At 60.3% G+C, this 57671-nt stretch carries 46 protein-coding genes and 1 pseudogene (2 of these 47 running past the window's edge); 23 read left to right on the top strand and 24 right to left on the bottom strand.

Annotated elements, in window-relative coordinates; translation table 11 throughout:
* Nucleotides 1-2629, top strand: the 3' portion of a protein-coding gene (locus V1283_RS24760) for an ATP-binding protein (protein WP_334389118.1). The gene continues 206 nt to the left of window position 1, outside the view; the window shows 2629 of its 2835 coding nt (coding positions 207-2835); its start codon lies off the left edge, out of view; its stop codon occupies nt 2627-2629.
* 141 nt (nt 2630-2770) lie between these two features.
* Here the strand turns inward: V1283_RS24760 and V1283_RS24755 are convergent, their stop codons facing one another.
* On the bottom strand, nt 2771-4144 hold the full coding sequence (locus V1283_RS24755; RefSeq protein WP_334389117.1) for a helix-turn-helix domain-containing protein: 1374 nt from the start codon (nt 4142-4144) through the stop codon (nt 2771-2773).
* A 415-nt stretch (nt 4145-4559) separates the two neighbouring features.
* Between V1283_RS24755 and V1283_RS24750 the strand changes: the two genes are divergently transcribed.
* Complete coding sequence (locus V1283_RS24750; protein WP_334389116.1) at nt 4560-5393, top strand: sensor histidine kinase; 834 nt, start codon at nt 4560-4562, stop codon at nt 5391-5393.
* A gap of 429 nt (nt 5394-5822) precedes the next feature.
* Entirely contained in the window at nt 5823-8849 is a 3027-nt protein-coding gene (locus tag V1283_RS24745; protein ID WP_334389115.1) for a PAS domain S-box protein, read from the top strand.
* A gap of 94 nt (nt 8850-8943) precedes the next feature.
* Here V1283_RS24745 and V1283_RS24740 read toward each other — a convergent pair whose 3' ends face one another.
* Nucleotides 8944-9591, bottom strand: coding sequence for a response regulator transcription factor (locus V1283_RS24740; protein WP_334389114.1), 648 nt, complete (start codon nt 9589-9591; stop codon nt 8944-8946).
* Between the two features lie 584 nt (nt 9592-10175).
* Between V1283_RS24740 and V1283_RS24735 the strand changes: the two genes are divergently transcribed.
* From V1283_RS24735 to V1283_RS24710, 6 genes are all read left to right on the top strand, one after another.
* Nucleotides 10176-10559, top strand: coding sequence for a response regulator transcription factor (locus V1283_RS24735; protein ID WP_334389112.1), 384 nt, complete (start codon nt 10176-10178; stop codon nt 10557-10559).
* A 492-nt stretch (nt 10560-11051) separates the two neighbouring features.
* On the top strand, nt 11052-13766 hold the full coding sequence (locus V1283_RS24730) for an ATP-binding protein (RefSeq protein WP_334389111.1): 2715 nt from the start codon (nt 11052-11054) through the stop codon (nt 13764-13766).
* A 139-nt stretch (nt 13767-13905) separates the two neighbouring features.
* Nucleotides 13906-15186: a threonine/serine ThrE exporter family protein gene (locus V1283_RS24725; RefSeq protein ID WP_334389110.1), complete on the top strand. Its 1281-nt coding sequence runs from the start codon at nt 13906-13908 to the stop codon at nt 15184-15186.
* A gap of 558 nt (nt 15187-15744) precedes the next feature.
* Nucleotides 15745-15930, top strand: coding sequence for a hypothetical protein (locus V1283_RS24720; protein ID WP_334389109.1), 186 nt, complete (start codon nt 15745-15747; stop codon nt 15928-15930).
* Between the two features lie 178 nt (nt 15931-16108).
* The gene (locus V1283_RS24715; RefSeq protein WP_334389108.1) at nt 16109-17443 is read left to right on the top strand and encodes an NAD(P)/FAD-dependent oxidoreductase; all 1335 of its coding nucleotides are present in this window, start codon (nt 16109-16111) and stop codon (nt 17441-17443) included.
* Between the two features lie 120 nt (nt 17444-17563).
* Nucleotides 17564-18010 (top strand): hypothetical protein, encoded by a 447-nt coding sequence (locus tag V1283_RS24710; RefSeq protein ID WP_334389107.1) that lies wholly within the window; start codon nt 17564-17566, stop codon nt 18008-18010.
* A 72-nt stretch (nt 18011-18082) separates the two neighbouring features.
* Here the strand turns inward: V1283_RS24710 and V1283_RS24705 are convergent, their stop codons facing one another.
* Nucleotides 18083-19372: a sensor histidine kinase gene (locus V1283_RS24705; RefSeq protein WP_334389106.1), complete on the bottom strand. Its 1290-nt coding sequence runs from the start codon at nt 19370-19372 to the stop codon at nt 18083-18085.
* A gap of 613 nt (nt 19373-19985) precedes the next feature.
* Here V1283_RS24705 and ltrA point away from each other — a divergent pair.
* On the top strand, nt 19986-21317 hold the full coding sequence (gene ltrA, locus V1283_RS24700) for a group II intron reverse transcriptase/maturase (RefSeq protein ID WP_334386373.1): 1332 nt from the start codon (nt 19986-19988) through the stop codon (nt 21315-21317).
* A 356-nt stretch (nt 21318-21673) separates the two neighbouring features.
* On the opposite strand, the gene V1283_RS24695 is transcribed toward ltrA, so the two are convergent.
* From V1283_RS24695 to V1283_RS24630, 14 genes are all read right to left on the bottom strand, one after another.
* Nucleotides 21674-22249, bottom strand: a complete 576-nt coding sequence (locus V1283_RS24695) for an NADPH-dependent FMN reductase (protein ID WP_334389105.1) — start codon at nt 22247-22249, stop codon at nt 21674-21676.
* Nucleotides 22250-22357: 108 nt separating this feature from the next.
* Nucleotides 22358-23092, bottom strand: coding sequence for an enoyl-CoA hydratase (locus V1283_RS24690; protein WP_334389104.1), 735 nt, complete (start codon nt 23090-23092; stop codon nt 22358-22360).
* Between the two features lie 74 nt (nt 23093-23166).
* Entirely contained in the window at nt 23167-24399 is a 1233-nt protein-coding gene (locus tag V1283_RS24685; protein ID WP_334389103.1) for a CaiB/BaiF CoA transferase family protein, read from the bottom strand.
* A gap of 10 nt (nt 24400-24409) precedes the next feature.
* Entirely contained in the window at nt 24410-25345 is a 936-nt protein-coding gene (locus V1283_RS24680) for an alpha/beta hydrolase (protein WP_334393161.1), read from the bottom strand.
* Between the two features lie 26 nt (nt 25346-25371).
* A complete protein-coding gene (locus tag V1283_RS24675; RefSeq protein WP_334389102.1) occupies nt 25372-26223 on the bottom strand; it encodes an enoyl-CoA hydratase-related protein in 852 nt (283 codons plus the stop codon).
* A 55-nt stretch (nt 26224-26278) separates the two neighbouring features.
* Nucleotides 26279-27499 carry an acyl-CoA dehydrogenase family protein gene (locus V1283_RS24670; RefSeq protein ID WP_334389099.1) on the bottom strand — a complete coding sequence of 407 codons (1221 nt, stop codon included), beginning with the start codon at nt 27497-27499 and terminating at the stop codon, nt 26279-26281.
* A gap of 87 nt (nt 27500-27586) precedes the next feature.
* Nucleotides 27587-28564, bottom strand: coding sequence for a 3-hydroxyacyl-CoA dehydrogenase NAD-binding domain-containing protein (locus tag V1283_RS24665; RefSeq protein ID WP_334389097.1), 978 nt, complete (start codon nt 28562-28564; stop codon nt 27587-27589).
* 21 nt (nt 28565-28585) lie between these two features.
* On the bottom strand, nt 28586-29404 hold the full coding sequence (locus V1283_RS24660; RefSeq protein ID WP_334389096.1) for a 3-hydroxyacyl-CoA dehydrogenase: 819 nt from the start codon (nt 29402-29404) through the stop codon (nt 28586-28588).
* A 366-nt stretch (nt 29405-29770) separates the two neighbouring features.
* Entirely contained in the window at nt 29771-30079 is a 309-nt protein-coding gene (locus V1283_RS24655; protein WP_334389094.1) for a hypothetical protein, read from the bottom strand.
* A gap of 148 nt (nt 30080-30227) precedes the next feature.
* Nucleotides 30228-30623 (bottom strand): cytochrome o ubiquinol oxidase subunit IV, encoded by a 396-nt coding sequence (cyoD, locus tag V1283_RS24650; protein ID WP_334389093.1) that lies wholly within the window; start codon nt 30621-30623, stop codon nt 30228-30230.
* Nucleotides 30620-31249 carry a cytochrome o ubiquinol oxidase subunit III gene (cyoC, locus tag V1283_RS24645; RefSeq protein ID WP_334389092.1) on the bottom strand — a complete coding sequence of 210 codons (630 nt, stop codon included), beginning with the start codon at nt 31247-31249 and terminating at the stop codon, nt 30620-30622. The genes cyoD and cyoC overlap by 4 nt, the downstream gene beginning before the upstream one ends.
* Nucleotides 31246-33228 (bottom strand): cytochrome o ubiquinol oxidase subunit I, encoded by a 1983-nt coding sequence (gene cyoB, locus V1283_RS24640; protein WP_334389091.1) that lies wholly within the window; start codon nt 33226-33228, stop codon nt 31246-31248. Before cyoB ends, cyoC begins: the two co-directional genes overlap by 4 nt.
* Nucleotides 33225-34103 carry a ubiquinol oxidase subunit II gene (gene cyoA, locus V1283_RS24635; protein ID WP_334389089.1) on the bottom strand — a complete coding sequence of 293 codons (879 nt, stop codon included), beginning with the start codon at nt 34101-34103 and terminating at the stop codon, nt 33225-33227. Before cyoA ends, cyoB begins: the two co-directional genes overlap by 4 nt.
* Nucleotide 34104: 1 nt before the next feature.
* Nucleotides 34105-35304, bottom strand: coding sequence for a heme o synthase (locus V1283_RS24630; RefSeq protein ID WP_334389087.1), 1200 nt, complete (start codon nt 35302-35304; stop codon nt 34105-34107).
* 192 nt (nt 35305-35496) lie between these two features.
* On the opposite strand from V1283_RS24630, the gene V1283_RS24625 reads away from it, so the two are divergent.
* The 6 genes and pseudogenes from V1283_RS24625 to V1283_RS24600 all read left to right on the top strand — a co-directional run bounded on the left by V1283_RS24625 (nt 35497) and on the right by V1283_RS24600 (nt 44278).
* The gene (locus tag V1283_RS24625; RefSeq protein ID WP_334389086.1) at nt 35497-35985 is read left to right on the top strand and encodes a hypothetical protein; all 489 of its coding nucleotides are present in this window, start codon (nt 35497-35499) and stop codon (nt 35983-35985) included.
* 429 nt (nt 35986-36414) lie between these two features.
* Nucleotides 36415-37146, top strand: coding sequence for a sensor histidine kinase (locus tag V1283_RS24620; RefSeq protein ID WP_334389085.1), 732 nt, complete (start codon nt 36415-36417; stop codon nt 37144-37146).
* Nucleotides 37147-38295: 1149 nt separating this feature from the next.
* A complete protein-coding gene (locus V1283_RS24615; protein WP_334389084.1) occupies nt 38296-38487 on the top strand; it encodes a hypothetical protein in 192 nt (63 codons plus the stop codon).
* Nucleotides 38484-38693 carry a hypothetical protein gene (locus tag V1283_RS24610; protein WP_334389083.1) on the top strand — a complete coding sequence of 70 codons (210 nt, stop codon included), beginning with the start codon at nt 38484-38486 and terminating at the stop codon, nt 38691-38693. The genes V1283_RS24615 and V1283_RS24610 overlap by 4 nt, the downstream gene beginning before the upstream one ends.
* 1135 nt (nt 38694-39828) lie before the next feature.
* A pseudogene (locus V1283_RS24605) lies at nt 39829-43018 on the top strand (efflux RND transporter permease subunit).
* Nucleotides 43019-43327: 309 nt separating this feature from the next.
* On the top strand, nt 43328-44278 hold the full coding sequence (locus V1283_RS24600; protein WP_334389082.1) for an efflux RND transporter periplasmic adaptor subunit: 951 nt from the start codon (nt 43328-43330) through the stop codon (nt 44276-44278).
* A gap of 196 nt (nt 44279-44474) precedes the next feature.
* Here the strand turns inward: V1283_RS24600 and V1283_RS24595 are convergent, their stop codons facing one another.
* A complete protein-coding gene (locus V1283_RS24595; RefSeq protein WP_334389081.1) occupies nt 44475-45485 on the bottom strand; it encodes an NADP-dependent oxidoreductase in 1011 nt (336 codons plus the stop codon).
* Between the two features lie 206 nt (nt 45486-45691).
* Here V1283_RS24595 and V1283_RS24590 point away from each other — a divergent pair, with 206 nt between their 5' ends.
* Nucleotides 45692-46663, top strand: coding sequence for a Bug family tripartite tricarboxylate transporter substrate binding protein (locus V1283_RS24590; protein WP_334389080.1), 972 nt, complete (start codon nt 45692-45694; stop codon nt 46661-46663).
* A gap of 169 nt (nt 46664-46832) precedes the next feature.
* Here V1283_RS24590 and V1283_RS24585 read toward each other — a convergent pair whose 3' ends face one another.
* Nucleotides 46833-47351: a MarR family winged helix-turn-helix transcriptional regulator gene (locus V1283_RS24585; RefSeq protein ID WP_334389079.1), complete on the bottom strand. Its 519-nt coding sequence runs from the start codon at nt 47349-47351 to the stop codon at nt 46833-46835.
* Between the two features lie 308 nt (nt 47352-47659).
* Here V1283_RS24585 and V1283_RS24580 point away from each other — a divergent pair, with 308 nt between their 5' ends.
* Both V1283_RS24580 and V1283_RS24575 read left to right on the top strand, forming a co-directional pair.
* Nucleotides 47660-48541 (top strand): SDR family oxidoreductase, encoded by an 882-nt coding sequence (locus tag V1283_RS24580; protein ID WP_334389078.1) that lies wholly within the window; start codon nt 47660-47662, stop codon nt 48539-48541.
* Between the two features lie 91 nt (nt 48542-48632).
* Nucleotides 48633-49433, top strand: coding sequence for an enoyl-CoA hydratase/isomerase family protein (locus V1283_RS24575; protein ID WP_334389077.1), 801 nt, complete (start codon nt 48633-48635; stop codon nt 49431-49433).
* Nucleotides 49434-49435: 2 nt separating this feature from the next.
* On the opposite strand, the gene V1283_RS24570 is transcribed toward V1283_RS24575, so the two are convergent.
* Entirely contained in the window at nt 49436-50239 is an 804-nt protein-coding gene (locus tag V1283_RS24570; RefSeq protein WP_334389075.1) for an enoyl-CoA hydratase/isomerase family protein, read from the bottom strand.
* A gap of 195 nt (nt 50240-50434) precedes the next feature.
* Here V1283_RS24570 and V1283_RS24565 point away from each other — a divergent pair, with 195 nt between their 5' ends.
* From V1283_RS24565 to V1283_RS24550, 4 genes are all read left to right on the top strand, one after another.
* Complete coding sequence (locus V1283_RS24565; protein WP_334389074.1) at nt 50435-51304, top strand: SDR family oxidoreductase; 870 nt, start codon at nt 50435-50437, stop codon at nt 51302-51304.
* Between the two features lie 151 nt (nt 51305-51455).
* The gene (locus V1283_RS24560; RefSeq protein WP_334393160.1) at nt 51456-51938 is read left to right on the top strand and encodes a MaoC family dehydratase; all 483 of its coding nucleotides are present in this window, start codon (nt 51456-51458) and stop codon (nt 51936-51938) included.
* Nucleotides 51935-52810, top strand: coding sequence for an HpcH/HpaI aldolase/citrate lyase family protein (locus V1283_RS24555; protein ID WP_334389073.1), 876 nt, complete (start codon nt 51935-51937; stop codon nt 52808-52810). The genes V1283_RS24560 and V1283_RS24555 overlap by 4 nt, the downstream gene beginning before the upstream one ends.
* A complete protein-coding gene (locus V1283_RS24550) occupies nt 52807-53988 on the top strand; it encodes an acyl-CoA dehydrogenase family protein (RefSeq protein ID WP_334389072.1) in 1182 nt (393 codons plus the stop codon). Before V1283_RS24555 ends, V1283_RS24550 begins: the two co-directional genes overlap by 4 nt.
* Nucleotides 53989-54000: 12 nt before the next feature.
* Here V1283_RS24550 and V1283_RS24545 read toward each other — a convergent pair whose 3' ends face one another.
* The 4 genes from V1283_RS24545 to V1283_RS24530 form a co-directional block, all read right to left on the bottom strand.
* A complete protein-coding gene (locus V1283_RS24545; RefSeq protein ID WP_334389071.1) occupies nt 54001-55146 on the bottom strand; it encodes an acyl-CoA dehydrogenase family protein in 1146 nt (381 codons plus the stop codon).
* 52 nt (nt 55147-55198) lie between these two features.
* Complete coding sequence (locus V1283_RS24540; protein ID WP_334389070.1) at nt 55199-56128, bottom strand: 3-keto-5-aminohexanoate cleavage protein; 930 nt, start codon at nt 56126-56128, stop codon at nt 55199-55201.
* A gap of 88 nt (nt 56129-56216) precedes the next feature.
* Nucleotides 56217-57008, bottom strand: a complete 792-nt coding sequence (locus tag V1283_RS24535; protein ID WP_334389069.1) for an enoyl-CoA hydratase-related protein — start codon at nt 57006-57008, stop codon at nt 56217-56219.
* A gap of 19 nt (nt 57009-57027) precedes the next feature.
* Nucleotides 57028-57671 carry the 3' portion of a glucose 1-dehydrogenase gene (locus V1283_RS24530; RefSeq protein WP_334389068.1) on the bottom strand. It continues 115 nt past the right edge of the window, so the window shows 644 of its 759 coding nt (coding positions 116-759); the start codon falls outside the window, past its right edge; the stop codon is at nt 57028-57030.

Below are 57671 nucleotides of genomic sequence, written 5' to 3'. Positions count from 1 at the left end.
AAACGATCCCACCAGGCGATATGTCACGAACGAATCCGGTCGCGGTTACAGCTTCATTGTTCCGATAACGTCACCCTCCGAAGGGACATCCGAAATCGACTTCTCTTCGAGGTCACGGCTACCCGCCCGTTTGACGCGCGTGGTTGGTCGAACGCACGCTATCGCCACGATTCAGGCGAAGCTGGCCGCGGAGAAGTTCGTTACGATCGTTGGCCCCGGCGGTATCGGCAAGACCACGGTTGCGGTTGCAGTCGCCCATGAGATGCGTTCGATCTTCAACGAGCGGGTCCGCTTCGTGGACCTGAGCCCTCTCGACGCCTCCCTCGTTGCGCCCGCCGTGGCGAGCTCATTCGGACTGGCGGTACAAACCAATGATGTTGTGCCGGCCCTGATCGATCACTTGCTGGAAGCTCCGACGCTGCTCGTCCTCGACAGTTGCGAACATCTGATCGAGGAAGCTTCCGCTCTCGCGGAACCGCTGTTTTGCCGTGTGCCAACATTGCACATTCTCACGACCAGTCGGGAAGCGCTTCGTGTCGAAGGTGAAAATGTCCACGAGCTCTCCGCGCTTGCATGTCCTCCGGACGATCAGGCGATATCGGCATCGCGGGCGCTTGAATATCCAGCCATTCAGCTGTTGGTCGAGCGCGTGCGGGCCGTGCGAGGTCAATTCGACCTGGTCGACACTGATGCGCCGATTGCAGCCGGCATCTGCCGGCGTCTGGATGGTATCGCCCTGGCGATCGAACTCGCGGCCTGCAGGGTCGACGTTTATGGTCTTGCCAAGACTGCAAGCCTGCTTGACGACCACCTGAATCTGTCATGGGCAGGGCGTCGGACTGCGGCAGCCCGGCATCAGACCCTAAATGCCGCGCTCGAATGGAGCTATGGCCTGCTCGATGAGCGGGAGAGGCTCGTATTGAGCAGGCTGGGCGTTTTCTCCGGCGGATTTACGTTTAAGGCGGCGATCGCAGTTGTCGCGGATGACAAGGTTGACGAAGCGAGAGTGTCGGACTGTGTTTGGGGGCTTCGGTCGAAATCATTGATTACCGCCTATGGACAGGAATCGCGGCTGCGGTTGCTCGATACCACACGCGCTTTTACCTTGCAGCGACTGGCCGAAAGCGATGAGCAGAATGTCTTTCACGGCCGTCACGCCCTTTACTTCAGCGACTTGTTCAAACAGGGCGCCGCGATAGATGTGTCGAGCTGGCCCAAGGCGCTCGGAATCGAGGTCGACAATCTTAGAGCCGCCCTGAACTGGGCGTTCTCCGCCGGGGGTGATGCGAAACTCGGCATCGAACTCGCCGCGGCGTCGGCAGGCACCTGGATGGGTATGGCGCTGCTCACCGAATGCCGGGAGTGGATGAGAAAGGCGATAAGTCGAATCGACGACGTGAATTCAGGCACACGACAAGAGATGATCATTCAGTCGGCGCTTGCCAGTTGCATGATGTTCACGGGTGGCATGACTGAGAAGTCCTACGCGACCTGGGCCAAGGCGCGCCTTCTTGCCGAGGGCCTCAAGGATACCGAATATCAGCTGGTCTCCCTGCTTGTTCTCTGGGCCCACCAAATTCGCATCCCAAATTATCCTGAGGCGGTCGAACTGGCCGACCGCTGCGGTGACGTCGCAGAGCGGAGTGGCGATCGCGGTGCCATCGCGATGGCCAACTACATGCGCGGCGTCACTTACCACCATTCAGGGCGCCTGCTGGAGGCCGAAGGCTGTCTCGAACTATCGCTGCACCGCGACGACGAAGCCTCGCGACAAGCCCTTATCAAGCGATTTGGCTACGACCGCAAAGCCGATGCCCTGGGTGTTCTGGCCAACCTGGTCTGGCTGCGCGGCTCTCCCGATCATGCGCGGCGGCTCAATCGAATGTCGATCGCCGAAGCACGCCAACTCGATCACGCCGTGCCCCTGTGTGTCGCGCTGACCTGGGCGAGCTTCAACATGTATCTGACAAGCCCGGATGATGATGAGACCGAAGCGCTTGCCAACGAACTTGTTGAACATGCCGGAAAATATGCCGTTGAAAGCTATCTTGGGTTCGGCCTCACCATGCAGGCCCTCTGCAAGGCAAGGCGCGGGTTCGCTGAAGAAGCGGCCGTGACGCTCTATTCCGGTTTGGAGAAGCTGTCGGCGGCGCGCTACGGGGTTTTCAATTCTTTCATGCAGGCGGAACTCGCGAGATCCACGGCGGCCGCCGGCCAGCCGCGGCAGGCGCTCTACATCTTCGAGACTGCGAAGATCAATCTTGACGAACGCCAATGGTACGCTCCGGAATTGCTCCGCATCAGGGGCGAACTGGCGTTGGGCAATAACGAAGGGCTGGCGGTCTGCAGGGAGTATTTTGAGCGCGCCCTCGCGTTGTCGACCGAGCAGGCGAGCCTGTCATGGGCGCTCAGGGCCGCCACCAGCAGTGTGATCGCTGAAACGTCAGTCGGGCGAAAGGAGGCGGCGTGGAAGACGCTGCAAACGACCTACGGCAAGTTCCGGGAAGGTTTCGACACGTTCGATCTGGGGTTGGCAAAGCAGGTTTTAAAGGGATCATACTCGCATGGTAGCGTTGTCAGCGCGGGCGCCGGGAGGTTCGTGCCGGTAAAGGTTTCAATTGACCCTTGATCGGGCTAGGGGAGTATTTGCCGGACGGACCAGCAGCCGATCGCCGGCGTCATGGCCGATCCAATCATGCCGGCAATTGGCTGCTGCGTTCGGTTTATTTGACGGCATGAGCGAGTGTATGTATCAAAAGCCCGTTTGTTTCTAGCGTTGCGACCACCGAAACTCTCGAGGAGTAGTACCTAGCTTATGACGGAAATGACGCGCTAGATGACCTTGGTCGAAGAAGCCCACGGCGAACGCAATTTCCGCTAACGGGAGACCCGTTTGGACCAACATCTCCTGGGCACGTTCGACTCGTTTTTGCGTGAGGTAGGCATGCGGCGTCACCCCGGCCGATTGTTTAAATTGTCGCGCAAAATGATGCATTGATAGTCCGGCGACTCCAGCCAGCATCGACAGATCGATACTTTCGCCCAAATGCACTTCCACGTATTCCCGCACCCGACGCATCGCGCCGGGCGACAATCCGCCCTGTGCTTGTAGGGCTGGCGGCAGCCTCGAAATATCGATCGAGCCCAGGCGAGGGCGCGTGTGCAGGTTGTAGTTCGTTGGACTGCTCGAGGCAGTCATTGGGTGATCGGGTGGAGTCACAAGCACTGGCCGACTGTCATCGCTGCCGGCGATCAGCAATCGCGTAGAGATATCGGTCCGGTTCTGGCGTCGGAAGAGGTCGATGTCTCGCTCGAAAATCGACCACAAGCTGGTACCGGCCTGGAGCCCGCGATCATCGAGCAGGAGGGACGTGCGCGCGGCCCGGTTTGCGCCGATGATGCGTTGGTTGCCGTCAATCGCCAGCAGCATGCCCGGAGCGCCTCCCTCCGGCGGCGCTACTGCGACGATCCACTCTCGACGGAACTGCTCACGAAAAAATCGCTCTTCTATTGCGCGCGCCGATCGTATGGTGAGCGCACCAGTCAACGCGTGCGCTCGTTCGGAGAGTTCAGGATCTATGGCGGAGACGTCCAGGACTGCTATCAGTCGGCCGTCCGCCGCGAACACCGGCGCACCAGAGCAGCTCAAGTTGATGTGTCGCGACCTAAAATGCTGGCTTCTGTGAACGGTGACAGGCCGCTCTTCGGCGATGACGGTGCCGATACCGTTTGTGCCCTCCACGTCCTCGGACCACACCCCGCCGAGCCAAGTTCCCCAATATTGGAACTGGCTTGCCAGCGCATCTTCACCACGATGCGCGACCGCGACGCCCGAGCTATCACAGAGCAAGACGGCATATCCCGCCTCACGAACCACGTTGTATAATTCATCCAGCTCTTCTTGGGCGCTGGAGATGAGCTTATCGAGCGGTTCGCGAAAATGTTTCAACTCAGCAGACGTGACGATGCGCGGCGCCTTGCTGTCGAGTGGATCGAGGCCGTGTTGTTTTGCCGATCTTTGCCAGGAGCTTGATACCGTTTGTATCCCCAGCGGAGGCGTGGCCCCCTCGGCAACCGAATAAACGTGTTCAGCGTGCCCCGCGATAGTGTCGAGCGAGCTTGCAGACCGCTCCGAGAGTCCCATCACTGCACCTGGTTTACTATGGACGCGCTCCTTGCGACGGCGCTGTCCAGTTTCCGACCGTGGCGAAACGCGCTGTTGCGGCGAACGGCGCCGCAGCGCCTCGAGGCACCGCGGACACCAAAAAGGCGTTGTCGATGCGGTATTATGATACTCCACCGGCTTGACGGAGCTGTTTCCGCCTATTTAGCAAAATGCGCGCAAATTGCCGATCCCGAAGTAGCCAGATTTGGACATTGAGCCCGACCCGTCTCTTGAAGGCGCGCAACAGGCCAAAATTCCACATGAAAAAAGCAAGGGCCTCCGGACCGGATCAAACCCCTCCAAGAGGAGATTGATCATTCGGAGGGATGTTTATGCCGCCGGACAGGCCTTCGCGCGGTCTCGTGCTCCGCCGAAGATGCAAAGGGAGAGCACCATGATCTACATTCGACATCTGGGCGCCGCGCAAGACGATACTAAAAAAGACTTTGATGCCGCACTAATCCGAACGCACGCCATGACGCTGGCCACCGAAGTCTTGCGCGAGGCGCAGGTCGATCTCGCGCACGTCGATCGGATCGCAACGATAGGACGGCTCACGGCCTCGATCGCCCCTGAAGTGACGCAGCGCATTGCAGCGATAGTCACCAACGCTCAGGCCGCTCGGCACTTTCTGGATCGTCGACCGCCGGACCTGGACGAGGTACGGGAAGCGCTCGATTGCATCGTGAGGGAGGCCTATCGAGCAAGCGACGTGATCTACCGGATCCGCGGCCTCCTCAAGGAGGCGCCGCCGAAGAGGGAGCGCGCGGAGATCAATGCAGCGATCCGCGACGTGATTGAGTTGACGCGTGGCGAGGCGACGAAAAACGGCGTATCAGTGCAGACGCGGTTCGCAGAGCCATCGCCGGTTGTCCAAGCAGATTGGGTGCAACTGCAGCAAGTAATCCTCAATTTGATTATCAACGCCGTCGAGGCAATGAGCGGCATGCGCGGAGGAGCACGCGAATTGCTGATCTGTACCGGGAAAGCGGAGTCAAACGGCGCGTTGGTGGCGGTAGGAGATTCGGGTCCGGGACTGGATCTGAAGAGTGTGGACCGCCTATTCGAGGCCTTCTACACTACCAAGGTGCAAGGCATGGGCATAGGTTTGGCCATCTGCCGTTCCATCATCGAAGCGCACGGTGGGCGACTGTGGGCGAGGGCGAACGCGCCCTGCGGCGCCATCTTTCAATTCACATTGCCTGCTCACACGGCTCGAGCATCGTGATGGGTGCTGAGACGGTCACGCGCCGACTTATGCCGGCCTAATCCCGGAAGCGGCGAGTGTTGCCACGAGGGACACGTCCGAGACGGGTCATTCACGACGGGGTCGGGCCGCCAGCGGGCATACTTCGTCGGTGCATTCTTCCTTGCACTTCGGCCTCGAAGGCCTGCCCAGAAGCGCTGGCGCAGCCGTTGCGCAAGGCCTCGGTTCAGCGGGTCCGCAAAAAGTTCTTGGTTGGGAGAGTTGGAAAACGTTAGTGTCGGTCTGGGCGTATCACTCCTTCAGTGGAGAAGAGGAGGCTTCGAACACCCCACGATACGCCGCCTTATCCCCTCATGCCGTCACCAACTTTCGCGCATTGCTCCTCGTTGGTCGGCTGGCTCACAAATGAGGCAAGCCATGGCGCATCGGGACCCTTCATCGCTAACACCCATGCCGACGATTCTCCGGTACGGCATTGCAATTCTGTCCGTAGCAATCGCAAATGGCTTGGCTTTCCTCGTACTGCGGTATTTCGAAGCTATTTTGACGCCGTTCCTGTTCGCAGTCGCTGTGACCGTTTGGTACGCTGGAACCGGGCCAGGTGTGCTCGCAATTGCCCTCTCAGTCATTAGCCTCAATTACTTCTTCCTACGTCCCTCTTTTTCCTTCAGCCCAATAAGCTCTGCCGATCTCGTCTATTTAACCTTTTGCATATTCTGCGCCTTGGGTGTCGGCTGGGTCAGCGCCGTGCGACGCCATGCAGAGCAAGAGCTTCGTCAGGCCCGTGACGAGCTCGAGGTCAAAGTGGTGGAACGAACCGCCGACTTACGGCGGAGCGAACGCTATTTAACCGAAACGCAGAAGCTGACCCACACCGGCAGTTGGGCATGGGACGCCCGTAGCCAGAAGGTGCTCTACTGCTCTGAGGAAATGTTTCGAATTTACGGATTGGATCCGCAGGAGGATTTACCGACCCGCAAGAACTTTCGGCAACGAGTCCATCCGGAGGATCGCAACAGGGTAGACGAGAGATTTGCGAGGGTGGTCAACGAAAAAGTTGACAGCTTCGACGAGTACAGGGTTCTGCTGCCTGACGGAACAGTTAAGCACGTCATTTCATCGGGGCACCCCGTTCTCGACGGGAACGGAGAGCTCATCGCGTTCATCGGCACTGCGACAGACGTAACAGAACGCAGGCGCGCCGAGGAGGCACTGCGGGACCGCGAAGCGAAGATCCGGCGCCTGGTCGACTCCAACATCATCGGAATCTTCATTACGGGCCTGGAAGGTCGGGTTCTTGAGGCCAATGACGCGTTTCTTCATCTAGTGGGACAGGAGCGGGACGATCTGGTTTCAGGCCGCATACGCTGGACGGACCTGACCCCACCGGAATGGCGCGAGCGCGACAAGCGCGCCCTGGCGGAACTTAACTCAAATACGATTGCTCGGCCGTACGAGAAGGAGTTTTTCCGAAAGGATGGCAGCCGCGTCCCCGTGCTGATTGGAGGCGCGCTGTTCGAAGAGGGTGGCAACGAAGGCGTCGCATTCGTGCTCGATTTGACAGAGCGCAAGTGCGCCGAAGAAGCGTTGCGGGAAAGCGAAGCGAAGATCAGACGCCTGGTCGATTCCAACATCATCGGGATTTTCGTCTGGGATTTCGACGGTCGCATTCTTGAGGCCAACGACGAATTCCTTCGCATGGTGAGCTATAATCGCGAAGAACTGTTTTCGGGCTGTATAAGGTGGGCGGACCTGACGCCGCCCGACTGGCGCGACAGGAATAACGCAAGGATCGAACAGCAAAAAAGCAGCGGTCGGTTCGAGCCGTTCGAAAAAGAATTCACGAGAAAAGACGGTAGCCGTGTGCCCATACTGATAGGTGGGGCAACATTTGAAGAGGGCGGTAACCAGGGCGTCGCGTTCGTGCTCGATCTGACGGAGCGCAAGCGGGCCGAACAAGCTCTGGTGCGAAGTGAAGCTTATTTAGCCGAAACGCAGAAGCTGACCCACACTGGCACCTGGGCATGGGACGCCCGCAGCCAGAAAGTGCTCTTCTGCTCCGAGGAAATGTTCCGAATTTACGGCTTGGATCCAGAGGTGGATCTACCGACCCGCAGGAACTTTCGGCAACGAGTTCATCCCGAGGATCGCAACAGGGTAGACGAAAGACAAGCGAGGGTGGTCAACGAAAAAGTTGGCAGCTTCGACGAGTTTAGGATTGTGCTGCCCGACGGCACAGTGAAGCACGTTAGTTCAACATGGCACACGTTCCTCGATGGGAACGGAGAGCTCATCGAATTGATAGGCACTGCGACAGACATAACAGAACGCAAGTACGCCGAGGAAGCATTGCGGGCAAGCGAGCGAAGTGCACGTTCAGCACTTGACGGGATCGCCGGTCTCGTTGCGATCATGACCCCGAACGGTGAAGTCGAAACCGTCAATCGCCAATGCGTCGAGTATTTTGGCCGACCGGTGGAAGAGCAGAAAGACTGGGTAACAACCGATATGGTGCATCCTGAAGACCTTCCTGATATGCTTGAGAATTTTAAGAGAGCGATAGTCTCCGAGATTCCCTACCACTTCGAACAACGTCTGCGCCGGTTCGACGGCGAATATCGGTGGTTTGAAACCCGCGGCGGCGCGGTTCGCGATGACACCGGGAGCATCGTGCGCTGGTACGTTCTATTGACGGACATTGAGGATCGCATACGAGCGCTGGCGCGATTGGCGCAGGCGCAACTAGAGCTCGCGCACGCGAACCGCGTCGCGACGATGGGCCAATTGACGGCCTCAATCACCCATGAAGTGAACCAGCCGATTACAGCGGCAGTCACATACGCGTTAGCCGCTCGGCGTTTCCTAAGCGCAGCGCCGCCGAACTTTCATGAGGTGGATGACGCGCTCTCTCGTATTGTCAAGGAGGGGAATCGCGCAGGCGAGGTCGTCGGGCGAATCCGCGCGCTCATCAAGAAGGCCCCCGCACGAAAAGACGCCGTAGAGATCAACGATGCTATCCTCGAGATTGTTGCTCTCACCCGTACCGAGGCCGCAGACAATAACGTCTCGGTGCGGACGCAGTTGGCGGAGGGCTTGCCGCATGTCCAGGGAGATCGAGTCCAGCTGCAACAGGTGCTAATTAACTTGATCATCAATGCCATCGAAGCGATGCGCGACGTCGGCGAAGAGGAGCGGGAAGTGCTCATCAGCACGCGTCGCGAACCGGATGGCGTGTCAGTCGAGGTGCAAGATTCAGGTCCGGGCTTCGCACCGGCGGATCTCGACCGGGTGTTCGAGGCGTTCTACACCACGAAATCGGACGGATTAGGGCTTGGGCTGTCGATCTGCCGGTCGATTATCGAAGCGCATGACGGACGATTGTGGGCGAGCCCGAACGTGCCACGTGGCGCCATCTTTGGCTTCATTGCGCCGGCTCATCCGGCCGCCCGCATCGTGAGTGGAGCGCCGCTTCATTGAAGACGTGGCAGACGTCGAGTCTGGCAGGCACCCTGACCCTCTAGGGTGATACGCGCAATCGGACCATTCGGGAGATGCAGGCTGAGCGTCCGCGCTAGGCAACGCGACCTGGGCTGCGCGGCTTTGTCAGCGGCAGTTGCAATTGGTCGGCCATGCGCGCCAGGTCAGGCAAGGACGATGCCCGCATTTTGCGCATTACCTGGCCACGATGAACTTTTACCGTGATCTCGCTTACGCCGAGGTCGGCTGCGATCTGCTTGTTTAGCCGCCCGCTCACCACGAACGCCATGACCTCGCGCTCCCGCGGCGTCAAAGTTTCGAAACGAACTTTTAATTCTGCGATAGTTCGTTCCTGCTCAAGCCGCGCTCGATCGCGAGCATGACCGAGCTGAATCGCATCAAGCAAATCCTGCTCCCGGAACGGCTTTGTCAGGAATTCGATTGCACCACCCTTCATCGCCTGCACCGACATTGGAATGTCACCATGTCCGGTAATGAAGATGATCGGCGGTTGTCTTTTGGCACCTGCCAGTTCGCGCTGCAGTTCGAGTCCGCTCTGACCGGGAAGCCGCACGTCAAGCACAAGGCAAGCGGGTCCTTCCGGCCGATCCGCTTCGAGAAATTCGCTCACCGAACCGAATAGGCTGACTAGAAACCCCGCCGATCGAAGCAGCTTGCCCAGGGAGTCTCGCACTCCGGGGTCATCGTCGATGACTATCACTGTTGGCGGTTGCTCTACCACATGTTCCTCGTTGACATGCGCGTTGGCCTTGCCCGTCTGGCAGGGAGCATAGCGAGATTATCGCGTAACCGATAGAGGGGATGACCAGCCCAATTCGGTTCCGACGGATCACGCCCATCGGCCAACGGGCCGGTTGAAGTCGGCCACGTTCTGCGACAGGCAGCTGGTTGCCCGCCAAAGTCGAACCGACCAAGCTGGCGGTGCGACCCTTGTATAGTGCGCACACTCCTATTTGGTACTCGATCCTTCCGATAGATCAATAGTGAGCGCCAATGCGTGCCGCTATGGTGAAGTTCTCCTCCCCCGAGGCCGACCACTCCCTAGGGCCTCCCTTGCCCCTCCAGCGCAGTCAAAGCTGGAGGGGTTTTTTGTGAGCTGACAGGGTTGGGTGATGTGAGGTCCATGCCTGTGACACAGCTCCCTCGGCTACACAACTTCCGACCCTCCGAAGCCAACCGTTGAGTTCCTATACAATTGTATAATCGAAGCACGTCGCGGCTGCGCCTAGGTTGGATAGGAAAGAGCCTCGCGGACGGCATCCGTCGCTCCGTTAAGAGCTGTCTCACGATTACCGGTCTTGCCAGGTGCCAAATAGCCGACCAATAGTTGCCATAGTCGATGACGACGAAGCGGTCGGAAACGCAATCGAAGTTTTGATGCGTTCGATGGGGTTGCTCGCCCGGGCATTTTTGTCGGGGGAGGAGTTTTTGCGGTCACCCGAACTCATCCGCACCGGCTGCCTGATTGTCGACTTCGACATGCCCAAGATGAATGGCCTTGATCTCCACAGCAAGCTGTCTCGATTGGGTAAAGAGATCCCCACCGTCCTGATAACGGCCTATCCGAGCGATGATATTCGTGCCCGCGCACTTGAAGCCGGGGTCATCTGCTATCTGCCCAAACCGTTTAATGAGAGCGATCTCCTGAATTGTATTCAGAGCGCCCTCGATTTGCGCAAAAGTAAATAGAGGCGCGTCTTTAGTTAGCCTACATTGCATCAATGTTCGCTGGGTCCGCGTTAGATCGCCTCCACTGACCGCCGGCGATGCAACTCAATTGACATCGGCATCGCAGAGGGCGTGGACATAAGATCAGTCCGTCATTTTGCGACGGATCTTTGTGCAATTGGCTCCAGCGGCTGGACGCGCAAGGCAGGACGGTCGTGCCGGCGCATGCTGCCCTTGCCCTTCGTTGTGGTCGCAGCGGTGCGAGTGCCGCCTTAACCCTCCGCGTTGAAGGTGATTGAGCTATACCAAGGTTTAGTTCCTCCTTTCCAAAGGTGTGGGAACGGCTACGAGCTTCGTTGTGGCCAACCTTACGCGCGCACAATTGCGGCATTTGCCGGCTGACGGTACTTATACGGGGTCGCGAAGCCCTTCATTCTTGGCTGACATATGTATGACACCGTAGTTCATAGGAAGCTGAGGTTCGGCCCTTTCGAACTTTCGATTGGCGAGAGGATGCTCCGGCGCGACAATGAAGTGCTTCCCCTCGGCGGCCGGGCACTAGATATTTTGATCTATCTTGCCGACCGCCCGGGTGAGGTCATTGCGAAGCAGGAGCTCATTGATCACGTCTGGCCGGACGTAACCGTAGAGGAGGGCAGCCTCCGGGTCCACATTGCCGCGGTTCGCAAGGCGCTTGCTGACGGCCAATTTGGCAACCGATACATCGCAAACGTCAAGGCCCGGGGCTACTCGTTCGTCGGCACCGTCGTCCCACTCGCAGGCAGTACTGAGAGCAGAAACGACAGGCCCCGGCTGCAAGGTAGGCTCGCGGCGCGACCGCCTGTGATGATTGACCGCGAATCGGTGCTCAGCGAAGTCAAGGACAACCTGCGAGTGAAGCGGTTCGTGACTCTGCTTGGCCCCGGTGGCATCGGCAAGACGACCATCGCTGTGGCCGCGGGCCACGCAATTGCCGAAGAGTTCGGCGGAGAAGTTTACTTTGTCGACCTGGGAAACCTTGCCGATCCGGATCTTGTTGTTCGGACCGTCGGGACCTCCTTGGGACTTGCCCTGAAATCGAACGATGAGAGCATTGAACTCGTTGATCTTATCCGTTCGAGACGACTGCTTATCATCCTCGATAATTGTGAGCACGTGATCAAGGCGACCGCTTTGTTGGCTGAACAGCTCTTTCAGGAAGTCGAACAAGTCCATCTCCTGACCACGAGTCGTGAATTGCTGAGGGTAGAGGGCGAACATTGCTGCCGCATCTTTCCCCTCGATTTCCCGCCAGCCGGTTCTGAGCAAACAGCGGATGTCGTGCTTTGCTATCCAGCCGTTCAGCTCTTTGTCGAGCGCGTGAAGGCAAGAGGCAGCAATTTCGTTCTCACCGACAGCGAGGCACCATTCGTCGCCGAGATGTGCCGAAGATTGGATGGTATACCGCTCGCGATCGAATTGGCCGCCGGCCCGGTGGCTGCGTTCGGCGTCAGGAGCACTGTCGCGCGTTTGGTATTTCGGCTGGAGTTGCTGAAGTTTGGCCATCGAACGGCGGTCCCCCGGCACCAGACGCTCAAGGCAACCCTGGATTGGAGCTACGATCTGCTGCCGGATATGGAGAGGATTGTCTTCAGACGAATTGCCAGGTTCGTCGATCATTTCGGCCTGGAAGGGGCGAGGTACGTCGCGGGCGAACAAGGCTCCGACCACGGAGAGATCTGTGACGCAATCGCGGGACTAGTCGAAAAGTCCTTGATTGCGGTCCAGCTTGACCAAGGGGAGCCACAATATCGATTACTGGACACGACGCGCGCATATGCCCTTGGGAAACTGGAGGAGCACGGCGAGTTCGACGCAATCTCCCGGCGGCATGCGGAATACGTCGCCCAACAGCTCCAATCGCAAAGAGAGATGCTATCGGCCCTGCCAAGGGCTGAAAGAGTTGCGGCCTATTCCGGGCAACTCAGCAACGTTCGTTTGGCGCTGGAATGGAGCTTTGGACCGCGCGGATACGAAGAGATCGCGACAAGACTTGCGGTCGCTTCAACGCAGCTGTTCATGGAACTGTCGCTGTTAATCGAATGGCAGAGCTGGGCAGAGCAGGGGATAGCCCGGCTGGAAGATAAGCATAAAAACTCTCGCGCGCTCGACGTTGCGCTCATGCAGCAGGACCTTGCCCGCGAATTCAGGCTTCTGAGTGGACTGTTCTTGTTTTCGAGTTGGACAACAGATATTCACCGCGCACTCGATGTCGCCGCACAAAGCCAAAAAGTGGCTTTGACAATTCAAGATCCCGACGACATGGCGCACGCTGAAACGATGCTGGGCGCCGCTAATCATTTGGCGGGAAATCATCTTCTTGCACAGAAGCATTTCGAAGCCGGACTGCGCCACGCGGTTTCCGGCTCGCGCTTGCACGCTGCACGCTATTTGTTTCATCACACCACCCTCTTGCTTGCCGGAATGGCGCGCTCTCTGTTGTACAGGGGGGTGCTGGACCAATCTCTGGACTACGCAAGACTTGCGATAGAAGAGGGAGAAAAATCCGAACTTTCAGCGACATTGTGCCGATCCCTGATCCTGGTTCTCCCCGTATATCTGGCACTTGAAGATTGGCAGAAGTCAGAGCAGTACATCGTGCAACTGACCGACGTCTCTGCAACTCACTCCCTAAATCCGCTACGTTCGATCGCGACTGGTTTGCGAGGACGGTGGCTGCTCCTTCAGGGCGATATTCGCGACGGTGTTCTGTTGTTGAAGAGGGCGTCGGAAGAACTTGAGACTCAACGTCACGAAATGCTCAATATGGATTTTGTCAGCGATCTCGGCGAGGGCCTTGCTGCGTTGGGCCAGCACGAGGAAGCGCTGACGCTGGTGATGAAGGCCCTCGACGTCCAGAAGCGCGGAGGAAAATTGTTGTTCGTGCCCGCTTTGTTGAGGGTGAAGGGCCTCATCCTGGCGTCCAGGTCGGCCGAGGACTATCCTGACGCAGAAAGAAGCTTGATGTCATCGATCGAGTGGTCAAGACGACAGTCCGCCAACCTGTTTGAATTGAAGTCGGCGATCGATCTTGCCGAGCTGTTGCTGTCACAGAAGCGAATGCCGGAGGCATACGGACATATCAGCGCGGCTCTTGACCAGACGTCAGATGAAATCGTCTCCCCGGTTCACGATCGCGCGCGACAAATCCTCAGCCGCCTTCAACCCGGCACCAGGGCCGCTGGCTAGAGCGACGTCGACCGGCGAGCCGTTCGCCGCAATTGCGTACAAATCCTTGCAATCATCTGCAAGCCCGCTTCCGGGACGCGGCGCATGCTGTGACACAAATGGTTACAGCAGGGCCGGATGCCATGAGTGATAACTCGTCATGATCAGCTTCATTCAACCATCATCGCCGCCTGAGCCCGGGCCACTGACACGCGAAGCGGCGCTGGACCCGATTGCGTTGGCGGCAGCGCTTTTGTTCGCTCACGGGCAGACCACGGAGCGGACTGTCATCGCCGCGGAACGGCTTGGGCGTGCTCTCGGTGTGCCGGTGACGGCGCTGCCATACTGGGGCCAGCTCACGGTTGAGATCGACGGCACAACGATGTCAAAGATCGTTCCCGTAAAGCCGCTCGGCGTCGATATGAGCAAGGTGCTTGCTGTCACGACCGTGGTGGATCAGCTCTGCGATGGCAAGCTGGAGGCTGGCGCCGCGCGGTCTGCAATCACGTTGGCAGGCTGCTCGACGCCGGCTTCGACGCTGCGCTTCACGCTGTTAGCGGCCGTTGGCGCGGCATCGCTCGGCGTCATTTTCGGCGCGGTCGATGCAATGAGCCTGCTGCTGATTGCGGCGAGCGCGGCGATCGGCGCGTTTGTGCGTCGATGGCTGTCGGGCTTCACCACCAATCCCTTTATCCAGCCGCTTTGCGCGGCCGCCATCGCCGGTGCCGTCGCCGGCGCTGCCGGCCGCCTGCAGGGGTCGGAGGCGATAACGCTAATCGCGTTCTGTCCCTGCATGGTGCTGGTGCCTGGCCCGCATCTCCTCAACGGCGCCATCGATCTCGCGCGCACGCGCATAGCGCTCGGCATCGCGCGCCTTGCCTATGCGGGCGTCCTCGTGCTGATGATCTGCGCCGGCCTCTGGTTCGGGCTCGTCGCCACCGGCGCAACTCTTCCGGCTGCCGGATCGTCGGCGCCGACGCCGCTGATCGCTGACGTGATCGCGGCAGGATGCGCCGTCGCCGCGTTCGGCACCTTCTTCTCGATGCCATGGCGCCTGCTGCCGATCCCGATCGTGGTCGGCATGTTTGCGCATGCGGTGCGCTGGGCCGTGATCTCGATGGCATCGGCAAATGCTGCAATCGGTGCTTTCGTCGCCTGCATCATCGTCAGCGTCATCGTCACGCCGGTCGCCGACCGTCTGCATCTGCCGTTCGCGGCGCTCGGCTTCTCCGCCGTTGTCTCGATGATGCCGGGCTTATTCCTGTTCCACGCCGCGAGCGCCCTGGTCGAGCTGGTCTCGATCGGGCCGCGCGCGCCGGCGGTCCTGCTGACGAGCGTCGCCGTGAACGGGACCATGGCGTTTCTAGTCATCCTGGCCATGACCCTGGGGCTGATCCTGCCGCGCCTGCTGTTCGAGCACTTTCTGCCCACGTCCGAATGAAACGCGGCAAGGATGTTCTATGGATCGCAACGCCGTTCAATATGCATCGGCCGCGCCGCGATACCAAGGATCGGGCGGGGGCTTCGTGGGCACGTCATCAGGTACACGATTGACGGACCCGGTTTCGCTTTGAGGGTTTTCGAATGGGTAAAGATAAATGGATGCGACTTGGGGTGAAAGCGCTTGCGCGCGTTGTTTGGCTATCATTGATGGCTTCGCCCGCTTCTGCGATCGCGCAAGGAACTCCGGAGGAGCAACGCGCCTGCACCCCCGACGTGCTTCGCCTTTGCAGTGCGTTCATCCCTGATGCGAACCAGATCACTGCCTGTCTTAGACAGAAGAACGCGGAGCTCAGCGACGCATGCAGTCAGATCATCTTGGCGGGAATGAAACCGTCCGACGGCAGCGGGATCGTTGGAGCCCGAGGACGTATAGCCCGATGAAGCGGGTACCGAAAACGACCTGAGGACTGCGATGAATTTCGTATTGGTGAACCATAGGACCCTGCGCAGCCCGTCCCGCTGCGCAGCGTGCGCGCGGCCGCTTCAGCGAGGCTACTTGCGTGATTTGTCCACCCATAGCCCATATTGCAGCGTCGGGTGTTATCCCGGTCTTGCAGCCGACAGCTTGGAGCAACCGCTCGCCAAAGTCGATCCCTTCGGTCTCGCTATTCCTTTCATGCTGCTGCCGCAGTTCACCATCGATGTGGTGTCTGCAGTTCTCAACGGTGCATCGCGCGATTGAACTCGGTCCCTGCGAGCATCACTCTTCATTCCAGGTCGGACGCCCGGTAAACCGAACCGAATCTCGTGCATCAACGAGGCAAAGACGTTCTATGCATCGCAACGGAGTTCAAGAAATGTGCCGGACGTCGCGGTAGGAACGAACGGCCGGGGCGCGTACAACATCATCGGGTGCACCATTGAGTACAGTTCTGACCAAAGCCTTTCCGCAGGAAAAACCGGCAGAGGCAAAAGCGGCTCCCCGGAAGAAGCGCGTTGTGATCGTTGGCGGCGGGTTTGCCGGCATTGCAGCGGCGCGTGCACTGAAGCGATCCAACGTCGATATCGTGCTGCTTGACCGGCGCAATCATCACATCTTCCAGCCGCTTCTGTATCAGGTCGCCACCGCGGTGCTGGCGCCTTCCGAGATTGCCGCGCCGCTTCGCCAGCTCGAGGCGAAGCAGAAAAACGTCGCTGTGTTGCTGGCCGAGGTCAAGGGCATCAATCCGGCGGCTCGCGCCGTCGAGGTGACTTGCCCAGGCGTTGGCAGCCGAAAATTCGAATACGACTTTCTAGTCGTGGCTACTGGCATGCATCCGAGCTATTTCGGCCATGACGAGTTTGCGCGGTTTGCGCCGGGCCTCAAGACCCTCAATGATGCTGAAACAATCCGAACCAGGATCCTGAGCGCCTTCGAGCTGGCAGAATCGACCGACGACGAGAAGGAACGCGCTCGCCAGATGACCTTCGTCCTTGTCGGCGCCGGCCCGACCGGCGTCGAGCTTGCTGCCTCGATCGCCCAGCTGGTCTCGGTGACCCTGCGAGGGAATTTTCGCAATATCGATCCCGCCAGGAGCCGGATCCTGTTGCTGGACGGCGGCGCTCGCGTTCTTCCGACCTTCGCGGAATCCTTGTCGAAGAAGGCCGCCGGGCGACTTAAAAAGCTCGGCGTTGAAGTCGTGACCGGGGTGAAAGTAGACAAGGTTGACGACCAGGGCGTCATTTCGGCCGGTGAACGGATTCCGAGCGCCACCGTGCTTTGGACCGCAGGCGTTGCCGCTTCACCGGTCGTGAAGCTGCTCGGCACCACCATGGACCGGGCTGGGCGTGCGTTGGTCGGTCCCTTCCTGGACATTCCTGAAGCGCGTGACGTGTTTGTGGTGGGCGATGCCGCCGCCATGACCCAGGACGGCCATCCCGTGCCCGGCGTCGCGCAAGCTGCCATCCAGCAAGGACGCTTTGTGGGTCGTTTGATTGCCAACCGCACCAGAGGACGCAAGGACGGCCGCCCCTTCCGGTACCGGAACAAAGGCAACATGGCGGTGGTCGGCAAGAATTTTGCGGTCCTCGAGGCCGGTTGGCTGCGCACTGGCGGCTTTCTGACCTGGCTGGTGTGGGCGGCGCTGCACGTGCTTGCGCTGCCGCAGCTGCAGAACCGGTTTCGTGTCCAGACGCAGTGGTTCTGGTCGTACCTGACCGGGCAACGCAGCTCGCGCCTGATTTCCGAAACGCCGCGGCCGCCGGCATCGCGCTAGTCGGTCGCCGGCGCTGCAGGTCAGTCTGCGTTACTGGGGTCAAGGATTGCCCCCGTAGATACTTCCAACATCTCCGCGCTAGCCGCGCTCACTGGCACGGCCGTCGGCGGGTTCACCCGCGTGGTAACCAATTGGCACAATCAGCGAAACCAACTCCGCGCCCAGTGGGTAAGTCACGAGAAAAACCACCGTCAGATCCTCTACAGGGATTTCATCGACGAAGCGTCAAAATGCTACATCGATGCGCTGCAGCACGATAAGGCCGACGTTGCGGGTCTGGTCGGTCTCTATGCGAAGTTCAGCAGAATGCGGATGCTGTCGTCCGATACGGTGGTGGCGAGCGCGGAACAGATAACCAGGAGAATCGTGGACACGTATCTGGAACCGCAAAAGGACTTCGTCGAGCTTCGGGACATGGTGAACAACGGCACGATCGACCTTCTGCGCGATTCAGCACGGCTTGCCGGGGGAATTCGAACATCTTCGCGACGAGGAGCTCTGGCGATAGTCCGCGCGGACTTCGCGCCGATCCAGGGCGTGACGCAGCGGTGTACGCCTTGCTCCTAGAGCGAAGCGGTTGTTGCGCAGGAGCGAAATGAGACGATGTGCCAATAAGCGGCATCGATCACGGATGGCGGCTCAGTCAGCGGGGATCGTAAACTGAAAGAGAGCACCTCGCGGCTCGCACCCGGTCGCCCACAGCCGCCCGCCGTGGGCTTCGATGATCGAGCGGCAGATTGAGAGGCCCATGCCCATGCCGTCGGGCTTCGTCGTGTAGAAGGGTTCAAAGAGACGCGGCAGGCTCTCCGGGCGCAGCCCATGGCCGGTGTCCCGCACCGCGACGCACACGCCCTCTGGCTCGATGCTCACGGTGCTGATGTGCAATTCGCGGTTGCCGTCCTCAACGCCACTCATCGACTGGATGGCATTGACGATCAAGTTCAACATCACTTGTTGCAGTTGCACCCTATCACATCGGATCCGTGGCAATTCGCCCGCCAGTTGCGTGCCCACAGTGACGCCGGTCTTGACCCCTGCGCTGCGGGTCAGGGCGGTCACCTCCAGGATCGCCGCATTGAGGTCGACGACCTCCTTCCGGGGTGGTGCTTTTTTGAAGAGAGACCCGATCCGGTCGACGACGTCGCTGGCTCGACCGGTTTGGTTCACAATGCAGGTGAGCGCCGCTCTCACCTCCGCTACATCGGGTGGGCTTTTGTCTAAAAACCGCAGTGCAGCAGCGGCGTATGTGCGCGCCGCCGTAATGGGCTGCCTGGTTTCATGAGCGATCGAGGCGGTGAGCTCGCCCACCGTAGCGACGCGGTTGGCACGCGCTAGTTCGCTCTGCATCTCGCGATATTGCCGCTCGCGACGGGTGCTCTCCAAGGCAATGGTGGCTTGCGCAGCGAAGTCCCTGAATAAGGAAATCTGTTTGTCAGTGAACGGCTGCACCTGTTTGCGGGCCAGACTAATTATCCCGACTATCTCATTGTCTTTGAGCAACGGCACAAACAGGCCCGTTCGAATACCTGCGTTCAGCACCGTGGTCAAAAAATCATCCCGATGATCGCCTTCAACTGCTGTGAAGTCTGGGATGTGGGTGGGTAACCTGCTTGCGGCTAATCGATCCGGAAGGCTCCCCTTTTCTGCGAGAATTGGGATTGATGACCACACCCTACTAACCAAAAAGGGATCCCCTCGCACCGCCACGAGACGAAGGCCACCTTCTTCGGAGAGACGTAAGGCGCCTGAGTCTGCTCGACAGAGACGTGTGGCGCTGTCGAGGATGGCATCGAAGATAGGCTGCAAGTCGTGCGGCGAGCTCGCAATGGCGCGCAGCACTTCCGAGATGGCCGTCTGTTGCTCGACGAGTTCGGTCACCCGATCTTGTGACTCAGAAGCGGCCTTTTCTCCGTGGGTACTCTCGTTCATGCGGAGCAGCCTCGGCTTGGGCGGTGAGGACAGCATAACACCTACAGCCGCAGTTCGCGAGAGCTCTCACTGCCGTCCAAGCCGAAGATGCGGTCAAACATCCAACGTCTGCTCTGGGTGTGCGCCGTGAAAAGGCGGCGCTTTCCAGTGGGTGCAAGCCCCACCCGGCAACCGCTCCAGCCGGAAGCAATCGGAGCAGTCATGGAGGCAACGAAGTGGCTGAAGCCTTCGATTAGCGTGTCACGAATTGGTGACAGCGCGAGTGTGCAGGCCGTAACGCGAGTGAACGCTGAGCAATCCTCGAAAAGGACAATGCGCAGGCCGACCCGACAACCCTTTCGGGGAAGGCTGATACGGCTGGGTGAAGCAGAGCGAAAAGTACGCCCAGCCGCTGCGCCGGGGTAGTGGCGACAGCATGTACACAAGGAAAGCGTACGCAACACGGGAAGCCCCATGGCGTGGTCAGCGATGACCAACCGAACGCCCGCGAGGGACAGGTCGGACGCCATGGGGTGGCGGAGAGGTTCGTAGTACCGCTGAAGCCGGGTAATGCCGGTGGAGGGAAGGGGCCTCAGTTCAAGACAGACGCAACAAGTGGTGAGGGATTTGGAGATTGGGCAACCTATCAACTCCGAAAACTGTTCAGAAACTGCAGAAGGCGTTGCACGCGAAAGCGAAGGCAGAAGCCGGGTATCGCTTCTACGCCCTGTACGACAAGATCAGCCGCGAGGACATCCTGGCGCATGCCTATGCCCAGTGCCGCTCCAACAAGGGCGCACCAGGGGTGGACGGCCAGAACTTCGCGGACGTCGAGGCGTATGGGGTGCGGCGGTGGCTTGGCGAACTGGCGCTTGCACTCAGGGAGGAGAGCTACCGACCGGACCCCATCAGAAGAGTGTTCATACCGAAGGCCAACGGCAAACTCAGGCCGCTGGGCATCTCGACCGTGCGGGATCGGGTCTGCATGACAGCAGCAATGCTGGTGCTGGAACCGATCTTCGAAGCCGACCTTCCACCAGAACAATACGCGTACCGTCCCGGGCGAAACGCCCAGCAGGCGGTGATCGAGGTGGAAGGGCTGCTGTTCCGAGGCCATCCGGAAGTCGTTGACGCCGACCTCGCGGACTACTTCGGGAGCATCCCCCATGCCGAACTCCTAAAGTCGGTAGCGCGCCGAATTGTTGATCGGCGTGTGCTGCATCTAATCAAGATGTGGCTGGAGTGCCCCGTGGAAGAAACCGACGATCGAGGCCGGAAGACACGCACGACCGAGGCTCGGGACTGTCGGCGCGGTATCCCGCAAGGCTCACCCATCTCACCACTATTGGCGAATCTTTACATGCGCCGGTTTGTGCTGGGCTGGAAGAAGCTCGGGCTGGAGCACCGCCTCGGCACGCGCATCGTGAATTACGCCGACGACCTCGTGATCCTGTGCCGGAAAAGCACCGCCGATGAGGCGTTGCAGCGACTGCGCGAGATCATGGGCAGGTTGAAGCTCACGGTGAACGAGGAGAAGACACGAATCTGCAAGGTGCCGGAAGGCGAGTTCGACTTCCTGGGATACACGTTTGGGCGGATGTACTCGGCGAGAACCGGAAAGGCCCGCCTGGGCCAACGGCCATCAAAGAAAAGCATCAGGCACATGGTCGAGAAGGTCCATGTCCTGACCGACCGAACGGGTACCTGGCAAGAGACCACGGAGTTGGTGGATCGGTTGAACCGCGCGCTACGCGGATGGGCCAACTACTTCAGCGTTGGCACTGTTAACATAGCGTATCGGGCGATCGACAATTACACCGCTGTGCGGTTGCGCCGGTGGTTGCGCATCAAGCACAAGGTCAGGCGACGCAAGGGCGGGACCTATCCACTCTCGCATCTCTACGGGCACTTCGGGCTCGTACGCCTAAGCCGGCTTGGGCACGACGTGTCGTGGGTGAAGGCGTGAAGTCTTGTCCGAGAGCCGGATGCGGGAGATCTGCCTGTCCGGTTCGATGAGCGGGATGTGGAAACGGAGTCACGGCTGAACTACTAAGGCACCGCCAGACGAAAGAGGCGGCAACAGATATGTTCTACCTAAAGCCACCGCGCCACATCTCGACTCTACCACTCTCGACCGACTCTGGCGGTTTTGCCCGCCACTTGATGTCGGCTTTGCCCCAATAGTAACCGATGTCGGGTCAGGCCCAAGAGCGTTGTGTTTGGCCGGACGCCTATGATGTCGCGCGCTGCTCTTCGACAAGATGACCAAAGTTGCTTAGTCCCGCGTCCGCCAACGCGGTCCGTCCCATGACAAGGAAGGCGTCAGGTGTACCGACCTTGAGATCGCGTCCTCTCGACCCAGTTCGCGAACGCCTGCATGAACTCTTGCAGAAATTTGCGGGTGCCGTCGCTGACGAGCTTGCCAAGTTCATCGAAGAGCTTGTCGGCATGGCCGACATAGGCTTCGGGCTGCTGCATGGTCGGCACGTTCAGAAACACGAGCGACTGCCTGAGATGATGATTGGCGCCGAAGGCCCCGATCGCGCTCGGCGAGCAGCTGGCGATCGCACCGGGTTTGCGGTCCCAGACGCTGCTTCCATACGGCCTGGAGCCGACATCCAGTGCATTCTTGAGAACGGCCGGCAGCGAACGGTTATATTCGGGCGTGACGAACAGCACCGCGTCAGCAGCCTTGACGCGCTGCCGGAACGTAGTCCATGTCGCAGGCGAAGCGTCGGTCTCCAGATCCTGATTGAAAAACGGCAACTGCCCGATCTCGACGATGTCGAGCTTCAGCGAAGATGGCGCGAGCGAGATCAGCGCATTCGCCAGCATCCGGTTGAGCGACGCCTTCCGCAGACTTCCAACCAATACGCACACGTTCATCGGCTTTTCCATGGTCGTCTCCACTATGATGTTTTGTCGGGGCGGCCGGTGGGGCTCCGAAACACGGCGGCGGGCTCCTCCGTCGCGGTGATCGGTGTTACCGGGGTCGTATGTTCGTGCCTAGGTCGCTGGAGCTTTGATGCTCCTCGTGAAGTCAGGCTTGCGCTTTTCCAAGAAGGCCGTAAGCGCTTCTTTTGCGTCCGCAGAGCGGACTTGCTCACGGAATGGCTGCTTCATGAGCCGCTTGCTGGCTTGCAGGGCGCCAGCAGGTTTCGCCGCCAACATTTGTGCTGTCGCAGTCGCGGTGGACAGGAGGTCTTGATCCGGCACGACCTGGGTGACGAGACCCAACTCAGCCGCACGCTTGGCATTGTAGGGCGATCCCAGCAAAATCAACTCGGCTGAACGGAGATGCCCGATTCTTGAGGGAACGATGGAACTCGATCCGAATTCCGGCACCAGGGCGAGATTGATGAAAGGCATCTGGAATTTCGCGCTTTCGCCGGCGTAGACGAAGTCGCAGTGCAGCAGCATGGTCGTGCCGCCGCCGACGGCGGCGCCCTGAACCGCGGCGATCAGGGGCTTTTCGAATTCGATCAGCGCTTTCATGAGCTGCGCCTGCGGAGATTCGCCTGGCCCAGGAGGATTCTTGAGAAAATCCTCGATATCGTTGCCCGCGAAGGAATCGCCTGCGCCATACCAGAGCACGACACGGGTTAACTCGTCCCTGGCCGCGTTCTTCAGGATGTCCGCGAGGGCCACGTACATGCCCGAGGTCATCGCGTTCCGCTTTTTCGGGCGGTTCAATTGGATACGAAAGACGCTTTCTGCGCGCTCGGTAACAATATCATCCATTGTCGAAGTCCTGGGGTTTTTAGTGAATTTCATTGCGAGGTTTCGGGGCGGCTCCCGCCGCCCCCGACAGTTCGTCACGCTAAAGCCGCGTGTTCCTTTGCTTTCGGAATGGCACCGCTTTCATGCAAACCATCGATTTCGGTCGCGCTAAATCCGAGCTGCCGGAGAACTTCCTCGTTATGTTCTCCAATCCTTGGGGCACGATTCGCGGGCACTTTGACGACGCCATGCACCTGAAGCGGGCTGCTTATGGTGGACGTCAGCTTGCCGCCGGCTCCATTGAGCGGAACGATGATGTCGTTCGCCAGGAGCTGGGGATCGTTGATCACCTCTTGCGGCCCACGCACCGCGCCGAACGTGACGTGCACGCCATTGAAGACCTCGTACCAGTGCGCCATCGGCTTTGAGCAGAAGATTTCGTCCAGAATGGCAGTGAGCGCCGGCATGTTCGCCATCAGTTTCGCAGGATCGGCAAACCTCGGATCAGTCAGGAGATCCACGCGGTCGAGGGCTTTGGCGACGGCTGCCAGCTTGTCGGGCGTGATGATGAGAACGAACCAGGTGTCATCCTTGGCGCGCCAGACGTTCATCGCCGCATTCGCAGGATTCTTGCGGTCGTGCAGCCCGAAGAATTTTGCATCGCACAGCGCGGCCTGGATCGAGACGCTTGCGGACCACACGCCTTCGGCAAGCAGCGAGGTCGTGACATGCGCTCCCTCGCCGGTGCGTTCACGACGATAGAGGGCGGTGACGATCGCCGAATAAAGCCCGACGGCGGTGGCATTGTCGCCGCTGCCGGCCACCGGCCAGGTCGGCGGCGCGCCGGCATCGCGCGTCATCGACAGCAATCCGCTGCGTGCCCAATACGACGTGATGTCGAAGCCGGGGAGATTCGCGTCCGGCCCTTTGTCGCCGAAGCCAGAGATGTCCGCGTAGATCAGCCGCGGATTCCACCGCACCACATCCTGATATTCGAGCTTCAATCGTGCACGCGCGGGATGCGGCGTGTTGACGATGAGCACGTCAGCCCATTTGACGAGTTTTTCGAGAACCCGCTGCGCGCTCGGAGACTTCAGATCAAGAGCGATGCCGCGCTTGTTGCGATTGGCCAGATGCCAGGGATAGGCGTCCTCGGCGACCGGTTGGGGCGGGAGGTGGTTGGCATGTCTCCAGAGCTCGCCGCTCGGCGGCTCCACTTTGATGACGTCGGCGCCGAAGTCGGACAGAATCACGGCAGCGCTCGGACCCGCGATGAAGCTGGCGAGATCCACCACCTTGAGGCCGGAGAAAATATTGTCGTTCGGCATTGTTGTCTCCTTAGTGTTGAAGTTCGGGTGCAATTGAAACGCGGCGGTCATCGTCGTGCAGGGTTTCCAGCGTTTGGGAGATCCAGCCAAGCAGGCGGGTCTGGACTTCGCGTCGGTTGATCTCGTTCAGCATCTCGTGTCGACCGCCCGAATAAAAATCGAAGGCGATGTCGTGCAGTTCGGCGACGTGGTAGCGGCCAATCAGGGTGCGGAGTCCCCGCAGTTGCTGCCCGACTGGGTCTTCGCTTCCGGAGAACAAATAGATCGGGAGATCGCTCCGGATCTTGCGGAGCGCGACTGGATCGCACAGCCGTTGCGCGGCGCCGAGGAAGGACGCAAGAGATCCGGGGCGAAGGTCGGCAAAGCAGAGAGGATCGGTCATGAACGCATCGACGATCGCCCGATCGCGGCATAGCCAGTCGAAGGGGGTGCGCGCGGGCTCGAATGCGGCGTTAAGGAGGTTGCTGCCCCCTGGTGCCAGAAGTGTGGTGCGCGCCAGTCCGTCGAGCGCTCCCGATCCCGAGAGAATCAAGCCATCAATCTCGTGGCTGTGGTCGATGACGTATCTCTGTGCGGCAAAGGATCCCATGTTGTGCCCCAACAGGAGCAGCGGCAGGTCGGGATTTTCCTCTCTGGCGATCTCGCTCAGGCGGGCCATGTCCTGGACGAGAAGTTCAAAGCCGCCGCTGCCGAGTTCTCCCAATTGCGAGTGGACACTGAGGCCGTGCCCGCGATGATCGTTGGCGTAGACAGTGAGACCTGCCGCAACGAGCGCATCGATGGTGTCGGCATAGCGCCCGATGTGTTCGCCCATCCCGTGGGCGATCTGAACGACGGCGCGGGCCGGGCCGCGGCTTTCCCAGCGGGCGCATGCGATGCACAGGCCGTCGGAGCTGGTCAGCCCGAATCGCTTCATCGGAACTGTGGTGGGATGAGACGTTGCCATGGCCAATGTCCTGTGTTGCTTGCGCTTCAGCGTCCGTGAAACTGCGGCGCGCGTTTCTCGAGGAAGGCGGCGGTGCCTTCCTTCTTGTCTTCCGTCGCCGCGCAGATGCCGAAATAGGACGCTTCGAGCGCAAACCCCTCGGCCTGGCTGGTGTCCATTCCCTTGTTGGCCGCTTCCAGCGAGAACTTTACGGCGATCGGCGCATTGGCGGAGATCTGCTTCAGGATCGTTTCGGCGCGCGCGATCAGGTTGGCCGCTGGCACGATCTCGTTGACGAGGCCGATGCGATACGCATCCTGGGCAGAGATCGTCTCGCCGGTGAGAATCAGCTGCAGGGCGCGGCCCTTGCCGACCAGACGCGGCAGGCGTTGCGTGCCGCCACCGCCCGGCAGTAGCCCGAGCTTCACCTCGGGCTGCCCGAACTTGGCATGCTCGGCGGCGATCCGGATGGTGCAAGCCATTGCCGTCTCGCAGCCTCCGCCGAGCGCAAAGCCATTGATGGCTGCGATCACCGGCTTGCCGAGATTTTCGACCAGATCGAGCACGCCCTGGCCGAACCGGCTGGATTCCTCCGCCTCATAGGCATCGACATGCGCGAGCTCGCTGATGTCGGCGCCGGCGATGAAGGCCTTGTCGCCGGCGCCCGTGAGGATGACGCCAAGCACGGACGCATCGGCCTTTGCATCTTCAAAGGCTGTCTTCAGATCCGTCCAAGTTGGCGTATTCAACGCGTTGAGCACCTTCGGACGGTTGACCGTCACGTAGGCGATCGAACCCTTTTTCTCGTACTGGACGTTCGCAAGCGCCAACGTCGCCCTGGGCAAGGAGTTGGGTACTGTTGCGAGCGAAGAGGTGAACGGTGCAGCTTGCGAAACCATAATCATATCTCCTTGATTGGGGGCGGCCGGCGTCCGAGCGCCGGCCGGTAGGATGTCACACGAAGGCGCCGCGACCGGTGATGGCTTTGCCGACGATCAGATTCTGCATCTGGTATGTGCCTTCATAGGAGTACAGCGCCTCGGCATCGGCGAAGAAGCGCGCGACATTGTAGTCGGCGACGATGCCGTTACCGCCCAGGACCTCGCGTCCCCATGAGACAGTCTCGCGCGATTTCGCCGTGCAGAACGCCTTCGCCAGCGCCGCATGATGGTCGCCAAGCTTGCCTTCGTCATCGAGTTGCGCGAGGCGGAGCATCAGGCACTGGCACGCGGTCAGATTGGCCAGCATCTTGGCGAGCAGATCCTGAATCATCTGGAACGAAGCGATCGGCTTGCCGAATTGCAGTCGTTCCTGGGCGTATTTTACGGTTGCTTCGAATGCGCCCATCTGGATGCCGGTAGAAGCCCAACCCACCATGTATCGCGTCATCCGCAGCACGCGTGCGGTATCGCGGAACGAATTGCCGCCTTGCAGACGGTTCGCCTCTGACACGCGTACATCCTTCAACGTGATCTGGCCGTTCTGGACCACCTTGAGCGCGATCTTGTGCTCGATCTTCTCGACGCTGAAACCCGGTGTCGACTTGTTCTCGACGATGAATCCCTTCACCTGATTGTCGCCAAGATCGCGCGCCCAGATGATGGAGACGTCGCACCATGGTGCGTTGCCGATCCACCGCTTTTGTCCATTGAGAATCCAGGTATCGCCTTCACGCTTGGCCGTCGTGGTCAGACCGCCGCTCGTTCCGGAACCGACCAGCGGCTCGGTGAGGCCGAAACAGCCGATCTTTTCCATGCGTGCCATCGGCGGCAGCCATTTCTGCTTCTGCTCCTCGGATCCATCGAGATAGATCGAGCCCATGGCCAAGCCGCTGTGCACGCCGAAGAAGGTGCAGAACGACGCGTCGGTGCGCGCCAGCTCCATCGCGACGAAACCGAACAGCTTCTGACTACCGCCCGCGCAGCCATAGCCCTCAAAGCCGAGCCCGCCGATGCCGAGCTCCTTGAACGACGGCAGCAATTCGAACGGAAATGCGTCATCGGCCCAATACTTGTTGATGATCGGCTGGACCTTGGTCTCCATATAGGTCCGCACCTTATGGACGACCGCTCTCTCCTCAGGGGTGAGAAGGTCGACCAGCTGATAGAAGTCGCCGTTGGGTGCGGGCACCGGCTTCGGTGCGGCGGGCTTGCTTGCTGCGGTTGCTGTGGGCATTTGGGACTCCTGATGCTGTAGCTTGAAAGCCGGAAGAATTGAGAGACGTGTCGGATGGATGGTCGATCGCGCCGGCGGCGCCTGGTTTCAGGCGACCGGCTCCGTCGATTTCGTTTGGCTCGACCTGGCAGCCTTCTTGCGCAGCTCGATCAGGCCGAGCAGGACTTCATCGCGCTCCGCCTCCAGGTCCTGGATGGTGCGAGATCCGACCTCGGCATGGACGCTGCTGATGAGCTGCGTTTGCACTTCCGGAGTCAGTACCGGCGAGCCCAGGGTCTTCCACCAGGCCGTCATCGGGCCGGTGAATTGCTGGAAAAAGTGCTCGATGCCGCCTGGACCGCCGCCGAGGTGGTTGAGCATCATGCCGCCCATAACGCCCCAGCGCAGGCCCGGCCCCCAGGAGAGAGCCGTGTCGACATCAGCGGCGCTCACGACGCCCTCGGCAACGAGGTAATAGATCTCGCGGCTCAGCGCCGCCTGCAGGCGGTTGGCGACGTGGCCGGGCATCTCCTTGTTGACGCGCACCGTCCGCTGGCCGATCGACGTATAAAACTCATCTGCGCGCCGGATCGTCGCTTCCGAGGTCTTCGCTCCGCCGACAATCTCGACAAGCGGGATCAGGTGCGGCGGATTGAACGGATGGGCGATGACGCAGCGCTCGGGATGAGACGCGGCACCCTTCTGGATTTCACTCATGGTGAGCCCCGACGAGCTCGACGCGATAATCGCATCTGGCGGCAGCAGCTCGTCGAGCTGCCCATAGAGCTTCTGCTTGAAATCGATCCGCTCGGGCCCGTTCTCCTGGACGAGATCGGCGCCGGCTAGCGCCTGCGCGATGTCGGCCGTGAATTTGAGGTTCGACTGCGACGCTCCGGGCGAAAGGCCCAATCGCTTGAGCGCCGGCCAGGCGGTCTCCACGAACTTTCGCAGCGCGGCTTCGGCGTTGGGCGCGATGTCGGTTGCGACGACCTGTAGTCCTTTGGCGAGATATAGCGCGGTCCAGCTCGCGCCGATCACGCCGGTGCCGATGATGGCGATGCGGCGAATGGGCTTGGTGTTGGTCATGTCATTTCTCCGATGCGTTTGTCAGACTTCGGCGTAGGCGATGCCGGTGAGGTTGCCCTGGGCGTACAGGAAGTTGCGCTCGCCGGATCCGTCGAGGTGAGCGGAGTAGATCGAGCCGGCAAAATCGGTGACGAACATGCGATCCCCAGGCACGTCCAGCGCGATGCCAATCCCTTCCATGAGATGGGTCACCACGATTTCCGGCTCGGCGGGCTTGTTGTCGATGGAAGCCCGGTTCACCGTGTTGCCGCGCGGCGGGTCGCCGCGGTCGGTCCAGTACAGGACGCGGTTCTTGTGATCGAGCTCGAGGTCGATCGGCTCCGGCAGCCCGCCGAAGAACACTTCGACATCGGAGCGGTTGGCTGGCGTTTGCCCGGCGGGTATTTCGACATTAGCGCGGAATATAGCGCCACGCCCGGCATTGTCGGGGCCCTTTTGCGTCCAGTAGATCTTCCCGTGCTTCCCATCGATCGCGAGTCCGACGCACCAATTGGCCTGATCACGGCGGTCTTCATCTCCGCGTCCCGCTTCGACAAGCGTCTCGAGTCGCGATCCGTCGAGATTGCAACGCAAGACGCGCATGCCCTCGCGGTCGCACCAGTAGAGCTTGCCGGCCTTCTTATCGAGAATGATCTGCTTCGGGGTATGGGTGTTTCCGACCGGAACAATGACCGTGCGGTTCTTGCCGTTGAGATCGGCGCGCTCGACGGACCCGTCGTTCAGGTTGGGCACGCCCATATTGGTCCAGTAGATATGACCGGATTCGGTATCGACGACGATGCCGTCGGGAAGATGACAGCCCGTCACGATCGTCTCGCGGTCGGAACCATCCGTGTTCATCACATGAATTTTCCCGGCGTTTATCTCGAGAACGAAGAGGCGAGGGATCGTGGTTCGCTTGCTGGCGCTTTTGACGATGTTCAAGGCCGCTGTGGGCATGGGTTCACCTTTGTGCTTTCTTCATTCGAAGTGAGATCGATCTCGTTCAGGTTTCTACTGTGACGCAGCAGCTCTGCGGCTTATTGAATGGGATTGCCGTCGTCGGAATGGTCTTGCTCCACTTTTGACCGTGCGTCATAAATCAAAGCTGGCTTCCGCTGCGGAAGGTATGCGGAGGCGAAGATCTGGAGCCAGATCCGGGGGCGCGAGAAGAGGAAAGGGGTCATGGGATCAACCTTTCGAGAACGAAAACTCCAAAGCAACGGCCTAACCGCCGCACTTGGTCGCCAGCAGTTCGTTGAAGGCGTCAATTTCTGAATCGAGCGCGGTGATATCTGCGTCGCCGGTGCAGCCCACAGCCGCCTGCCGCGTCGTTACCGAGTCATAGAACGAAGCTGCATAGGCGCGGCACGCGGCTTCAAGGTCCGTCGCTTTGCTGAATTGACGACGTACGGCAGCCCAGTGCGCCCGCGTGGCAGAGGTTGCGGTCGGCGACGTGCATGGCGAAGCGGCGCTCGGAACGGTGGATGCACTGATCGTTGCCGACGTCAGTAGAATGGCAAGCCTGATCATCATGGGGCAGCTCCAGTTTCGTGGGATGCTGCGATACCGTCTACGGCCTCAGCGAATCGATCGCGCGAATGCCCTTGCTGGTTTTGGGATGCATTTGTTGGAATGGCGTGTGCGGGACGATATCTTTTCGTCCCGCACGTCGCCCGGATGCTCAGTGCTGCATCCTCATGCTCATCGGCGCATCCGACGGCAGCATCATGTTCGCGTTCATATCTGCCACGATCCACATTGTGCCGGCGACCACGACGAATACGATGAGAACGCCAAAGGCGAGCGCGAGGACGTTGTTGGTGCTTTCCGGTCCGGTGGTGATGTGCAGGAAGAACACCAGATGCACCCCCATCTGGGCGATGGCGAGGACAGCGAGGCCCAGAACTACGCCACCTGGCCAAATCAGCGAAGTGTTAGCGGCCCAGAGGGATGTCGCCGTGAGGAGGACGGCCAGAAGCAGTCCGGTCGTGTAGACGAGAAGCGGCGATGGAGCCGACGGTTGCATTTCTCGGCTCGGCCTTTCTCCGGGCGCGCGATCATATCGAGCTTCGGTCATGGAGTGACTCCCATTAGATAAACGACGGTGAACAACCCGACCCAAACGATATCGAGCGCGTGCCAGAACAAGGAGAAACAGAGCAGGCGGCGCTGTACGGTGGCGTCGAAACCCATCACCGCCACTTGAACCATCATCACGGCCATCCAGATCAGTCCGAGCGTGACGTGAAGCCCGTGGCAGCCAACAAGCGTGAAGAATGCAGAAAGAAAAGCGCTGCGCTGCGGCGTCGCGCCGATAGCGATCATGTTTGCGAATTCACGGATCTCGAGAGTGAGAAACGCGGCGCCGAGCGCGAAGGTAATCAGGGCCCACAAATAGGTCCTGAGGTAGCGGCGCGAATTGATGGCCAAGGACATCAGTCCGCAGGTGTAGCTCGACACGAGAAGGCAAGCGGTTTCGATCGCAACCGTCACTTGATTGAACAACTGGGCGCCAGTCGGACCGCCCGCCGTGGAGTGCACGAGAACCGCGTAGCTCGCAAAGAGCGCGGCAAACATGACAATGTCGCTCAAGAGGAAAATCCAGAAGCCGTAGGCGACCACGATCCTCTTTGGAGCAGGACCTGCTTCACTTGCACTTGGCGCGGCTTGAGGGGCGCTATCGATTGCAACGGAGATGTTCATACTGCAGCTCCCGCTTGGTAGGCCCGATCGAACCGGGCAATCTGCTCCGCTGGCACTTCAATTTCGCGCCGACGGCGGAATGCGAAGGCAAGCAGCGTCACAAATGCACCGAACACTCCCAGACTGGCCATCCACCAGATGTGCCAAATCATCGCGAAGCCGATGACGACGGCGAAGAAGGCGCTGACAAAGCCGGTCGCGCTGTTCTTCGGCATTTCAATCGGCTCGTAGACGCGCGCCGGCGGCTCGTCCTTCGTCGCAAGCGCACGTTGTTTGCTGCTCCAAAGGGCATCTCTGCCGGAGACGCGCGGCTGGACCGCGAAATTCCAGGCTGGCGGCGGTGATGCCGTCGCCCATTCGAGCGTGCGGCCGTTCCATGGGTCGGCGGTCACGCGGAGCTTTTCGCGGTTGCGGATCGACACAACGAGCTGAACGACCTGGCAGACGATCCCGCCCAGGATAATGACGGTGCCGACCATCGCGACTATCAGCCAAGGCTGCCACGCCGGATTGTCGTAATGCTGCATGCGCCGGGTCATGCCCATCAGGCCCAGCAGGTAGAGCGGCATGAACGCGAGATAGAAGCCGACGAACCAGCACCAGAACGAGGCTTTGCCCCAGCGTTCGTCGAGCGCGAAGCCGAATGCCTTTGGGAACCAGTAGTTGTATCCGGCCATCAACCCGAACACGACGCCCCCGATGATGACGTTATGGAAGTGCGCGATCAGGAACACGCTGTTATGCAGCTGAAAGTCGGCCGGCGGCACCGCGTGGAGAACGCCGGTCATGCCGCCGATGACGAAGGTCACCATGAAGCCGATGGACCACAGCACGGGTACCGAGAACCGAACCCGGCCGCCGTACATCGTGAACAGCCAATTGTAGATTTTCACGCCCGTCGGCAAAGCGATGATCATGCTCATGACACCGAAGAAGCCGTTGACGTTTGCGCTGGCGCCCATAGTAAAAAAGTGGTGCAGCCAAACGAGAAAGGAGAGAACGCAGATCGTCATGGTTGCGGCCACCATCGAGCGGTATCCGAACAGCGGCTTGCCGGAGAAGGTCGCGATAACCTCGGAAAAGATTCCGAACGCCGGCAGGACCAGAATGTAGACTTCCGGGTGTCCCCAGACCCAGAACAGGTTGGCGTACAACATCTGATTGCCGCCGGCGTCGTTCGTGAAGAAGTGAAAGCCGAGATAACGATCGAGGAGCAGCATCGCGAGAACCGCGGTCAGCACCGGAAAGGCCGCCACAATCAGCAGATTGGTGGCAAGCGAAGTCCAGCAGAAAACCGGCATGCGCATGTAGCTCATCCCAGGCGCGCGCATCTTGAGTACGGTCGTGACGAAATTTATTCCCGCCAGCAAGGTGCCGAGTCCGGAGATTTGCAGCGACCAAAGATAGTAGTCGACGCCGACGCCGGGCGAATACTGCAGTTCGCTCAGTGGGGGATAACCCCACCAGCCGGCTTTTGAGAATTCGCCGACCGCCAACGAAACGTTGATCAACAGTGCGCCCGAGGCGGTCAGCCAGAAGCTGACGGAGTTGAGGGTGGGGAAGGCGACATCGCGAATGCCGAGCTGCAGCGGCACCGCGAAGTTCATGACGCCCACCACGAACGGCATTGCCATGAAGAAGATCATGATGGTGCCGTGCGCCGAGAAGATCTGGTCAAAATGCTCGGGCGGCAGATACCCTTGCGCACCTCCGGCGGCAACCGCCTGCTGCGCGCGCATCATGATCGCGTCACTGAAGCCGCGCAGCATCATGACGAGCGCCAGTATGCAATACATGACGCCGATCCGCTTGTGGTCGACCGAGGTGAGCCATTCGCGCCACAGATAGAGCCAGGCTCCCTTCATCGTGATGAATCCGAGGACCGCCACCACGACAAGGACCATGAACGCGGTCGCGCCCATGATGATCGGCTCATGAAGGGGAAGCGCGTTCCAATCAAGCTTACCAAGGAGATTCATCGTTCTGCCCTCTGCGACGTTGAACAAATGCGTTGTGACGGATCGTCGGCGGCTGATGCGGTATTCACGATGCCGCTGAACAGATCGGGGGCGACGGCGCGATAGGTGTACGGCGCGACCGCCTTGCTCGGCGCGACCAGATCGGCATAAGCCTGCTTATCGAGTACCGAACCAGTATCGCGCGCCTCGCGAACCCATTGCGCAAATCGGTTGTCCGTGACGGCATCGACCGTAAAGCGCATGTCGGAAAAGCCGTCACCGCTGAACATGGTGGATAATCCCGAGTAGGTTCCGAGATGGTCCGCCTGCAAGTGGAGGCGCGTCACCATTCCGGACATGGTGTAGATCTGGCTCCCGAGCTGAGGCACGAAGAAGCTGTTCATGACGCTCGATGAGGTCAGTTCGAAGCTGATCGGCGTGCCAACCGGTACGACCAGCTTGTTGACGCTCGCGATCCCTTGCTGCGGATAGATGAACAGCCATTTCCAGTCGAGCGAGACGACCTGAACGTTGACAGGCTTGACCGTTGAGCTAATCGGCTTGCCCGGATCAAGGTCGTGTGCGCCGATCCATGCGACGCCGCCAACGAGCAGCACCGTCATGGCGGGGATCGACCAAACTAGCAGCTCGAGACGCCCGGAATACTCGAAATCCGGCAAGTATGCAGCGCGCGAATTCGACGCGCGAAACCAGAAGCTGACCGCTAAGATTGCGAGGATCGTCGGAATAACGATCGCCAGCATGATACCGACCGAGTTGAACAGGATCAGCCGTTCGGCTGCAGCAATCGGCCCTTTCGGATCGAGCACGCCTTCGGTACAGCCACCGAGCATCGCGGCACTGATCAGGACCACAGCAAGCAAACCGTATCGCATGTTAGACCTCGCCCTTGCTGAAGTTGATGAAACTGTGTGCGCTGCGAATGGTGCCTGGCAGGAGTTCGGCATGCAGCGATCCGACGGTGTAGCCATCTCGCCACGACCGCATGGGCGAGAATGAGCCACCACCGTGGTCGACCAGGAGCGCTGCAAACAGCACGAACAGGTAGGAGATAGAGAACACGAACAGCCTGTGAGCAGTGCGGCGATCGGTGCCGACACTCCTGGTCAGCTGGAGCGCAAGCAAAAGGAAGAGGGCCCCGCAGATCGCGGCAATGGCGCCATACACCGTGCTTGCAAATCCCAGCACCCAGGGCAGCTCCGAGGCCAGAGCCAGGAGGCCGCTGTAGAACAGGATCCGCCGCGCTGTCGCACCCGGTCCCGCGACAACCGGCAACATCGGCACGCCTGCGCGTGCGTAGTCGTCACTCCGATTAAGCGCCAGGGACCAGAAATGAGGCGGCGTCCAAAGGAAAATGATGAGAAACAGCGTCAGAGGTTCGAGCCCGATCTCCCCTGTTGCCGCGGCCCATCCGATGACGGGCGGCAGAGCACCGGCGGCGCCGCCGATGACGATGTTCTGGCGCGTGAACCGCTTCAGCCACACCGTGTACACGACAACATAAAAGAGGATGGTGCCCGCCAACAGCGCGGCGGCTGTGAGGTTCGTGGCGAGAGCGAGAATCGCGACTGCGATAGCGCCAAGGACGGCGCCGAAGACGAGCGCCTCGACCTTCGAAACTCTGCCCTGGGGAATTGGCCGCATCGCGGTGCGGGTCATGACCGCATCGATGTCGGCGTCGTACCACATATTGAGTGCGCCGGCGGCTCCAGCCCCGGCGGCGATGCAGAGAACCGCAATAAGGGCCTGCAGAGGATCGAGCTGGCCACGTGCGCTGATCAGCCCAACGACCGCGGTGAAGACAGCGAGCAGCATTACGCGCGGTTTGGTGAGCTCGAGGAAGTCGGACAAGCGCCAACGCTCGGTGAGTCGGTCCGCGGAATGAGAAGGCGCGGGAAGAGCCAGCCTTCCGTAAACCTGGTGGGCGATGGTCTTGACGTTCATTACGCTTGCTCCGGGTTGATCCGAAATGAGAGACGCCGCCTTCGCATCAGACGAACGGTGGGGAACCACCGCTTTCACACATGCTTTCTGGATGAGTTCATGGTGGCGCACCGGCACATGGTCGTCGGACATGAGCTCGCTCAGAGTTCCGCAGCAATGTGATGCGAATACTGGCCGTGGTCTTGGATGAGATTGCCGCGGCTGGAACGGCTTTGCCTTCCGGAGGGACGAGCGGCGCCTTTGAGCACTGCTGATTTGTCGGCGCAGTCGGATCCAAGCCCTCGCATTCCAATACAAGCCCCAGACCTGCAGTTGGGTACGGTCGTGGGAAAATCGAAATTGCTCAATTTGCAGGAGCGATGGCCGTTGCCTATGGCCCGCTATTTTATCTTCGTCGGAGGCACGCTTGCGGCCTTGCTGTTCATCGCCGATTGGTGTCTGCCAACTCCCCCAGGGATGTTTACCGATCAGCAGCTAGCCATCGACAGAGCGATCATCCGGATCAAGTCTGCACGCAAATGGCCGGAAGAAGTCGTCCTCGACACCAGCCAGCCGACAATATCGTCTCCGGCCGTCGAGGAACCCTCAACGGCGCATTCGGTCCGGCTACCGGCTGACGAAGCGGAAACTCAATCGAATCTTGAGGCTATGGCCCAGGTGAAACCAGTTACACAGCCGGCCGCTGTCGATCGTCCAACCTTGCAAGTCAAGCGCCGAGCGGCAAGGACCGCTGGATCAAAGCGCCCGCATTACTCGTCGGTTGGCAAGAGCGGCAGCGGGTGGAGGCTGCTGTCAGTTTGGATGGATCGATAATGGTCAAGCAAACTCGAATGCTATGCCGCGCGGGACGCTGCGTCGTCATGGCCCATGGAGTGAGTGGCGCTCACCGGGAGAAATTGAAAGATAAACAGCTACTGTCGTTGCGTACGGAACTGCGCAGTTACCGCCTAAATGGGTCAGGAGTGAACAAGATCGTCCGAAGCGCATCGTCTACTCTGTGCAGTATCAAGAGGAGCAGCCTACATGTTCAAACTTGCAAGCGTTGCTGCGGTTCTGCCCAACATCTCGTTATCGGAGTAATGTTTGCATGACCGAATGCTTAGTCGCCGCGCGAGCTGCAATCATCCTAGGCTTCTGAGGCCATTCGTTCCGCGGGCTGTCTGGAACGACGTTGCTATCCGAGTGAAACTGCGGCCGACGCTTAGGTTGTTTTGGCCAGAGAGAACGATCGTGGAGCACGAAATGACACAACACCTCGTACAGTTACCGAATCCCGATGGATCATTGCTTCTTCGCGAGTTGAATCACAGAATAAGAAACGAGCTCACTTCCGCCATCTTCACGATTTCAGCCAAAGCGGTGCAATCGGATAGCGTGGCGGTCAAGGCCGCGCTGCTCGACGTCGCAGACCTCTTGCATCGGTGCGCCGATGTTCATCGGGCGCTGCGCATGCCGGATCAGGGGCGCCTCACCGATGCCGCGAGATACCTCCAAAAGCTTTGCTTCTCCATCACCAAACACCGGCTGGACCGCCTGGCGATAAGCGTCTTGTTTTCAGCGGATGACCTGCGGCTTGAAGGAGAACGCTGCTGGAAGCTTGGGCTGATTGTATCCGAGCTACTGACCAATGTGGCACGACATGCAAAATTCGACGCTAGACATCCAGAATTGCGAGTGAAGTTGATGCTCGCAGGCAACGCCGTAAAGTGCGGGGTCTCTGACAATGGGTCTGCCCCTGAACCGATCCGGCGCGGTCGAGGGCTAGAGATCATCGGCGAGTTGGCCAGCAGTTTGGGCGGCCGTATTCATACGTCGTGCGCCGCCGAAGGATATTCCTTCCTTGTCACCTTCCCATTGACCGAGGCCGAGCAACGTGCCGCCGGCGCGACTCATGTTGTTAAGTCGAAGCGAAGGAAGATGCGCCGCCCTCTGGTGTTGCACGCGCCTAGAACAGTGGATCCGGGGGTCGGTTAGGCACCGCGGGCGTTTTTCGAATCGAAGCGGTATGGACTGACTTGATCGCCAGCCAATTTCCCTCTGAGCAAATTACGAATGATCAAGATTGCTTCGGGTGTGTACGTTGCCGCTACAGAGTCCGGCATGCGCGAACTTATCCCGATCAATTAGCTCCCGCACGCTGGCAGTGGCCGGGGGTCTCGCCGGACCTCCTGCGAGCTCCTGCTCTTGCGTCGGCTGCTGATGGAAAGGCGGACTATGTTCGCGACAGGGCACAGCCGAGTCTGACCTATCGCCGAAGTAGTCGGCTTTAAGGGCGAGCGCCATAAACCTTCGTATCGTTTCTGTGACGCCTTTAGATCCCCGCCGTTTACCAACGTGCAATTGAGCCGCTGATCGTGATCGTCTTAGGCTGCACGCATCGGAAAGACGAACAGGCTGATGAAGTGCGACGCTGAAAAAAGGATGATCGACGAACAGCGACGATAATACCAAAGGAGACCACAATGCTTAACTGCTCCAAAAGTTCTAGATCTGGCAGAGCCGCACGATGCGCGGTTTGTGATGGCAAATTTGGTCTCGTTCGGCACTACTCGTGGCAAACCCAGCTTTGTTCCAAGAAGTGCGTCGATCGCTTCAGAACTCGCAGGGAAGGCGATCGCAATTGGGTGGGCTGGCTCCAGTTCGCCTTCGACCAGTTGCCCGAGAACCGCGCGAGGGCTTTATGACGGTCCAGATCTCCCAACGAGGCAAGGAATATCTAGAGACAGCACGGACCTTGCTCCGCGCTGCCCAAACCATGACTGACCGAGCGATTGCGGGTCAGCTTAAGGCCCTTGCCGACGACTACGAGCGGCGAGCTGAGAAAGCTTCGCATGTTGATGCGGCCAAAGCATCCGCGCGATCGGCTGCTAACGCTGAAGGCGAATGGCGTCCATGACCTGATGTGGGAGCCTCGCAGCCCAACCCGCGTGGGGGAAATGCGTGGTGAAGGTTGAGATATCCGGCGCGCAGCCCAGTCACGAGGTTTTTATCCCTTCGTTACCGCCTGAAGAGGTTCAAAGTTGGGGCTGACCTCCTAAATCTAGATGGGATTGTTATCATCATCTTATCGCGGAATTATTCCCTAGCTGCGGACTTCTTCTCTAACAAATGTTTGGAGCGAATATGGGCGAAGTTATTCGATTTGTCCCAAGGTCTGAGCGCGAGCGAACCGGCCTAATTCGAGAGGCCCGCGCGATATACGACGGCATCTTCCCGCCGGCTGATCCAGTCAGCGAGAAGCAGAACAAGGCACCGGTAAGTCATACGGTCAGCGGCGCCAACGCCCATCGTAGCGACGGAGCTCTCCTGTCGTGATCAAGATCATCGCCGTGCTCTGCAGTCTCTCCTCTCCGGCGAATTGCCACGAGCCGACGGTCACCACCTCGGACTTCACTGACATCTCGATGCAGTCCTGCCTGATGGGCGCGCCGCAGCTCGCGGAGTGGATGAAGCAGCATCCCGCCGAGCGCCTTGCGGCATGGCGCTGCGTGATTGGAAAACAGGATGGCAAGAGAGCTTAGGGTGGAAAGCAGCGCGACGACCCAACCCCAAAAGAATGGTAGTCGGGGAATGTTCGGTCCTTCCACCGGCGCGACGATGCCGAAGTCGGCAATGTGGGCTCGGATCGCCTTAGTGACCGCGTCTTAGATGAACAGATGACGTGGCGGTGACGCATCAGTCGGCCAGGGCCGCAGGCGCGCTCCTTTCCGTGACGGGGAGGCGACGCTACGGACGAAATTCCCAGTTACGGCTCGCAAAATTCCCTATTACTCGAAATGTTTTCCCTGCTAATTTGCCTAGGGAATTGTTGGAGAAGTGGCTGCCACACAGCGGTTTCTTTGGCTTGAAATCCTATCCCACACCCTCTGAATCGCCGATTTCGCTGTAAAATTCCCTGTTTGCAGGGAATTCGCGCGGAGAGACAGGTGCGATCAGTACTGCGCCGCCAGCCAGTTGATATTGCTCGTCAAATCGCGTTTTTCGTTACTGCATTTGGAAATGGCGCAGTCCGCTGCCTGTTAGGGAGAGATATCGCTATTTCGTTCGCCACCATTTCATTGCCAGTGCAAGTGACGCTGTCATTCGGTGCATCGAGAGGATGGCGTCTCTAATCTCAGACGCCTATCGCGCTCATGCGAGTTGGTTTGAGATGCAAAATGTCGCTTCGCGTTGGAGCCCCTTAGTACGACGCAGCGAAAACCCACATGGCTTGCCGAAGAGCGAGGCTTGTCCGGAGCTTTTCCTCCTGAACCGAATGCCGAGGTCGGGTTGGCGGGATATCCGCCGGCCCGCTTTTTTGTTTTCGGTACTCCTCTGAACGCGGACTAGTGAACCGTGCATCGCTTTTTTCCTTTCAAGCAGTCGTGAGCTTGCACGCGCGGCGCGTCACGCGCCGTTGATTGAACGAGAGCCACTTCACCTGCTCAAGCGCCAGACTCTGCAGGTTCTCGCGCGTTCGGAATCATAAACTGGTTTTTAATTGAGGGCGATCGATTGGGCCGTCATGTTGAGTGCATCTCGGTTCTCCCCGTGAGAGCAACTTGAGAAAGTGTTTTGGGTGAAGCGCAGGGGCCGGGCCGGGAGCAACGCACGCGCAGTTGAAATAGCCGAACCCGAAATTCATTCGCGCAAGCCCGTATACCAGGATTTGAACCAATGGGCATCGTTCGTTTCGCCCTGAGATTTCCGCATACGTTTTATGTGGTCGCTGCCCTGGTGCTGTTCCTGGGCGTCGTCGCATCCATCAAGATGCCGACGGATATCTTTCCGGAAATCAACATCCCCGTGGTGACGGTGGTCTGGAGCTACACCGGACTCAGCACGGAGGAGATGGAACAGCGCGTCACCACCTACAGCCAGTACGCCATCAGTTCCAATGTCAGCGGCATCAGGAACATCGAGGCGCAGACGATGGCCGGCCTTTCGGTGCAGAAGATTTACTTCCAGCCGGACGTCAATCTCGACCTCGCGATCTCTCAGATCGTCGCAGGAACCAATGCGATCCGTGCGCTGTTGCCGCCCGGCATCCAGGCTCCGCTGGTGGTGCAGTTCAATGCATCCAGTGTGCCCGTGCTCCAGATCAGCCTGAGCTCCGACACCCTCAGCGAACAGCAGCTCTACGACTACGGCATCTACCGGATCCGCCAGCAACTGGCGCCGATCCCCGGCATCACGCTGCCGACGCCGGCCGGCGGAAAGTATCGCCAGATCATGGTCGATCTGGATCCGTCAAAGCTCCTCGCCAAGGGACTTACGCCGCTTGACGTGGTGAACGCCGTCAATGCGCAAAACCTGACGCTGCCCGCGGGAACGGCCAAGTTTGGCCACACGCAATACGCTGTCCGCACCAACGCCACGCCAGCCTCGATCGACGACCTCAACAACATTCCGGTCAAGGTTGTCAATGGTGCGACCATCTTCGTGAAGGACGTGGGCCAGGTTCACGATGGCTGGCTGGTGCAGCAGAACGTGGTGCGGCAGAACGGCCGCCGCTCCGTGCTGCTCAGTATCATCAAGAACGGAAACGCCTCGACGCTGAGCGTTGTCAACGCTGTTCACGAGGCGCTCAAGACTGCACGCGCCGCGGCGCCTCCGGGTATGCAGATCAACGAGCTGTTCGATCAATCGGTCTTCGTCAAGCAGTCCGTGGCAGGCGTCCTGCGCGAGGGGTCGATCGCGGCGGCTCTCACGGCATTGATGATATTGCTGTTCCTGGGATCGTGGCGTTCGACCTTGGTGGTCATGATCTCGATCCCGCTGTCGATCCTCACGTCGCTGGTCGTGCTGTACTTTCTCGGCGAGACCTTGAACACGATGACGCTTGGCGGGTTGGCGCTGGCGGTCGGAATTCTGGTGGACGATTCCACCGTCACGATCGAAAACACCCATCGCCTCCTCACCGAGGAAGGAATGCCGCTGCCGCAGGCGACGCTGCATGGCGCCGCCGGCATCGCAATTCCGACATTGGTGTCGACCCTCGCCATCAGCTGCGTCTTCACATCGGTGGTGTTCCTCGACGGACCGGCGAAATTTCTGTTCACTCCGCTCGGACTTGCGGTGGTGTTCGCGATGTTGGCGTCCTACGGCCTGTCGCGAACCCTGACGCCCATCGTCATCGGATTGCTGCTCAAGGGCGAGAAACACGGCGCGGCCTCGGGCGCTGCGAACGGCATTTTCGCGCGCTTTCATGCCGCTTTCGAGCGTCGCTTCGAGACGATGCGGCGCGGCTATTCACGCTCGCTTGCCGGACTGATTGAGCACCGCTTTGTCATTCCATTGTTCATGCTGTTGCTGCTGGCACTCGGCGTCGTGACATTTCCGTTCGTCGGCCGCGACTTCTTTCCTGCGATCGACGGCGGGCAGATTCAGCTTCATGTCCGCGCGCCGGCGGGAACGAGGATCGAGGCCACGGAGAAGATTTTTCAACAGGTGGAAAACAAGATCCGCGAAATCATTCCCGAGAACGAGCGCGAGCTGATCGTGGACAATATCGGATTGCCGGCGCGGGCCTACAACCTGGCGTTCGCCGACGGCTCAACCATCGGTGTCAATGACGGCGTCATCCTGGTATCGCTGAAAGAGGGCCACCGGCCGACAAGCGAATATGTGCGCAAGCTGAGAGAAGTATTGCCTGCCGCATTTCCCGAAAGCACATTCTATTTTCAGGCGGCCGACATCGTCACCCAAATCCTCAATTTCGGCCTGCCGGCGCAAATCGACGTCCGCACGGTCGGCTACGACAAGGACAACGATTTGCGCGTTGCCAAAGAGCTGCGCCAGCGGATAGCAGCGATACCGGGAATCGCGGATGCGCATCTGCAGCAGGAAGTCGATGCACCGGCGTTCTATGCCGATATCGATCGTGCGCGTGCCGCCCAGCTAGGACTCAACGCGGACACTATCGCCACCAACGTCAATGTCAGCCTGAGCTCGTCGGAGCAGGTGATCCCCAATTTCTGGACCGATCCCAAATCGGGAATTCCGTATTATTTCGCGGTGCAGACGCCCGAGAACAAGATCAGTTCGCTCAACGATCTCCGCAACACACCGGTCTCAACCGGGATATCCACATCCCTGACTGACGTGCCGGTGCCGGGGCTGCTCAGCAACGTCGCGACATTCCGGCGCGGCAGCGTGCCGACCAACCAACCAGGCCAATATCCAGCCGGTCTATGAGGTCTATGCGAGCGTGCAGGATCGAGATCTCGGCAGTGTCGCCCGCCAGATCGCCGGCATCGTGACGGATCTGCAGAAGCAGCTCAAACCTGGAAATACCATCCAGGTGATCGGCCAGATCCAGAGCATGAACAGCGCGTTCATCAATCTTGGCATCGGATTGCTGTTTGCCGCGGTGTTCGTCTACTTGCTGATGGTTGTGAACTACCAGAATTTCGGGGACCCGTTCGTCGTCATCCTGGCCCTGCCGGCGACGCTGTGCGGCATTCTCACCATGCTGTTTATCACCGGCACCACGCTGAATGTGCCTTCGCTCATGGGAGCGATCATGGCGGTTGGTGTCGCGTCGGCGAATTCAATTCTGCTGGTGACCTTTGCCCGCGAACAGCAGCTCGCAGGCAAGACGGCTTTCCAGGCCGCCATCGAGGCCGGGCACACCCGGATCCGTCCGGTCCTGATGACGGCTGCCGCGATGATCGTCGGCATGGTCCCGATGGCGATCGGGGCCCCGGGAGCGGAACAGAACGCAGCACTCGCACGGGCGGTCATCGGCGGGCTGCTGTTCGCAACGCCGACCACGCTGCTGGTGGTGCCCTATCTCTTCGCCAGGCTGCGCAAGGGCAACGACGGCAAGCAGGATCACGGCGTATTCGACGAGGTGTTGGAATGAATTTCAATCCGCCTTTGAACATTGAGCCGGAAAATTCGCAGGAGACGGCGAAGGAATCCGGACCGCCTCGCGTTGGCCAGAGGCGAAGGTTCGGCCGGATCTCGCTCTTCGGGGTCGCCGTCGCGTTGGGAGCGGCGCTGGCTTCCGGGGCATGGAGGCACTATGAGCAGCATCGTCAGGTGGTGGCCACCGCAGAGCAGAGCCGCGACCTGGTTCCGCAGGTAAGAGTCGCGGCCGTGTGGCCTAGCGCCGGTACCGAAATTGTCACTCTGCCGGCGACCACATCGGCGTTCTCGGCCGCCAATATTTTTGCGGGCCAGCGGCTACATCGACAAGCGCGAGGTCGATATCGGCGACCGCGTGAAAGCCGGACAGTTGCTGGCCGAAATCGTGGCGCCGGAACTGGATCATCAGATCGCACAGGCGGAGGCGACGCTCGGTCAGCTCAAGGCGGCGCTGCAACAGGCTCAGGCGAACCGCGAGCTTGCCAAGGTCACGTGGGATCGCGACGGGCCGCTGGTGAAGGAGGGCTGGCTGACCGCCCAGCAAGGTACGACCGACGTCCAGACCCTGAAGGCGCAGGAAGCAGCGGTTTCGGTCGCGCAGGCCAATGTGGTGGCCGAAGAGGCGCAGTTGCAGGTGTTGCACCAGCAAAAACTCTATCAGCGCGTGGTGGCTCCGTTCGACGGTGTCATCACCCAGCGCAACATCGACATCGGCAGCCTCGTGCAGGCCGATTCGACCAGCGGCACCTTCATGTTCACGATCATGCAGGGCAATGTGATCCGAACCCAGGTCTTTGTCCCGCAGGACGAGGCGTTCGGCCTGAAGCCGGGAATCGACGCCGTGGTGCACGTGCCCGAGATTCCCGATCGTACCTTTCCCGGCAAGGTGACCCGGATCGCTGATGCGCTGCAGCCGGGTTCCCGTACCCTGCTGACTGAAATCGACATCCCGAACCACGATGGCGTGCTGGCACCGGGAATCTATTGCACGATCGAACTGCACATTCCGCGCAAGACGCCGAGCTTCAGCGTATCCGCCGACGCCGTCATCTTCAATGCAGGCGGGTTGCAGGTCGCCGTGGTCGAGAACGGTGTGGTGCATCTGCACAAGGTGTCGGTCGTACGCGATCTCGGGCAGGAGGTAGAGATCAACAGCGGCGTGAAGGCGGGTGATCAGGTGGTTCTCAACCCCGCCGTCGATCTCGCTGATGGCAGCAAGGTTCGCGTCCGTGCGCCGACGACGCGGACGTCATGAGCTTGCCGCAAGCCATGTCCGCCCGCAGCCGCCGCATTACTAAAATCCTATTTAATGGCGAGGCCGGTTCTTCGGACCCATTTTGTTCTGCAGAGCGGCCGCACCCGCGCTTGCCCCCGAGAACGCGAAGAGGTCTGGATGAAACGTTGGCGTTGAATCCCAACGCGAGCTTCTGGCTTGCGCAGGCTGCCATCGCTCAGCGAATCCGGATCAGCCGCTTGCCGGTATTCTCGCCGCGATAAAGACCCGCGATAGCGCCCGGCGCGTGTTCGATGCCGTTCAGTATGTCTTCGGAATAGCGCAACCGTCCATCGCGAATCCACTGGGCCAGGCGAGCAACGGCCTCTTCGAACCGGGGCGCGTAGTCGAAGATGACGAAACCCTGCATGCGTGCCCGCTTGACCAGCAAATGACGCTCGGCGCGCGGACCGTTGGGCCAGGGATTCCAGCTCGAGACCGAGGCGGTTCCGCAAATCACCACGCGAGCACCGACGGCGAGATGGCGAAGGACGGTGTCGCTGATAGCGCCACCGGTGTTGTCGAAATAGAGATCGACACCCTTGGGACAGGCCGCGGCGAGCGCCGACTCCAGATTGTCGCTCTTGTAATCGATCGCCACGTCGTAGCCGAACAGCTCGCGGCACTGGGTGACCTTCGCCGGCCCGCCGGCAATCCCGACCGTCCGGCAACCTGAGAGTTTCGCGATCTGACCGACCGCCGATCCCACCGCGCCGGCCGCGGTCGACACCACCACGGTATCGCCGGGGCGCGGCTGGCCGATGTCCAGCAGCCCGAAATAGGCGGTGATACCGTTGAGGCCGGTGACGCCGAGCGAGAGCGAAAGCGGCAGGCCGTCTTCCCTGATCTTTCGCGTGACGGCGGCCGGTCCGACGACGGCGAACTCCTGCCACCCGAACATGCCCATCACTTCGTCGCCCGGCTTGAAGTCGGGATGTGCCGACTGCAACACCTCGCCGGCGGCGAATGAGCGCATCACTTCGCCGATGCGCACCGGCTCGGAATAATTGGCGACATTGCTGACCCAGCCGCGCATGGCGGGTTCGACCGAAAGATAAAGATTGTGCACGAGGACTTGTCCGTCGCGCAGATCGGGAACGTCGGACTCGATGATTTCGAAGTTGTCGGCCTGAGGAATATCGGCCGGCCGGGATTTGAGAATGACCTGACGGTTGCGATTGTTCTTCATGAGCCAAGTGTTCCAGTTTGGGAGGAGGGGGTGCGGTGCTCGAAAGCGGCGAATTGACCGGCCAATCGATCCTCTTGCATTAAGATAGTACGTATGTGTACGATATCCGGCAAGACCATTATCAAGGCCATTATGTCGAGGTCGGTCCGGGAAGGCGATGCCGCCCAAGGCCAATAGAGCAAGAGCCAATAGAGGGAGAGATCGGATTGAGGGCCAATTTTACGTGGGGTGTCGCCGCCGTCCTGCTTCTCCTGGCCGCTTTCTTCCCGGCGGCGTCTGCGGAACCCTATCCTTCGCAGCGTATCACGCTGATCGTGCCTTTCCCGCCGGGCAGCGCGACCGACAGCGTGACGCGGCATCTGGCGGAAAGCATTCGGGCTGCGACCAACGCCACTGTCGTGGTCGAGAACAAGCCGGGCGCGGACGGCAATCTTGCGGCGCTCGCCGTCCTGAAAGCGGAATCTGACGGCTATACGGCATTTGTGACGACGAATTCGACGCAGGCGGCGAACATCAGCCTGTTTAATTCGCTGCCTTACGATCCCAAAGCGGACTTCGCACCGGTCGCGGGCATCATGACGATACCGATGATGCTGACGGTGAGGGCGGACTTTCCGGCCACGAGCGTTACCGAATTCGTCGCGCTGGCGAAGAAGCGCGAGAAACCCTTGTCCTTTGGCAGCGGCAACACGTCGAGCAGGGGGGCGGCCGAGCTGTTCAGATACCGTCTGGGCATCGAGATGCAGCACGTGCCGTATCGCGGCATGCCGCAGGCTTTGACTGACGTGATGGGCGGGCAGATCGATTGCGTCTTCGCCGACCCCGCGAGCGCGCAGGGCCTGGTCCAGGACGGCAAGCTGCGGGCGCTGGCCGTGACGAGTGCGAAGCGGCTTGAGGCCATGCCGGATCTTCCGACCGTCGCGGAAAGCGGATTGTCCGGTTACGAATTGACAGCCTGGGTTGGGGTCTTCGTCCGGACAAAGACGTCACCCGAAATCATCGCCAGGCTCAACAGCCTGGTCACCGGCTTCGTCAACAGCGCCGAGACGAAAAAATATCTGGCGACGATCGGCGCGGCGCCATTTCCGTCGACGCCACAGGAACTCGCGGCCTTTCGGGAAGCGGATACCAGGCGCTGGGCCGAGATCGTCGCGACCGCAAAGATCGAAAAGAAATGAACGGCGCTTAAGCTGCGAATACGGCGCTGCCGCGGTCGAGAACGATGACGTCGCGTTCAACGACGCGCGAACGCAAGCGAATTTCGCCGCCCGCGCCGAACAATTCGGTCTGACCCGCATCGCATCCAAGGATCGATGCGGTCAGTTCGGCAAATAAACGGGCGGGCGGCTACGCCGCTTTCCTGCTCTTCCGCGGCTTGCTCTTCTTGCCGACCTCTTCTTCGCTCTCGCCCGGAAGCGTGTTGCCATCGGACATCGCCAGCAGATTGTGCTTCATCGCCAGCAATGCATCCGACGCCGCTTCCAATGCCTTCCGGTCAATCCCGTGGGTGAGCTGGGCATTGAACTTGTCGGTCTCCTTGCGGAGCTTTTCCAGGAAACCACGGGCCTGCTTGGTGACAAAGACGCGCTTGACGCGGCGGTCGACCGGGTCCGCTTGCCGAAGCACGAAGCCGGAAGACTCCAGACGGTCGATCAGCGCTCCCACGCCAACCTTGCCGACGTCGAGTTCATTGGCGAGCTGGGTTTGCGGAAGTCCGTCTTTGCGCGAAATGAAAGCAAGCACCCACCATTGCGACCTTGTTATGCCGAGCGGGGCGAGGGCGCGGTCGAACATCATCCGGCGCAGCCGGGAAACGTCGTGGATGAGATAGCCTAGTCGGAGATCCCAGTCGGGCCGGTCGACCATGTCGTTTTTTCCTCGTCAGACGCCTGATACCGATGCGTGTCGATTCCGGCGATTCAACTGATATCATACACAAGCGTATTTTAAAAGGAACGCACCTGTAGCGAACCGGGCCGCGGCGATCCTCGCGTGCGTATATCCCCAGAAATTGGCTTTATTTATGTGGAATTGAGCGGGATTGTTCGCCCGGACGTCCCTTCGGAGCCAGACCGGGGTGATTTACAAATGAAGTACAGTAGTGTATCAATTTGACCTGGGCGGCCTGGGATCGGGCTGTGACGCAACACTTCCAACAGCAGGATTTGCCTCTCATGTTCAGCCGCGACCTGCTCAAGGGAAAACGCATCCTCGTGACCGGCGGTGGCACGGGGCTCGGCAAGGAGATTTCCCTCGGATTCGCGGCCCACGGTGCGCACGTCTTCATTTGCGGCCGCCGGCCGGAAATTCTCGAGCAGGCGGCAGGTGAAATTCGTGCGCGCTCGGGCGGGCAGGCCGAGGCGCTGGTCGCCAACGTTCGCGATCCCGACAGCATCGAGAAGATGATGGCGGAGATCTGGGCCACGGGACCTCTCACCGGTCTGGTGAACAATGCCGGCGCCAATTTCCTTGCGCCGACCGAGACGTTATCGCCGCGTGGCTACGAGGCGATCCGCTCGACCGTCATGGACGGCTCGTTCTATGCGGCGCAGGGATGCGGGAAACGCTGGATCGCCGCGGGGCTTCCAGGGGTGATCATCAGCAATCTGGTCACCTGGGTCTGGACCGGATCGGCCTACGTGGTGCCGGCCGCGATGGCCAAGGCAGCAGTGCATGCGATGACGATGTCGCTCGCGGTCGAATGGGGACCCAAAGGCATTCGCGTCAACGCCGTGGCGCCTGGTCCGTTTCCGACCGAAAATGCCTGGGACAAGCTCAATCCTCTGGCGGAGACCGGCGTGGGCGCGACGCAGGCGGATGAAGTACCGCTGCGCCGGTTCGGGAAGATGGACGAGCTGCGCAATCTGATGATCTTCCTGATGTCGGATGGATGCAGTTACATCACCGGCGACACCATCAGCATCGATGGTGGGCATCATTTGGCGGCGCCGAGCACGTTCGCGGGGCTTTCGAAGCTATCGCCGGATGACTGGCAGCGGGCGCGGGAGGCCATTCAGGCTTCCACGCGCAAGGAAAAGGAAGGCCGGTCGGCCTGACATCACTTCGGTGGTAGAAATCGGGCGAGGCGATAGATCCTCGCCTCTTCAAATGCATTGCAACAGGGTCCGAACATTTGGGAGAAACGCAATGGGGCTGGCAATCGCAACGACGAGCTTCGAGTGCACGATCGAAGGTGGCCTCGCGCATGTCGTTCTCAATCAGCCCGACCGCGGCAACCCGATCGACGGCGACTTCTGCCGCGAGTTCGGCCTTTGCATGGCGGAGCTGAGCGAGCGTGATGATGTACGCTCGGTGCTGATTTCCGCGCGCGGAAGATTGTTCAGTGTCGGTGGCGACCTAGCGGCGCTTGCGTCGCGTGGCGCCGCATTGCCCGTGACGATCAAATCGTGGACGGCGGACCTGCATGCGGCCATGGTGCGGATGGTCCGCATGCGCGCACCGGTCGTCATTGCCGTGCAAGGTAACGTCGCGGGTGGCAGCGTTTCGTTGATGGCCGCGGGCGATCTGGTGGTGATCGGCAAATCGGCGCGCATTTCCTCGGCATTTGCGAAGATCGGGTTCACGCCGGACAGCGGCTCGACGACGACGGTGACACGGCGCATCGGGGTCGCCCGCGCCAGGCGGTTTTTCCTGCTCGCGGAAACGATGGATGCCGACGCCGCGCTGGCGGCCGGGCTGGTCGACTATGTCGTGAACGACGATGCGGTTGTCACCGAGGCCGGGAAGATCGCGCGCGAACTTGCTTCGGGCCCCACCGAAGCCTATGGCGGGATCAAGCGCCTGTTCCTGCAGACGCTCAATCATTCCATCGAAAGCCAGCTGGAAGACGAGGCGCAAACGCTAGCGGCGATCTCGCGAACGGCGGATGCCCAGGAGGGGGTAAAAGCCTTCAGGGAGAAGCGCAAACCGACATTTGCGGGACGATAGCTCTATTGATCCTTGTAGGTAGGGTCCCGCTTCTCTCGAAATGCCGCGACCGCTTCGTGATGGTCGCTGGTTTCGAGCAGCATCACCTGCTGACGGTCCTCGATCATCAGCGCGGCATCGATCCCGGGAGCGTCGATCAGCGCATTCAGCGTTTGCTTGGTCATGCGCAACCCCATCGGCGAGGCGCGCGCCATTTCGGCGGCGAAGGCAAGGCCGGTCTCCAGCAATTTGTCGTCGTCGACGACGTCACTGACGAGTCCCACGGTCTTGGCTCGATCCGCACCAAGAAACCGTCCTGTCAACAGCAGTTCCGATGCCACGGAGAGACCGATCAGTCGGGGCAACAGATAGCCGGATCCCATGTCGCAGCCGCCGACGCCGACGCGGATATAAGCGGCGTTCATCCGCGCCGCCGGTGTGGCAAAGCGAACATCGGAGGCCAGCAGCAGCGAAAATCCGGCACCACAGGCGGCACCGTGCACCAACGCAACAATCGGCTGCGGGCAGCTTCGCATCAGGCGGATGATCCGCGAATAGCGCTGCTGCATGAAGAGCTGCCGCTGTGGTCGCCCCGCCCCTGGCGCGATGAATGCGTCCGAACCGAGTTCCGCCCCGGCGCAAAACTCCTTTCCATTGCCCCTGAGAATGACAATCCGCGTACTCGGGCTGTCATGGAGTCCGGAAAAATACGCGATCAACTCGTCGGCCATGGTCGGGTTTACGGCATTGCGGGCATCCGGCCGATTGAGGGAGATGATTTCAATGGCGTCGCGCTGTTCGATGGTGATGGTCGTGAATTTGTCCATGTCGTGCGTTCCCAAGGGCATCATTGGTCGCCGGGACGACAGGATGTCATGGGGCGGTGTGGATGACCACAGCAGGCCCGTTGTTGTTCCGTGTCGCAAAGCGCTTGCGAAACAGAATACACCATATCATAATATAGTGTACTAATTTTTGGCCGCGCGGCGGTGGGCCGGCGATACCTCACTGCGGAGAACATGATGCCGTATCAATCGGTCTTCAGGCCGGATCTGTTCAAGGGCAGGACGGTCATTATCACCGGTGGCGGCAGCGGGATCGGCCGTTGCACGGCACACGAACTGGTGGCGCTCGGCGCCAATGTCGCGATCCTCGGCCGCACCGCCGAAAAGCTGGCGGAGGTGAGGGAGGAGATCGAGCAGGACGGCGGAAAGGTCCTGACCCAGGTTTGCGATATCCGGGACGAGTCCATGGTGATCGCCGCGATCGACGCCGTGCTCGGCGCCTATGGCCGCATCGATGGGCTGGTGAACAATGCCGGCGGTCAATATCGCGCGCCGATGAAAACTATTTCGACCAAGGGCTTTGAGGCGGTGGTCCGCAGCAATTTGACCGGCGGATTCATTTTCATGCGCGAGGTCTACAACCACTGGATGGAGGCCAATGGCGGAGCGATCGTCAACATCATTGCCGATATCTGGCATGGCTGGCCCGAGTTCGCCCATTCGGGTGCAGCGCGCGGCGGAATGCTGACGCTCACCGAAACCGCGGCGTGCGAATGGTCCGCTTCCGGGGTCCGCGTCAATGCGGTTGCGCCGGGCGGTATCGTGTCGAGCGGGTTCGATACCTACACGCCGGAAATGCAGAAGAAGCTGCATGATTTCACGGCCGGCGTGCCGCTGCAGCGGTTCGGCACCGAGGCCGAAATCTCGGCGGCGATCGTTTACTTGTTGTCGCCGGCTGCCGCCTACGTCACGGGCTCCTGCATCCGGGTCGATGGCGGAACGCCGAACGCGCGCACCACCTGGAAGCTTGAACCGCACAATCGCAGCACGCCCTTCGAGGGGTTTCATCGTTCCAGGCTTCCGGAGGCCTTGAAGAAGGCGCCATAACAGCCGAGCTTCCGGCGATCCGGGCAGGGCCGCCGTCAAGTCCGGTATGCAGTTCGTACGCTTGTGTACGAACTTTTCTTTCGCTAAATATGGGGCGAGATAAAACAAGAAACCATGCAGGCCGGATGGCCGCCGCAACGGGTGAAGCGGCATCGTCGGGCTTCAAAGGCGAGGACACGAGATGGCGGGACTCTATTTCGAGCAGTTTTCTGTCGGGCAAACCTTCGTTCACGAGATCAGGCGGACGGTCACCGACATGGACAACATTCTGTTCTCGGCGCTGACCTATAATCCAGCGGCTGTGCACATCGATCACGAATACGCCAAATCGACCGAATTCGGCAAACCGCTGATGAATTCGATCTTCACCCTCGGCCTGATCATCGGCCTGTCGGTGCAGGATACCACCCTGGGAACGACGGTCGGAAATCTCGGGATGGAGGACACCAAATTTCCACGCCCGGTCTTCGCCGGTGATACGCTCCGGGCCGAGACGAAAATTCTGGCCGTGCGCGAGAGCAAGTCACGCCCGACCCAGGGCATCGTCACGTTCGAGCATCGCGGCTTCAATCAGCACAATGAGGAAGTCGCCTATTGCCGCCGCACCGGGTTGATGATGAGGCGTCCCGCATGAGATTGCGCTCCCTGTTGTTTGTGCCCGCCGACAGCGAGCACAAATTCGCAAAGGCATCCGGTATCGGGGCCGACGCGCTGATTCTCGATCTCGAGGATTCCGTGGCGCCGCCACGTAAAGCGCTCGCACGCGATATGGTGAAGGAGCTGTTGGGCGGCCCGCCGCGCGACTGGGCGTTCCTGGTGCGCATCAACCCATTGGGCAGCGGACTGACGCTCGGCGATCTCGCGGCGGTCGTCCGGCCCGGCCTCGACGGCATCCTGATCCCGAAGGTCAACGGCATCGCGGACATCGAACTGATTTCGAATTACGTCGACGTGCTCGAGGTCGCTACGGGCGTTACGCCGGGTCACGTCAAGCTGCTGGTGGTCGCGACCGAGACGCCGGCCGCCATGATCGGCTTTGCCAGCTATGCGACGCCAAACCGCCGCCTCGTTGCCATGACCTGGGGGGCGGAGGATCTGGGCGCAGCGCTCGGCGCCTTGTCCAACAAGGAAGCCGACGGAAGCTGGACGTTTCCCTATCAGGTGGCCCGGGCGCAATGCCTGTTCGCGGCGGGGGCTGCGGGCGCCATGGCGCTGGATACGCTCTATGCGGATTTCAAGGACCAGGACGGGCTGGCGCAAAGCTGCCGGATCGCGCGTCGCGACGGTTTTGTCGGCAAGATCGCCATTCACCCCGCTCAGGTCGCGACCATCAACGAATGCTTCACGCCGTCGGAGGCCGACCTGGCGCATGCGCGCCGCGTGGTGGCGGCGTTCGCGGCCCAGCCCGATGCGGGAACACTTGGCATCGACGGCAAGATGTACGACATGCCGCATCTGATCGCGGCGAAACGCGCGCTCGCCTCAGCCGGGGAGGACGTCACATGAGTGCATTGGCCAACGAGTTCGAGCCGGGAGACGATCAGGCGGCTATTCGCGAGGGCGTGCGCAGCGTCGTCGCGCGCTTCGGCGACGATTACTGGCTGGCGCGCGACGAGGACGGCAAGTTCCCGTTCGAGTTTCATCGCGCGATGGCCGACGCCGGCTGGCTCGGCATCACCATGCCAGAGGAGTATGGCGGCTCCGGCCTCGGCGTGACCGAAGCCGCGATCATGATGCATGAAGTCGCAAGCCATGGCGGCGGAATGTCCGCGACCTCGGCGGTGCACATCAATCTGTTCGGCCCGCACCCGATCGTCGTGAAGGGCACGCCGGAGCAGAAGTCGCGCTGGGTCCCGCGGCTGGTCGCGGGCGAAGATCAATGCTGCTTCGGTTTCACCGAACCGGATGCGGGGCTGAACACGACCCGGATCAAGACTTTTGCGCAGAAGGTCCCCGGCGGCTACCTCGTGCATGGTCAGAAGGTCTGGACCTCGACCGCGCAGGTCGCCAACAAGATCATGCTGCTGACCCGGACCACCAAATACGAGGATTGCAAGCGTCCGACCGACGGCATCACGATTTTCTACACCGACCTCGACCGGTCGAAGATCGATGTCCATCGCATTCCGAAAATGGGCCGCAAGTCGGTCGATTCCAATGCCATCTTCATCGACGGCCTGTTCATTCCGGAAGCCGACCGGATCGGCGAGGAGGGCAAGGGCTTTTCATATATCCTGCATAGCCTCAATCCCGAGCGCATCCTGATTGCGGTCGAAGCGATCGGGATCGGTCAGGACGCGCTACGCCGCGCGGCGAACTACGCGCGTGAGCGCGTGGTGTTCGATCGGCCGATCGGCCAAAACCAGGGCATCCAGCATCCACTCGCGGAAAACTGGATGTATCTGGAGTCGGCCTGGCAGATGGCGGTGCGCGCCGCCTGGCTCTACGATCACGACAGGCCCTGTGGTGCCGAAGCCAACGCCGCGAAATTTCTCGGCGCGCGTGCGGGCCACGACGCGGCCTGGCAGGCGATCATGACCCATGGTGGATTTGGATATGCCAAGGAGTATCATGTCGAGCGCCTGTTCCGCGAAGTCTCGATCACGCGGCTGGCGCCGATTACCGAACAGTTGATCCTCAGCTTCATCGCCGAGAAGGTGCTCGATCTGCCGAAAAGCTATTGAAGTCTCGGGAATTCAGAGATTGCGTGAAATCAGCTCACGCATGATTTCCGATGTGCCACCGTAAATCCGCAGCACGCGTGCATCGGCGTAGAGACGGCAAATCTCATACTCGCGCATGAAGCCGTAGCCGCCGAAGAATTGCAGGCATTGGTCGACAAGCCGGCCATGCATTTCGGTGATCCAGAGCTTTGCCGTCGACGCCGCGTAGGTCGTCAGTTCGTGATTGATATGGTCGTGAAGGCACTGGTCGGCATAGGCCCAGCCCACCGCGAGATCGGATTTCAGGTCGGCCAGCTTGAACCTGGTGTTCTGGAAATTGCCGATCGGCGATCCAAAGGCGTTGCGTTGCTGGACATAGTCCTTGGCAAGATCAAAGGCCTTCTGCGCGGCGGCGATCGAATGCAGCGCGATGGTCAGGCGTTCCTGCGGCAGTTCGCTCATCAAGGCGCCCATCGCGCCGCCTTCCGCACCCAGCAGATTGCTGGCGGGCACGCGCACGCCATCGAAGAACAGTTCGGATGTATCGGAGGAGAGGTGTCCGAGCTTTTCCAGGTTCCGGCCGTGGCGGAAACCGGCCCGGTCGGTCTCGACCAGAACCAGACTCATGCCGCGCGAGCCGCCGTCCGGCGTGGTCCGGACTACGACGATCACGAGATCGCACATCTGCCCGTTGGAAATGAAAGTCTTTTGGCCCGTTATCACGTACTCGTCGCCTTCGCGAACGGCGCGGGTGCGGATGCCTTGCAAATCGCTGCCGGTGCCGGGTTCGGTCATCGCGATGGCGCAGACGGTTTCGCCCGATACCATGCGCGGCAGCCATTTCTTCTTTTGCTCCGGGGTGCCGTAACTGAGCAGGTAACCGCAGCAGACGTCGTTGTGTACGGAGAAGTCGGTGGCAGGGCCGGCGAAGCCGGAATAGCTCAGTTCCTCGATGATCACCGCATTGTGCCGGAAGTCACCGCCGGCGCCGCCGAATTCTTCGGGGACCTGCGGGCAGAGCAGGCCGGCCACGCCGCCGGCGCCCCACAGTGACCTGTCGATGATGCCGGCTTCTTCCCAACGTGCGAAATCCGGCGCGATCTTTGCTGCCGCGAAGCGTCGCACGGTCTCCCTGAACTGGCTGTGTTCTTCGTCGTAAACCCTGCGATGGGGTAGCATCGTGGCCTCCCGTTTATTGCTGTTGGCGCCGATCATTCCGACCAATGAGCGGTCAGAACGCGACCTTGTCGCCGCCCTTGAGCTCAAGGATTTCGCGTGCCTCGTCCGCTGTCGCGACATCCAGTCCGAGTCCTTCGATGATCTTCCGAACCTGCGTCACCTGGTCGGCATTTGACGCCGCGAGTTGGCCGGCGCCGATCCAGAGGCTGTCTTCCAGCCCCACCCGCACATTGCCGCCGATCGCCGCTGCGATCGCCGCGACCGGCATTTGCGCGCGGCCGGCGCCCAGCACCGACCAGCGATAATTGTCGCCGAACAGCCGATCGGCGGTGCGTTTCATATGCATGACGTCTTCCTGATGCGCGCCGATACCGCCCAGCAGACCGAACACGGTCTGGATAAACAACGGGGCCTTTACCAATCCTTCGGTCCAGAAATAATGCAGATTGTAGAGGTGGCTGGTATCGTAGCACTCGAACTCATAGCGCGCGCCGGTGCTGTTGAGCGTTTCCAGCGCGTAGCGGATGTCCTTGAAGGAGTTACGGAAGACCAGGTCGTGGGAGCCTTCCAGCATCGCGGGCTCCCAGTCATATTTGAACTGCTTGTATCGCTTGAGCATGGGGAACAGGCCGAAATTCATCGACCCCATGTTCAGGCTGGCGACCTCCGGCTTCCAGACCGCCGCGGGCTTGATGCGCTCCTCGACGGTCATATAGGGGGAGCCGCCGGTCGTCAGATTCACGACCACGTCGGATCGCTGCTTGATAACCCGCAGAAACGGCTCGAAGGCTTCCGGCGACTGGTCCGGCCGGCCATCTTTCGGATTGCGGGCATGAAGATGCACGATGGCGGCGCCCGCCTCGGCAGCCCCGAGGGCGGACTCGGCGATCTCCGCTGCGGTCACCGGAAGGTGAGGCGACATCGAGGGAGTGTGGATCGAGCCCGTGATTGCGCAGGAAATGATGACCTTACGTGCCGGCACGATGTTTTCCTTTGTGGCGCGCGTTCAGCCAATGCCCGGGAAGGGCATCAGCCTACGCAAGGGAAGCGACGCGTTCATTGCCGAATGGCTAAGTGAACTTGTGGAAGTCCGGAGCGCGCTTCTCGTTGAAGGCCGCGACGCCTTCCTTGGATTCGGCGGTATCGTAGAACATCTTCACGGCGTGAAGGGCAAGGTTGCTGATGCCGCGAATGTTGTCGGTGTCGGCGTTGAAGGAGCGCTTTGCCAGCGCGATCGCGGTCGGTGACCGCTGCGCGAGCTTGTCGGTCCAGTCCTTGACCGCGGCATCGAGTTCGGCGGCTGGAACCACCTTGTTGACGAGGCCCATTTCACGCGCCTGTTCGGCGGTGTAGCGGTCGTTGATGAACCAGATTTCGCGCGCTTTCTTGTCGCCGACATGGCGGGCCAGCAAGGCCGTGCCCCAGCCCGCGTCGACGGAGCCGACTTTCGGTCCGACCTGCCCGAATTGCGCGGTGTCGGCGGCAATCGTCAGGTCGCACAGCGTCGCCAGCACATTGCCGCCGCCGATCGCAAAGCCATTGACGCGCGCGATGACGGGTTTGGGAACGTCGCGGATCAGGCCCTGCAGCTCGTCGATCGGCAGTCCAACGACGCCACGGCCGTCATATTGTCCTTCATGCGCGGACTGATCGCCGCCGGTGCAGAACGCCTTGTCGCCGGCGCCGGTCAGCACGATGCTGGAAACGTTGCGGTCGTTCGCGGCAATCTGGAACGCCTGAATCAGTTCTTCGAGCGTCTGCCCGCGAAAGGCGTTGTATACCTTGGGCCGGTTGATGATGATCCAGGCGGCGCGATCGCGGACTTCGTAGATGACGTCGGTGAATTTGCTGGGGTCGAACATCGTCGTTACCTCATATCTGCTAGATCATGTTCATGCCGCCGGAGACCGAGATGGCCTGTCCGGTGATGAATTTCCCGTCTTCCGATGCAAGCAGGGCAATAATCCCGGCGTAGTCATCGGGCTCGCCCATTCGCTTCAATGGAATGCCGCGAACCATCGCGTCCTTCCATTTTACCGCCTGTTCACCTTCGCCGAGCACCGCCGCCATCATCGGCGTGTTGGTGGGACCCGGACACACCGCGTTCAGCAGCACGTTCTTGCGCGCGAGTTCGCGGGCGATCGATTTGGTGAAGGAGATCAGCCCGCCCTTGCAGGCGGAGTAAACCGCTTCGTCGCTGGTGCCGACACGGGCGGCATCGGATGCGATATTGATGATGCGGCCGCCGCCGTGTTCGACCATCAGCGGTGCAATGGCGTGGTGCGTGTTGAGCGGACCATAGAGGTTGATGCGGATGATCTTGTCCCAGAGATCCTTATCGGTCTTCAGGAACGGCATCGGCCGGTCCCAGCCGGCGTTGTTGACGAGCACCCAGATCGAGCCGAGTTCGGCCTCGACCTGCGCGACCGCGCGATCCACCGAAGCGCGGTCGCCGACGTCGACGGTGTAGGTCGTGATCGCCGACTTCGGCGCCAGTTTCGCCGTCTCATGTCCGGCGTCGGGAT

The organism is Bradyrhizobium sp. AZCC 2262 (genome assembly GCF_036924535.1).
In the GTDB taxonomy this organism is placed as follows: Bacteria; Pseudomonadota; Alphaproteobacteria; order Rhizobiales; family Xanthobacteraceae; genus Bradyrhizobium.
The sequence above is the reverse complement of the archived record's forward strand: the minus strand, read 5'-3'. Positions and strand labels throughout refer to the sequence as shown.

What these genes read in the sequence shown, in the direction of transcription:
- V1283_RS24690 (WP_334389104.1), bottom strand. Translation starts at nt 23,092, where the DNA reads ATGGATGATATTGTTACCGAGCGCGCAGAAAGCGTCTTTCGTATCCAA.
- V1283_RS24615 (WP_334389084.1), top strand. Translation starts at nt 38,296, where the DNA reads ATGGGCGAAGTTATTCGATTTGTCCCAAGGTCTGAGCGCGAGCGAACC.
- V1283_RS24680 (WP_334393161.1), bottom strand. Translation starts at nt 25,345, where the DNA reads ATGGCAACGTCTCATCCCACCACAGTTCCGATGAAGCGATTCGGGCTG.
- V1283_RS24550 (WP_334389072.1), top strand. Translation starts at nt 52,807, where the DNA reads ATGAGTGCATTGGCCAACGAGTTCGAGCCGGGAGACGATCAGGCGGCT.
- V1283_RS24665 (WP_334389097.1), bottom strand. Translation starts at nt 28,564, where the DNA reads ATGACCAACACCAAGCCCATTCGCCGCATCGCCATCATCGGCACCGGC.
- V1283_RS24670 (WP_334389099.1), bottom strand. Translation starts at nt 27,499, where the DNA reads ATGCCCACAGCAACCGCAGCAAGCAAGCCCGCCGCACCGAAGCCGGTG.
- V1283_RS24725 (WP_334389110.1), top strand. Translation starts at nt 13,906, where the DNA reads ATGATCAGCTTCATTCAACCATCATCGCCGCCTGAGCCCGGGCCACTG.
- V1283_RS24685 (WP_334389103.1), bottom strand. Translation starts at nt 24,399, where the DNA reads ATGCCGAACGACAATATTTTCTCCGGCCTCAAGGTGGTGGATCTCGCC.
- V1283_RS24750 (WP_334389116.1), top strand. Translation starts at nt 4,560, where the DNA reads ATGATCTACATTCGACATCTGGGCGCCGCGCAAGACGATACTAAAAAA.
- V1283_RS24555 (WP_334389073.1), top strand. Translation starts at nt 51,935, where the DNA reads ATGAGATTGCGCTCCCTGTTGTTTGTGCCCGCCGACAGCGAGCACAAA.
- V1283_RS24535 (WP_334389069.1), bottom strand. Translation starts at nt 57,008, where the DNA reads ATGTTCGACCCCAGCAAATTCACCGACGTCATCTACGAAGTCCGCGAT.
- V1283_RS24585 (WP_334389079.1), bottom strand. Translation starts at nt 47,351, where the DNA reads ATGGTCGACCGGCCCGACTGGGATCTCCGACTAGGCTATCTCATCCAC.
- V1283_RS24545 (WP_334389071.1), bottom strand. Translation starts at nt 55,146, where the DNA reads ATGCTACCCCATCGCAGGGTTTACGACGAAGAACACAGCCAGTTCAGG.
- V1283_RS24675 (WP_334389102.1), bottom strand. Translation starts at nt 26,223, where the DNA reads ATGGTTTCGCAAGCTGCACCGTTCACCTCTTCGCTCGCAACAGTACCC.
- V1283_RS24630 (WP_334389087.1), bottom strand. Translation starts at nt 35,304, where the DNA reads ATGTCCGACGACCATGTGCCGGTGCGCCACCATGAACTCATCCAGAAA.
- V1283_RS24730 (WP_334389111.1), top strand. Translation starts at nt 11,052, where the DNA reads ATGCTCCGGCGCGACAATGAAGTGCTTCCCCTCGGCGGCCGGGCACTA.
- V1283_RS24705 (WP_334389106.1), bottom strand. Translation starts at nt 19,372, where the DNA reads ATGAACGAGAGTACCCACGGAGAAAAGGCCGCTTCTGAGTCACAAGAT.
- V1283_RS24595 (WP_334389081.1), bottom strand. Translation starts at nt 45,485, where the DNA reads ATGAAGAACAATCGCAACCGTCAGGTCATTCTCAAATCCCGGCCGGCC.
- cyoB (WP_334389091.1), bottom strand. Translation starts at nt 33,228, where the DNA reads ATGAATCTCCTTGGTAAGCTTGATTGGAACGCGCTTCCCCTTCATGAG.
- V1283_RS24575 (WP_334389077.1), top strand. Translation starts at nt 48,633, where the DNA reads ATGGGGCTGGCAATCGCAACGACGAGCTTCGAGTGCACGATCGAAGGT.
- V1283_RS24620 (WP_334389085.1), top strand. Translation starts at nt 36,415, where the DNA reads ATGACACAACACCTCGTACAGTTACCGAATCCCGATGGATCATTGCTT.
- cyoC (WP_334389092.1), bottom strand. Translation starts at nt 31,249, where the DNA reads ATGAACATCTCCGTTGCAATCGATAGCGCCCCTCAAGCCGCGCCAAGT.
- V1283_RS24565 (WP_334389074.1), top strand. Translation starts at nt 50,435, where the DNA reads ATGCCGTATCAATCGGTCTTCAGGCCGGATCTGTTCAAGGGCAGGACG.
- V1283_RS24745 (WP_334389115.1), top strand. Translation starts at nt 5,823, where the DNA reads ATGCCGACGATTCTCCGGTACGGCATTGCAATTCTGTCCGTAGCAATC.
- V1283_RS24570 (WP_334389075.1), bottom strand. Translation starts at nt 50,239, where the DNA reads ATGGACAAATTCACGACCATCACCATCGAACAGCGCGACGCCATTGAA.
- V1283_RS24660 (WP_334389096.1), bottom strand. Translation starts at nt 29,404, where the DNA reads ATGAACACGGATGGTTCCGACCGCGAGACGATCGTGACGGGCTGTCAT.
- cyoD (WP_334389093.1), bottom strand. Translation starts at nt 30,623, where the DNA reads ATGACCGAAGCTCGATATGATCGCGCGCCCGGAGAAAGGCCGAGCCGA.
- V1283_RS24580 (WP_334389078.1), top strand. Translation starts at nt 47,660, where the DNA reads ATGTTCAGCCGCGACCTGCTCAAGGGAAAACGCATCCTCGTGACCGGC.
- V1283_RS24755 (WP_334389117.1), bottom strand. Translation starts at nt 4,144, where the DNA reads ATGGGACTCTCGGAGCGGTCTGCAAGCTCGCTCGACACTATCGCGGGG.
- V1283_RS24655 (WP_334389094.1), bottom strand. Translation starts at nt 30,079, where the DNA reads ATGATGATCAGGCTTGCCATTCTACTGACGTCGGCAACGATCAGTGCA.
- V1283_RS24695 (WP_334389105.1), bottom strand. Translation starts at nt 22,249, where the DNA reads ATGGAAAAGCCGATGAACGTGTGCGTATTGGTTGGAAGTCTGCGGAAG.
- cyoA (WP_334389089.1), bottom strand. Translation starts at nt 34,103, where the DNA reads ATGCGATACGGTTTGCTTGCTGTGGTCCTGATCAGTGCCGCGATGCTC.